The following is a 57,089-nucleotide window of genomic DNA, read 5'->3' as shown; positions in this document are numbered from 1 at the left end:
CGGATGTGGTCTCGCCGCCCTGTTTCGCGTCGTTCCGCGCCGTCGCCCTCGTCGCCCTCGTCGCCCTTGCGCGTCCCGCTCCGGCCGGGACGCGCCACACGCGGTGTGCCACCGCCCCGCGACCGCGCCCCGGTCCCGCATTCGCGCCCCGGGCCCGCGCTACTCGCCCTCCGGCGACCGCGGCGGGCTGACCGTCGTACGCGGCGGGCGCCGCTGCGACGACGTGCGCACGATCAGTTCGGTCGGTATCACCTGCTCGACCGGCTGGTCGGAGTGCAGCCCCTCGATCGCGTCGATGAGGACCTGGATCACGGCGGTGCCGATGCGGCGGGGTTTCAGCGACAGGGTGGTGATGGGCGGCTCGGTGCTGGCGTACACGGTGGACTCGCTGCAGCAGACCAGCAGCAGGTCCTCGGGGACGCGCAGTCCGTAGCGGCGGGCGGCGGCGAGCAGGTCGGTGCCGTTCGGGTCGAACAGGCCGTAGACGGCGTCGGGCCGGTCCGGGCGGGCGAGCAGCCGGTCGGCGGCGACCGCGCCGGCGCACGGGTCGTGGGCGGGGTAGGCCTCGTAGACCGGGTCCTGTCCGACGCGCTCGCACCAGCGAAGGTAGGCGGTGGTCGACAGGTGGGTGTACGTGTCGGTGGTGGTGCCGGTGAGCAGGCCGATCCTGCGCGCGCCCGCGTCGGCGAGGTGGTCGAGGATGCCGAGTACGGCCGCCTCGTGGTCGTTGTCGACCCAGGCGGTGACCGGCAGCGAGCCGGCCGGGCGGCCGTCGGAGACGACGGGCAGGCCCTGGCGGACCAGTTCGCTGACGACCGGGTCGTGGTCGGAGGGGTCGATGACGACCGTGCCGTCGAGCGCGACGTTGGACCACACGTCGTGCCGGGAGGTCGCCGGGAGGATGACGAGGGCGTAGCCGCGGGCGAGCGCGGCCGACGTGGCGGCGCGCGCCATCTCGGCGAAGTACGCGAACTCGGTGAAGGTGAAAGGTTCATCCCCGTACGTCGTCACGGTCAGGCCGATGAGTCCGGACTTGCCGGTGCGGAGCGTGCGGGCGGCGGCCGAGGGCCGGTAGCCCAGTCGGTCGGCGACCTCGCGCACATGGCGCCGGGTGGCATCCGGGAGTCGGCCCTTGCCGTTGAGGGCGTCGGAGACGGTAGTGATGGATACTCCGGCGGCGGCGGCCACGTCCCTGATGCCCGCCCGGCCCGGCCGGCTGCCTCGACGTGAGGTTTCCGCGCGGCTCACCTGGTGCTTCCCTGCTGCTGTCATGGCGAGCCGATAGTAGGGCTCATGGGGTGGGGTAGTGCGGACGCATATGCACGCGTTGACAGTCACGTTTCTGCATGATCATTAACGGTGAACGTCCTTGGAAAGCAAGCCAGTTGGGTCCACTCATCCCATTACCTGACGTGTTGACCAGTGAGGGCCTGCGGGGTGGTGGATGTTGCGAAGAGGTCTCAACTCACCTGCACGAGGGATGCGCGCCACGGCGCGAGCCACCGGCGCGTAGATATATGTGCGGCGCGCCCCCCGAATCGTGCGCCTTCGTGCCCTGATGCCCTTGATGCCAGTGTGACGGACGAGGTCTGCTCCCCCCTATACGCAGCGGCGGCGAATCCTCTTAAGGTGAGGAGTATTCGATGCCGGTGGTGGTCACGAGGAGGACTGCGGTGAGCGAGAAGAGCCCCAAGCTGCGCGCCGAGCTGGAGGGGATTCCGACCTACAAGCCGGGCAAGCCCGCCGCGGCCGACGGGCCGGTGGCCTACAAGCTGTCCTCCAACGAGAACCCCTATCCGCCCCTGCCGGGTGTGATGGAGACGGTGACGGCCGCGGCCGCCTCCTTCAACCGGTACCCGGACATGGCCTGCACCTCGCTGATGAGTGAGCTGTCGGACCGTTTCGGGGTGCCCCTGGCACACCTGGCCACCGGCACCGGGTCGGTCGGTGTGGCCCAGCAGCTGATCCAGGCGACCTCGGGCCCCGGCGACGAGGTGATCTACGCCTGGCGCTCCTTCGAGGCGTACCCGATCATCACCCAGATCAGCGGTGCGACGTCCGTGCAGGTGCCGCTGACGCCGGGCGAGGTGCACGACCTGGACGCGATGGCGGACGCGATCACCGACCGGACCAGGCTGATCTTCGTCTGCAACCCCAACAATCCCACGGGCACGGTGGTACGGCGGGCCGAGCTGGAGCGGTTCCTGGACCGGGTGCCGAGCGATGTCCTGGTGGTCCTCGACGAGGCCTACCGCGAGTTCATCCGTGACGCGGAGGTCCCGGACGGCGTCGAGTTCTACCGTGAGCGGCCCAACGTCTGCGTCCTGCGCACCTTCTCCAAGGCCTACGGCCTGGCAGGTCTGCGGGTCGGCTTCGCGATCGCCCACGAGCCGGTGGCGGCGGCGCTGCGCAAGACGGCGGTGCCCTTCGGGGTCAGCCAGATCGCGCAGGAGGCGGCGATCGCCTCGCTGCGCGCGGAGGACGAGCTGATCGGCCGGGTCGGCTCGCTGGTGTGCGAGCGCGCCCGCGTCGTCGACGCGCTGCGCGCGCAGGGCTGGACGGTGCCGGAGACCCAGGCCAACTTCGTCTGGCTGCGGCTGGGGGAGCGCACGCTCGCCTTCGCGGAGGCCTGCGAGCGGGCCGGCGTGGTCATCCGCCCCTTCGCGGGCGAGGGCGTGCGCGTGACGGTCGGGGAGAGCGAGGCGAACGACATCTTCGTGAGGGTGTCGGAGGAGTTCCGCAAGGAGCTGTAGCCCCTACCGGGCGGGACGACGCATCGCGGGACGGCCAGGCGCCGTCCCGCGATTTCGCATGCGGTGGACACGGCTCCCGCCCCTCGGATGCAACGGTCTGTCGAAGTTCCGGCGAAGGGGTTGACGTCACAGGGGACCCCCCTTCCGGTGTCGAAAAGCAGTAGGTCATAATTGCTTGTGAATGTGAACGCGTTCACAAGCGTGTCCCGATTGCGCCCGCCTTGGGTGTGACAAACACGCTCAAACCGCCGCTGACCACGGTGGTGTGGCGATGTGAGGAGAGTGACGACGTGGACTTGGCTCTGGCGCCGGAGACGCTGGCGCGATGGCAGTTCGGCATCACGACCGTCTACCACTTCCTGTTCGTCCCGCTGACGATCTCGCTGGCCGCTCTCACGGCCGGACTGCAGACCGCCTGGGTCCGCACGGAGAAGGAGAAGTACCTCAGGGCGACCAAGTTCTGGGGCAAGCTCTTCCTGATCAATATCGCGATGGGTGTCGTCACCGGCATCGTGCAGGAGTTCCAGTTCGGCATGAACTGGTCCGACTACTCCCGCTTCGTCGGTGATGTCTTCGGTGCTCCCCTCGCCTTCGAGGCGCTGATCGCCTTCTTCTTCGAGTCCACCTTCATCGGGCTGTGGATCTTCGGCTGGGACAAGCTGCCCAAGAAGATCCACCTGGCCTGCATCTGGATGGTCTCGATCGGCACCCTGCTGTCGGCGTACTTCATCCTCGCGGCCAACTCCTGGATGCAGCACCCCGTCGGCTACCGGATCAACGAGGAGAAGGGCCGCGCCGAGCTCACCGACTTCTGGCAGGTCCTCACCCAGAACACCACCCTCAACCAGGTCTTCCACAGCTTCTCGGCGGCCTTCCTCACGGGCGGCGCCTTCATGGTCGGCATCGCCGCCTTCCACCTGATGCGCAAGAAGCACATCCCGGTGATGCGGACCTCGCTCCGGCTCGGCCTGGTGACCCTGGCGGTCGGCGGCCTGCTCACCGCGGTCAGCGGCGACACCCTCGGCAAGGTCATGTACGAGCAGCAGCCGATGAAGATGGCCGCCGCCGAGGCCCTGTGGGACGGCGAGAAGCCGGCACCCTTCTCGGTCTTCGCCTACGGAGACGTCGACGAGGGGCACAACAAGGTCGCCCTGGAGATCCCCGGACTGCTGTCCTTCCTCGCACACAGCGACTTCGAGTCCTATGTGCCCGGCATCAACGACACCAACAAGGCCCTCCAGGAGCAGTTCGGCCCCGGCGACTACAAGCCCATCGTCCCCGTCGCCTACTGGGGCTTCCGCTGGATGATCGGCTTCGGCATGGCCTCCTTCTCCCTCGGCCTGCTGGGCCTGTGGCTGACGAGGAAGCGGTTCCTGCTGCCACCGGCCCTGCGCACCGGGGAGGACGAGGTCCCGCGACTGGTGCTGCTGAAGAAGCCGCTCGGGGCGAAGCTCTCCCGGATGTACTGGCTGCTGGCGCTGTGGACGATGGCGTTCCCGCTGATCGCCAACTCCTGGGGCTGGATCTTCACCGAGATGGGCCGGCAGCCCTGGGTCGTCTACGGCGTGATGCAGACCCGCGACGCGGTCTCCCCCGGTGTCTCCACCGCCGAGGTCATCATCTCGATGTCCGTCTTCACCCTGCTGTACGCCGTCCTGGCCGTCATCGAGGTCAAGCTCCTGGCGAAGTACGTGAAGGCGGGACCGCCCGAGCTGACCGAGGCCGACCTCAATCCGCCCACGAAGATCGGTGGCGATCTCCGTGACGCCGACAAGCCGATGGCCTTCTCGTACTAGGCCGAGGGAGCTGCACAGTCATGGAACTGCACGACGTCTGGTTCGTTCTGATCGCCGTCCTGTGGACCGGCTACTTCTTCCTGGAGGGCTTCGACTTCGGGGTGGGTGTGCTGACCAAGCTGCTCGCTCGGGACCGGGCCGAGAAGCGGGTGCTGATCAACACCATCGGCCCCGTGTGGGACGGCAACGAGGTGTGGCTGCTCACGGCCGGCGGTGCCACGTTCGCCGCCTTCCCCGAGTGGTACGCCACGCTCTTCTCCGGGTTCTACCTTCCCCTGCTCGCCATCCTGGTCTGCCTGATCGTCCGGGGCGTCGCCTTCGAGTACCGGGTGAAGCGGCCCGAGGAGAAGTGGCAGCGCAACTGGGAGACGGCGATCTTCTGGACCTCGCTGATCCCCGCGTTCCTGTGGGGCGTGGCCTTCGGCAACATCGTCCACGGCGTGAAGATCGACCGGGACCTGGAGTACGTCGGCTCGGTCTGGGACCTGCTCAACCCGTACGCCCTTCTCGGCGGCCTGGTGACGCTGACCCTGTTCACCTTCCACGGGACGGTGTTCACCGCCCTCAAGACCGTCGGTGAGATCCGTGAGCGGGCGCGGACCCTGGCGCTGCGGGTCGGCCTGGTCACTGCCGTGCTGGCCCTGGCCTTCCTGCTCTGGACGCAGGCCGACAGCGGGGACGCCAAGAGCCTGGTCGCCCTCGTGGTGGCCGTCGCCGCACTGATCGCCGCGCTGACGGCGAACCAGGCCGGGCGCGAGGGCTGGGCGTTCGCCCTGTCCGGCGTCACCATCGTGGCCGCCGTGGCGATGCTCTTCCTGACGCTCTTCCCGAACGTCATGCCGTCCACGCTGAACGCGGACTGGAGCCTCACCGTCACCAACGCCTCGTCCAGCGCCTACACGCTCAAGATCATGACCTGGCTGGCCGTGATCGCCACGCCCGTCGTCCTGCTCTACCAGGGCTGGACGTACTGGGTGTTCCGCAAGCGCATCGGCACCCAGCACCTCGCCGATGCCGCGCACTGAGTCCAACGGAGTCCGGTGTCACTGCGTTTCACGTGAAACGCAGTGAAACCGGGCCCCAGGGCAGGAAGGCCTGTTTCACGTGAAACCCATCGATCCACGTCTTCTGCGGTACGCCCGCGCCACCCGGATCTTCCTGGTGGCGGTCGTCGCCCTGGGAGCCGTCGGTGCCGGACTGCTCGTCGCGCAGGCGATGCTCATCGCCGAGGTGGTGGTCGGCGCCTTCCAGCACGGCACGTCAGCCGCCGGGCTCCGTACGCCGCTGCTGCTGTTGGTGGCCGTGGCCTGCGGCCGGGCGCTGGTCGGCTGGCTCACCGAACTGGCCGCGCACCGGGCGAGCGCGGCGGTGAAGTCGGAGCTGCGGGGCCGGCTGCTGGAGCGGGCCACCGCGCTCGGCCCCGGCTGGCTGAGCGGGCAGCGGACCGGCTCGCTGGTCGCCCTCGCCACCCGGGGCGTCGACGCCCTCGACGACTACTTCTCGCGCTATCTGCCGCAGCTGGGCCTCGCGGTGGTCGTGCCCGTGGCGGTGCTGGCCCGCATCGTCACCGAGGACTGGGTCTCGGCGGCCATCATCGTCGCCACTCTGCCCCTCATCCCGGTCTTCATGATGCTGATCGGCTGGGCCACCCAGTCCCGGATGGACCGCCAGTGGCGGCTGCTCTCCCGGCTGTCCGGACACTTCCTGGACGTGGTCGCGGGGCTGCCGACGCTGAAGGTCTTCGGCCGGGCCAAGGCACAGGCGGAGTCGATCAAGCGCATCACCGGCGAGTACCGCCAGGCGACCATGCGGACCTTGCGGATCGCCTTCCTGTCGTCCTTCGCGCTGGAACTGCTCGCCACACTCTCCGTCGCGCTCGTCGCCGTCACCATCGGCATGCGTCTGGTCCACGGTGACATGGCCCTGTACGACGGCCTGGTCGTGCTGGTCCTCGCACCCGAGGCCTATCTGCCGTTGCGGCAGGTGGGAGCGCAGTACCACGCGGCGGCCGAGGGCCTCGCCGCCGCCGAGGACATCTTCTCCGTGCTGGAGCGTCCCGTACCGGCGTCGGGGACCGGGCCGGTTCCGGCGGACGGGGCCCTGGTCTTCGAGGGCGTGACGGTCCGCTACCCCGGACGCGACACGGCGGCCGTCACGGACGTGAACCTCACCGTCGAACCCGGGGAGACGGTGGCGCTCGTCGGCCCCAGCGGGGCGGGCAAGTCGACGCTCCTGAACGCCCTGCTCGGCTTCGTCACCCCGACCGGAGGGCGGGTCCGGGTCGGGGGAACCGACCTCTCCTCCCTCGACCTGGCGCAGTGGCACGCCCGCGTCGCGTGGGTGCCGCAGCACCCGCACCTGTACGCCGGCACCATCGCGGAGAACGTACGGCTGGCCCGGCCCGACGCCGATGACACCGCCGTCCGCCGGGCCCTGCGGGACGCGGGCGCCCTGGAGTTCGTGGACGCGCTGCCCGAGGGCACGGCGACCGTCCTAGGGGAGGACGGAACCGGGCTGTCCGCCGGGCAGCGGCAGCGGCTGGCGCTGGCCCGGGCGTTTCTCGCGGACCGGCCGGTGCTGCTGCTCGACGAGCCGACGGCGGCTCTGGACGGGGCCACCGAGGCGGAGGTCGTGGACGCCGTGCGCAGGCTGGCGCAGGGGCGGACGGTCCTGCTGGTGGTGCACCGCCCGGCACTGCTGGAGGCGGCCGACCGGGTGGTGCGGCTGGACACGCCGGTCATGGTCGCCGCCTCCGCCGACGCCGACGGACTACCGGTCGCCGCGGCGGCGGGCCTCCGCACTGCCGCTCCGGGCTTCCTCGACGAACCGGCCGCCGAGTCCGCTCGGCCCGCCGAGCCCGTTGCGGAGGCGCGCGGGGGCGTACTGGCCCGGGTCCGTGCCATGTCCGGCGCCCGGCGCGGGCGGCTCGGTCTCGCGCTGCTGCTCAGCGGTCTGGCGCTGGGCAGTGCCGTGGGCCTGATGGCGACCTCCGGGTACCTCATCTCGCGGGCCTCCGAGCAGCCGCCGGTGCTGTACCTGATGGTGGCCGTGACGGCGACGCGGGCGTTCGGCATCGGGCGGGCCGTGTTCCGCTACGCGGAGCGGCTCGTGTCGCACGACGCCGTGCTGCGGATGCTGGCCGACACCCGGGTCGCCGTGTACCGGCGGCTGGAGCGGCTGGCCCCCGCGGGGCTCCGCCGCAGCCGCCGCGGCGACCTGCTGACCCGGCTCGTCGCCGACGTCGACGCCTTGCAGGACTACTGGCTGCGCTGGCTGCTGCCGGCCGGCAGCGCGCTGGTCGTCTCCGTCGCCTCGGTCGGTTTCACGGCCTGGCTGCTCCCCGAGGCGGGCGCCGTGCTCGCGGTCGGCCTGCTCGCGGCCGGAGCCGGTGTTCCGCTGGTCACCGCGGCCGTGGCACGGCGGGCCGAGCGCAGGCTCGCCCCCGCCAGGGGCGTGCTCGCCACCCGCGTGACCGACCTGCTCACCGGCACCGCCGAGCTGACCGTCGCCGGCGCCCTGCCCGGTCGTGCCGCCGAGGCGCGGCGGGCCGACGGCACCCTCACCCGGATCGCCTCGCGAGCCGCCACCGCCACCGCGCTGGGCGACGGGCTCACCGCGCTCGTCTCCGGCCTGACCGTCGCGGGCGCCGCCCTCGTCGGAGCCCAAGCCGTCGCCGACGGCCTACTCGCCGGGGTGGCCGTGGCCGTCGTCGTCCTCACCCCGCTGGCCGCCTTCGAGGCCGTACTCGGACTGCCGCTCGCCGTGCAGTACCGCCAGCGCGTGCGCAGGAGCGCCGAGCGCGTCCACGAGGTGCTCGACGATCCGGAGCCGGTGCGCGAACCGGAGGTGCCCAGGCAGGCGCCCGCCTCGCCGTTCCCGGTGGTCCTCAAGGGGCTGGCCGCGCGTCACGCCGGGCAGGACAGGGACGCGCTGGCGGGGCTGGACCTGACGCTGGCCGAGGGGCGCCGCGTCGCCGTGGTGGGACCGTCCGGGTCCGGCAAGACGACCCTGGCCCAGGTGCTGCTGCGCTTCCTCGACCCGGACGCGGGCTCCTACACGCTGGCCGGTGTCGACGCCTACGCCCTGGCCGGGGACGACGTACGGCGGCTGGTCGGGCTGTGCGCCCAGGACGCGCACCTCTTCGACAGCTCGGTCCGCGAGAACCTGCTCCTGGCCAGGAAGGACGCCACCGAGGGCGAGCTGCGCGACGCGCTGGCGCGGACCCGGCTGCTGGAGTGGGCCGACAGTCTGCCCGACGGTCTGGACACGCTGGTCGGTGAGCACGGGGCCCGGTTGTCCGGTGGCCAGCGCCAGCGGCTCGCCCTGGCCCGGGCGCTGCTCGCCGGCTTCCCCGTCCTCGTGCTCGACGAGCCCGCCGAGCACCTCGACCTGCCGACCGCCGACGCGCTCACCGCGGATCTGCTGGCCGCCACCGAGGGCCGTACGAGCCTGCTGATCACCCACCGGCTGGCGGGACTGCGGGCCGTGGACGAGGTGATCGTCCTGGACCGGGGCCGGGTCGTGCAGCGGGGTACGTACGCGGAGCTGGCGGCCGTGCCGGGGCCGCTGCGGGAGATGGCCGGACGGGAGGCGGCGGCGGACCTGCTGGTGGGAGCACGGTGACCGGTCGGCCCGGCCACGGATTCGCGAGAGACTCCGGTAATCCGACTTTCCTGAACAAAAAGGTCTCATTAGGCTCGGGTCATGTCCCCAGTCCCGCCTCCCGGCCCCCCGCCGCCCCATGAGGGGGCCTCGGCCGAGCTACTGGCACGGGTGCCGAAACTGCTGGAGGCGATGCGCTCCGTCGGCAGCGGACTGGGACTGCACTCCACGCTGAACCGGATCTGCGAGACGGCCGCCGACCTGGCGCACGCCCGGTACGCGGCCATCGGCGTCGTCGCCGAGGACGGCGAGGGCCTCGCCGACTTCGTGCACCACGGCGTCGACGAGGCGACCGTCCGCCGCGTCGGCCACCTCCCGGACGGCCACAAGGGCCTGCTCGGCGCGCTCATCCGCGAGCCCGAGCCGGTCCGGCTGACCGACCTGACCGAGGACCCGCGCTCATGCGGCTTTCCCGAGCACCACCCGCCGATGCGCAGCTTCCTGGGCGTTCCCGTCCGTGTGCGGGGCGAGATCTTCGGCAACCTCTACCTGACCGACAAGCACGCGGGTGAGCCCTTCAACGACTACGACCTCGCGATGGTCCGGGTCCTGGCCACGGAGGCCGGTATCGCCATCGGCAACGCGCGACTGTACGAGGCGGCCCAGCAGCGGGAGCGGTGGATCGACGGATCGGTCGCCGTCACCACCGCCCTGCTGGCCGGGGGCGACACCGACGACGCCCTGCAGATCGTCGCCGAGCAGGCCCGCCGCCTCTCCGGGGCGGCCGCCGGGATGGTGCTGCTGCCGGCCGACGGGGGCGGCCTGGAGATCGTGGCCGTCGACGCGCCGCGCCCCACGAACGCGCTCGGCGCGGTCATCCCGCCGGAGAACGGCATCGTGACGGAACTGCTCGCCGGACGCCCCGTGTTCGTGGACGACGCCACCACCGACCCCCGCCTGGACGACGGACCGGCGCGCTGCTACGGGCCGGTCATGCTGTTGCCGCTGCGCAGGGACGGGAAGATCCTCGGGTGCCTCGTCCTGCCCCGGGCCCGGGGGGACCGCCCGTTCACCCGGACGGAGCGTGCGCTCGGCGACCGGTTCGCCTCGCAGGCGGCGCTGGCGCTCACGATGGCCGAGGCACAGCGCGACCGGGAGCGGCTCGCCGTGTACGAGGACCGGGACCGGATCGCCCGGGACCTGCACGATCTCGTCATCCAGCGGCTCTTCGCGACGGGGATGATGCTGGAGAGCGCCCAGCGCAGGTCGGCCGTGCCGGAGGTGCGCGACGGGGTCGGCGGGGCCGTCGACGAACTCGACGTCACCATCCAGGAGCTCCGCTCGGCGATCTTCGCGCTCCAGCAGCCGGCCGAGGCGCCCACGGGACTGCGCACCCGCGTACTGCGCGAGATCACCATGGCCGCCGTCCCGCTGGGCTTCACGCCCTCGCACCGCTTCGTCGGCCCGGTCGACACCGCCGTCGGCGACCTGACCGGCAAGAACCTCATCGCCGCGCTGCGCGAGACCCTGTCCAACGCTTTCCGGCACGCCCGCGCCGGCCGGATCGAGGTGGTCGTGGACGCGGCGGTGACTCTGCCGGACGGCCGGCCGGGCGTGCGCCTGACCGTCGCGGACGACGGTGTCGGCGTTCCTGAGGGCGGCCGGCGCAGCGGCCTGCACAACCTGGAGCGCCGCGCCGAGTCCGTGGGCGGCACCAGTCGGCTCGGGCCGGGCATCGGGGCGGACGGTGCCGGCACGACGGTGCTGTGGGAAGCACCGTACTGAGCGCGGCCGGCGCCGTGCTGCCCCGTGTGCAGCAGTCGCGCTGGGCCGTGTGCAGCAACGGGTCCCCCACTCGTACGAGCTGAACGGGACCGCGGGGCCCGCGCTGGTCCACCATCGCTGACATGCGCTCATCCCGCCGGCACCCGTTGATCGTTCCGGTGTTGCTGTGCGCGCTCGCCGTGCCGGCGGCCCGCCCCACCGACGGCATGGACGGGGACGGCGGGCCCGGCACCGGTCTCGGGCCGCAGGTGGCGCGACTGTACGAGGACGCGGCGAAGGCGACCCGTCGGTACGAGGACGGGCGGCGAGAGGCCGAGACGCAGCGGTCGAAGGCCCTGGAGTACGAGCGGCGGCTCGACGGGCAACGGCGGAAGATCGACGCCATGCAGGAGGACCTGGGCCGCATCGCCCGGGCCCAGTACCGCGACGGCGGCGGTCTCCCGCTCACCGCGCGGATGCTCCTCGCCGACGACCCCGACGAGCTGATGCGCGGTCAGCGGGCGGTCTCCCGCGCGAATCTCGCCGTGGACAGGGCCATCGGCAGGCATCTGCGCGCGGAGGCCCGGCTCGCCGCCGAGGAAGCCAAGGCACAGGCGGCCTGGCAGGCGCTGGAGAAGCGCAACGTCGACCTGGGGAAGCTGAAGAAGAAGATCGAGAGCAAGCTGGAGGCGGCGCGGTCCCGGCTGGAGGGACAGGCGGACTCCTCCGTCGCGGCCGGGTCGTGCCCCGGCGCGGTCCGCCTCGACCAGCCGGACGTGCCCGTCGGCCCGTCCTGGATGGCTCCGGTCGAGACCTACGAACTGTCGGCGTCCTTCGGCAGCGGCGGATCGCGGTGGGCGCACCGGCACACCGGCCAGGACTTCGCGGTGCCGGTCGGGACACCGGTGCGCTCGGTCGGCGCGGGTCGGGTCCTGAAGGTGTCCTGCGGCGGGGCCTTCGGCATCCAGGTCGTCATCGAGCACGCGGGCGGCTACTACACGCAGTACGCCCACCTCGCCGCCGTCGCCGTCGACCAGGGCGACCGGGTCGAGCCCGGGCAGTGGATCGGCCAGTCCGGCAGCACGGGCAACTCCACCGGGCCCCATCTGCACTTCGAGGTACGGGTCACCCCGGAGATGGGCTCGGCGCTGGACCCGGTGCCGTGGCTGTCGCAGCACGGGGTGCCGCTGTGACGGCACCGGACGGGCCGCGAGGCCGGCGCCCGTGGAGGCGGACGTCAGGGCAGGGCCAGCATCCGCTCGATCACGACCGCCACTCCGTCGTCGTTGTTGGCGACCGTCCGCCCCGAGGCGGCGGCGATCACGTCCGGATGCGCGTTGCCCATCGCGTACGACTGCCCCGCCCAGGTGAGCATCTCGACGTCGTTCGGCATGTCGCCGAAGGCCACGACCTCCTCGTGCGAGATGCCGCGCTCGGCGCAGCACAGGGCGAGCGTGCTGGCCTTGGAGACGTCGGGGCCACTGATCTCCAGCAGGGCGCTGGGGCTGGACCGGGTGACGTTGGCGCGATCGCCGATGGCCAGGCGGGCCAGCGTGAGGAAGCCGTCGGGGTCCAGCTCCGGATGGAAGGCAAGGATCTTGAGGACGGGCTCGGCGGTGGCGCGGCCGCCCGGTGCCAGGATCTCCTCGGCGGGCAGGAGGTCGTCGGGGACCTCCAGGTGCAGTTTCGGGTACGCCGGTTCCTGGTGGAAGCCGTACGTCTGCTCGACCGCGTAGACCGTGCCGGGCGCCGCCTCCCGCAGCAGCCGTACGGCGTCCAGCGCGTTCTCCGTGGGCAGCGCGCGGACCTTCACGAACCTGTGCCCGCCGGGACCGCCGTGCAGGTCGACCACGGCGGCGCCGTTGCCGCAGATGGCGAGGCCGTGCCCGTGGACGTGGGCGCTGACGACGTCCATCCAGCGGGCGGGGCGGCCGGTGACGAAGAAGACCTCGATGCCCGCCTGCTCCGCGGCGGCCAGCGCGGCGACCGTGCGCGGGGAGACCGACTTGTCGTCGCGCAGCAGGGTGCCGTCGAGGTCGGTGGCGATGAGCCGCGGGCGGGTGGCGGCGGCCGGGGGCTCGGGCTGTCGGGTCGCTGAGGTCACCCGGTCATTGTCACGCATGTGCGTGCACGCCCGTGCGAGGGTCCGCACATCTGTGAGCTACGGCTCTCATGCGCGCCTCCCCGTGGCCGCTCGCTTCCACGCCCTCATTCCTTCAGCTGTGCCAGTGCCTCCATGGCGATCCGCTCGAAGACCTTCTCGTCCGCGGCGAAGTCCGAGTCGGGGATCGGCCAGTGGACGACGAGCTCGGTGAAGCCCAGGTCCCGGTGGCGTCCGGCGAAGTCCACGAACGCGTCCACGGACTCCAGCGGTCGACTGCGCTCCGGTGTGAAACCGGTGAGCAGGACCCGGTCCAGCTCTCCCGCATCGCGGCCGATCGCGGCACAGGCGTCGGCCAGCCGGTCGCCCTGCTGCCGCAGCGCCCGGTCCGACTGCTCGGGGGTGCCGTTCTCGAACAGCTTCGGGTCGCCGGTGGTGACCCACGCCTGACCGTGCCGGGCGGCGAGCGCCAGCCCCCGCGGGCCGGTCGCGGCCACCGCGAAGGGCAGCCGGGGCCGCTGTACACAACCCGGGATGTTGCGGGCCTCGTGCGCCGAGTAGAAGTCGCCCTCGTACGACACGGCGTCCTCGGTCAGCAGCCGGTCGAGCAACGGCAGGAACTCGCCGAACCGGTCCGCCCGCTCTCGCGGCGTCCACGGTTCCTGGCCCAGCGCCGTGGCGTCGAAGCCGGTGCCGCCCGCTCCTATGCCGAGCGTGGTCCGTCCGCCGGAGATGTCGTCGAGGGAGATCAGCTCCTTGGCGAGCGTCACCGGGTGCCGGAAGTTGGGCGAGGTGACCAGGGTGCCCAGTCGCAGCCGCTCGGTCACGGCCGCGGCGGCCGTGAGGGTCGGTACGGCACCGAACCACGGTCCGTCCCGGAAGCTGCGCCAGGAGAGGTGGTCGTAGGTGTACCCCGTGTGGAAGCCGAGCTGCTCGGCCCGCGTCCAGGTCGAACGGCCGCCTTCGTGCCAGCGGCGGTACGGAAGGATCACGGTGCTCAGGCGCAGACTCATGTCCCCGAGCCTATGCGGCTGTCGTCGGTTTCACGTGAAACAGCGTGCGGCGTCACCGTACGCGACTGCTCAGCCACGGCGTGAGGAGGAGCATCGACACGTGCTCCTTGTGTGCCCGGTCGCCCGGCAGCGGCACGATCAGACGGTATCCGGGCGGGAAACGGCGCCCATGGACGTAGGCGAGGCCGCCGAAGACGGAGCGCAGGAACGCGGGCACGTCGTCGCGTTCGACATCGGGAAACTCCACGTTTTCGACCGTGACCAGGGCATCGCCCTCGTGGAAGAGCCGGACGCTCACCCGGGGAACCCCGCCGAACTCGACGAACGCCTCGTGCGGGAGGGAGCCGTCGGCGTCGGTGGTCACCCCGACGCCCGCGGCCATGCCGCGGGAGGTCTGGTCGGCGCCGATGTCGTCGGTGACCTCGATCTCCAGCGCGTACTCCTCGGCGACGGCACGGAGGGCGGTGACGGCTGACTGGGCGCTCGGCAGGTGCTCCATGCCCTCGATCATGCGGGCTCAGTGCGGAGCGGGAAAGCGCAGGTAGCGGGACGGCACGTGCTGCGTCAGCCAGACCCCGTTCGCGCTGACGTGGAAGACGTGACCGGCGCGGTGCATGGCGGCGGCATCCACCGGGAGCACGACCGGCCGGCCACGGCGGGCTCCGACCCGGGTCGCGGTCTCGCGGTCCGGCGAGAGGTGCACGGCGTGCCGGTTCATCGGGCGCAGGCCCTCGGCGCGAATGGCCTCCAGATGCCGGGCCACGGTCCCGTGGTAGAGGTGCGGCGGCGGGGTCGCCGAGGGCAGTTGGAGATCCACGTCGATGCTGTGGCCCTGGCTGGCCCGGATGCGGGTGCCCTCGACCGCGAAGCGCCGCTTGTCGTTGGTGGCGACCACGTGGTCCAGCTCTTCGCGGGTGAAGCGGAAGCCGTGCGCGGCCGCCGCGGCGATCAGCGTGTCGATCTCGACCCAGCCGCCTTCGTCGAGCGTGAGCCCGATCCTCTCCGGCTGGTGGCGCAGGTGCTTCGACAGATACTTGGACACCTTCACCGAGCGTTCCTGTTGCATGGCACCAGCCTGCCTAGTGAGACACGCGTCACGCGAACCATTTAGCCACCGAGGTTTGATCCACAGTCAAGTGCGGTTATCCACAGGCTGGTTGGGGATGTCTGTGGAAACTACAGGGGCGGCTTCACCCGGGCGAGGCGCCGCAGCACCCGTGGCGCGAAGCGGGACATGAGATGAGCGCCGCGCGCCTCCGGCGTCACCGGCACCACCGCCCTGTTGTGCACGACCGCCTCCAGGACGGCGTCCGCCACCTTCTCCGGCGGGTAGTTGCGCGCCCCGTACAGCCGGGCGGTGCGCTGCTGCCGGCGCTTCTCCTCCGCGGCGTCCACGCCCGCGAAGCGCGCGGTGGCGGTGATGTTGGTGTTGACCAGGCCGGGGCAGATCGCCGTGACACCGATCCCCTGATCGGCCAGCTCGGCGCGCAGGCACTCGCTCAGCATCAGCACGGCCGCCTTGGAGGTGCCGTAGGCGGGCAGCGCCCTGGAGGGCTGGAAGGCCGCCGCCGACGCGGTGTTGACGATGTGACCGCCCTGCCCGCGCTCGGCCATCTGCCGGCCGAACAGACGGCAGCCGTGGATCACGCCCCAGAGGTTGACGTCGAGAACCTTTTTCCAGTCCTCCGGCGTGGTGTCGAAGAAGGAGCCCGACAGGCCGATCCCGGCGTTGTTCACGAGCACGTCCACCACCCCGTACTCGGCGGCGACCCTGGCCGCCAGCTTCTCCATGGCCTGCTCGTCGGAGACGTCGACGGTTTCCGCCCAGGCGGCCGGCGCACCGATCAGCCGGGACAGCTCCGCGGTCCGGGCGGCGGCCTCGGCGTCCCGGTCGACGGCCACCACGCGCGCGCCGGCCTCGGCGAAGGCGAACGCCGTCGCCCGCCCGATGCCGTTGCCCGCACCGGTGACCAGCACCAGCTGCCCGCCGAAGCGGTCGGCGTGCTTGCCGTTCGCCCCGGTCCCGGAACGGCCGTCCTCGGTGGCGGTGACGAACTCCGTGATCCAGTCCGCCAGCCGGTCCGGCCGGGTGCGCGGCACCCAGTGCTTCGCGGGGAGCGTGCGCCGGGTGAGCCGCGGCGCCCACAGCTCCAGGTCGTCGTAGAGCCGCTCCGACAGGAACGCGTCGCCCAGGGGCGTGATGAGCTGCACGGGCACGTGCGCGTAGGCGTCCTCGCGCGGCCTGCGCAGCCGGGGCCGCACGTTGTCCCGGTACAGCCACGCCCCGTGCGCCGCGTCCGACGGAAGGGAGGCGGTCGGGTAGCCACCGCCGGGCACCTTCTCGACGCGCTCCAGGATGCCCGGCCAGCGCTTGCCGAGGGGGCCGCGCCAGGCCAGCTCCGGGAGCACGGGGGTGTGCAGCAGATAGACGTACCAGGACTTGGCGCCCTGGCCGAGGAGCTGTCCGACCCGGCGCGGGGTGGGCCGCTTGAGGCGCTTGTCGATCCAGTGCCCGAAGTGATCCAGGGAAGGCCCGGACATCGAGGTGAAGGAGGCGATGCGGCCCTCGGTGCGCTTGACCGTGACGAACTCCCAGGACTGCACCGAGCCCCAGTCGTGGCCCACCAGGTGCACCGGGCGGTCCGGGCTGACCGCGTCGGCCACGGCCAGGAAGTCGTCCGTCAGCTTCTCCAGGGTGAACCCGCCCCGCAGTGGGCTCGGCGCGGTGGACCGGCCGTGGCCGCGGACGTCGTAGAGGACCACGTGGAAGGTGTCGGCCAGGCGGGCGGCGACCTCGGACCAGACCTCCTTGCTGTCCGGGTAGCCGTGCACCAGGACGACCGTGGGCTGGTGCGGATCGCCCAGCTCGGCCACGCACAGCTCGACCCCGCCCGTGCGCACCCGGCGCTCCCGCGCCCCGTCCAGCACCGTCATGTCTCCTCCGCCCAGCGCCGCACGTGCGGCAGATCGTCGTCCAGCCAGAAGGCGCTCTCCTCGGGATCCGCGGAGTCGGTCACGACCAGGATCTCCTCGAACTTCGCGCCCGTACCCCGGAAACCGAGGTGGGGTTCGACCGCCCACAGCCCCGCGTGGGGCGGGTGGTCGGAGAAGCGGTACGGCGACCACAGCGGCGACCAGCCCTCGCGGTGGCCGTGCAGCGCGTCGCCCGCCAAGCCCTTGAGCGACTGGGTGCCGAAGCCGAACAGGCGCGGGGACAGCCGCCGTTCCCGCACCCGGTCCACCTTGTGGGCGATGACGCCGAAGGGATAGGCGCGGTGCCGGTTGGCATAGCCCTGGCGGACCATGAGCCGGTCCACGTCCTCGTAGATCTCCCGCAGCGGCCTGCGTTCGCGCACCTCGCGCAGGATCAGCTCGCGGTGGGCGGCCAGGTCGGCCGCCAGCCGGTGCTGCACCGGATGGGGGCCGAGCGCTCCGGAGTAGCCGATGTCTGCGGTGAAACCGCGGTGCACCGGGGCCATGTCCAGGATGAACGGCATCCCGGGCTCCAGCCGGCGGCCCGTGGGGAAGAACTGCAGCGGGATGCGGAAGCCCGTGAACGCCGTGCGGTCGCCGAACCAGGCGAAGGGCAGGTGGAACCAGTCCCGCACGCCCCGCGCCCGCAGCCACTCGCGCTGCATGCGGGCGGCGTCCCGCTCGGTCACGCCCGGCTCCAGCCGGGCGGCCACGGCCTCGGCGCACGCGTAGGCGAGACGCTGCACCTCCCGGAATCCCCGCAGCTCCGTGCGGAGTCCGGCCGCCGTCGTCGTGCCACCCATGCCGTGCCACCCCCGTTCCGCCGTCCCGGCGCGGTCCGCGCCGACCGTGCTACTCGCCCGTAACGTGACGCCGCCGAATCTCCCAGTTGTTAGACCCATCGTCAATAGGGTGGCCGTCACGCGGCCCGTGCGGCCCCGAAGGGTCCGGCCGTGGCTCTCAGGTACGGCATCCCCTACGGGCCCGTACTACTCGAGTCTGACGCCAAGACGGCTCTGCGGTCTGACGACGGCAGTGGCGGGCGTCACTACTGTCATTGACGTGACTGTGATCGCGACCGAAAGCCTGAGCAAGCGGTTCCCCCGGGTGACCGCGCTCGACCGGCTCTCCGTGGACGTCGGACCCGGTGTGACCGGACTCGTCGGTGCCAACGGCGCCGGCAAATCCACCCTGATCAAGATCCTGCTGGGTCTGTCTCCCGCCACCGAGGGCCGGGCCGAAGTGCTCGGACTCGATGTCGCCACCAAGGGCGCCGACATCCGCGAGCGGGTCGGCTACATGCCGGAGCACGACTGCCTGCCACCCGACGTCTCGGCCACCGAGTTCGTCGTCCACATGGCACGCATGTCCGGCCTGCCGCCCACCGCCGCCCGCGAGCGCACGGCCGACACCCTGCGCCACGTCGGCCTGTACGAGGAGCGCTACCGCCCCATCGGCGGCTACTCGACGGGCATGAAGCAGCGCGTGAAGCTCGCGCAGGCCCTCGTCCACGACCCCCAGCTGGTCTTTCTCGACGAGCCGACCAACGGCCTGGACCCGGTCGGCCGCGACGAGATGCTCGGCCTCATCCGGCGCATCCACACCGACTTCGGCATCTCCGTCCTGGTCACCTCGCACCTGCTGGGCGAGCTGGAGCGCACCTGCGACCACGTCGTCGTCGTGGACGGCGGCAAGCTGCTGCGTTCCAGCTCCACCACGGACTTCACCCAGACCACCACGACCCTCGCGATCGAGGTCACCGACACCGACGAACACCCCGACGGCACCCGCGCGGTGCGCGACGCGCTCGACGCGCGCGGGGTCACCGTCCAGGACGGCAGCGGCCTGCCCGGCGCCGGCCACGTCCTGCTGCTCACCTCGGCGGGCGAGGAGACCTACGACCTGGTCCGCGACGTCATAGCCGACCTCGGCCTCGGCCTGGTCCGCATGGAGCAGCGCCGGCACCACATCTCGGAGGTCTTCACCGACAGCGACGCAGAACGGAAGGAGGCGGTCGGCCATGGCAGCTGAACAGCCCACAGCCACGGTCCCGGGTGATCAGACCCGCATCCACAACATCGGCTACCGCAGCTACGACGGCCCCCGCCTCGGCCGCGCCTACGCCCGCCGCTCGCTGTACTCGCAGTCCCTGCGCGGCGCCTACGGCCTCGGTCGCTCGGCCAAGTCCAAGGTGCTGCCGATGCTGCTGTTCGTGGTGATGTGCCTCCCGGCGGCCATCATGGTCGCGGTCGCCGTCGCCACCAAGGCCAACGACCTGCCCGTGGACTACACGCGCTACGCGATCGTCCTGCAAGCCGTCATCAGCCTCTACGTCGCGTCCCAGGCCCCCCAGTCCGTCTCGCGCGACCTGCGTTTCAAGACGGTGCCGCTGTACTTCTCCCGGCCGATCGAGACCGCCGACTACGTCCGCGCCAAGTACGCGTCGCTGGCCTCCGCCCTGTTCATCCTCACCGCCGCACCGCTGCTGGTGCTCTACGTGGGCGCACTGCTCGCCAAACTCGACTTCGCGGACCAGACCAAGGGGTTCGCCCAGGGACTGGTCTCCGTGGCCCTGCTCTCACTGCTCTTCGCCGGTCTCGGCCTGGTCGTGGCCTCGGTCACCCCGCGCCGCGGCTTCGGCATCGCCGCCGTCATCGCCGTCCTGACCATCACCTACGGCGCGGTCTCCACGCTCCAGGCCATCGCGGACGTCCAGAGCAGCTCCGGGGCCGTCGTATGGATCGGCCTGTTCTCGCCGATCACCTTGATCGACGGGGTGTCATCGGCCTTCCTGGGCGCCACCTCGGCCTTCCCGGGCGGGGTCGGCCCGGGCAACGGGGAGGGCGCCGTCTACCTCCTCGTCACCCTCGGCCTGATCGCCGGCGCCTACGGCCTGCTGATGCGCCGCTACAAGAAGGTGGGACTGTGACCACGCTGAACATCGACCACGTCTCCCGCTGGTTCGGCAACGTGGTCGCCGTCAACGACATCACCATGACGATCGGCCCCGGCGTCACCGGCCTGCTCGGCCCGAACGGCGCGGGAAAGTCCACCCTCATCAACATGATGGGCGGCTTTCTCGCCCCCTCCACCGGCAGCGTCACCCTCGACGGCCAGCCGGTCTGGCGCAACGAGGACATCTACCGGCACATCGGCATCGTCCCCGAGCGGGAGGCGATGTACGACTTCCTCACCGGCCGCGAGTTCGTCCTCGCCAACGCCGAACTGCACGGCCTGGGCGCCAAGGCGGCCGACGAGGCCCTCGCCACCGTGGAGATGGCCTACGCCCAGGACCGCAAGATCGCCACGTACTCCAAGGGTATGCGCCAGCGCGTGAAGATGGCTTCCGCCCTCGTCCACCAGCCGTCGCTGCTCCTGCTCGACGAGCCGTTCAACGGCATGGACCCCCGCCAGCGCATGCAGCTGATGGACCTGCTGCGGCGCATGGGCGACGAGGGCCGCACCGTGCTGTTCTCCTCGCACATCCTCGAAGAGGTCGAACAGCTCGCCTGGCACATCGAGGTGATCGTCGCCGGACGCCACGCGGCCAGCGGCGACTTCCGCAAGATCCGCCGCCTGATGACCGACCGGCCCCACCGCTACCTGGTGCGTTCCAGCGACGACCGGGCCCTCGCGGCGGCGCTGATCGCCGATCCGTCGACGTCCGGCATCGAGGTCGACCTCGCCGAGGGCGCCCTGCGCATCCAGGCCGTCGACTTCGGCCGGTTCACGGCCCTGCTGCCGAGGGTCGCCCGCGACCACGGCATCCGGCTGCTCACGGTCTCGCCGTCCGACGAGTCCCTCGAGTCCGTCTTCTCGTATCTCGTCGCGGCGTAGGAGGCCGAAGAATGTACGACCCCACAGTGGCCCGGCTCACCTACCGGGCCCTGCTCGGCCGCCGCCGGGCACTCATCCTGGGCGCGCTCCCCCTGCTGCTGCTCGTCATCGCCGTCGCGGTGCGCGCGCTCGCCGGAGCCGACGACCAGACCACCGCGGACGTGCTGGGCGGGTTCGCCCTCGCCACCATGGTGCCGATCATCGGCGTCATCGCCGGCACCGGTGCCATCGGCCCCGAGATCGACGACGGCTCGGTGGTGTACCTGCTGTCCAAGCCGATCAAGCGGCCGACGATCATCTTCACCAAGCTCATCGTCGCCATAGCCGTGACGATGGTCTTCTCCGCCGTGCCCACGCTGCTCGCCGGTCTGCTCCTCAACGGCAACGGCCAGCAGATCGCCGTCGCCTACACGATCGCCGCGCTGGTCGCCTCCATCGCCTACGCCGCGCTGTTCCTGCTGTTGGGCACGGTGTCCCGGCACGCGGTGGTCTTCGGGCTCGTCTACGCCCTGGTCTGGGAGGCGCTGTTCGGCTCCCTGGTGCCGGGCGCCCGCACGCTCAGCGTCCAGCAGTGGTCGCTGGCGGTGGCCCAGAAGGTCGCCGACGGGAACCTGGTGACCTCCGACGTCGGCCTGCCGACCGCGACGGTGCTGCTCGCCGCGGTGACCGTGCTCGCCACCTGGTACGCCGGCCAGAAGCTGCGGTCGCTGACGCTCGCCGGGGAGGAGTGACCGCGGCCCGTCGGTAACGCGACCTACGTCCCCTTTTAATCGGTGGCGTCCGGCTTCCCGTGACGGCACTGTGGGGGATGCACGAGGCCGGACGGCGACGGCGCAACGGAAGGCCGCTTCGAGCACGCGGGATGCCCCGCGTGGGCCGACCGACGGGGACGCCGACGCCGTCCGGACCGTGCGCCGCGGGAGCTACGCCGGATAGCTCCGGTCCGGCATCAGGCGGCCAGCCGCTCCAGTACCACCGCGATGCCGTCCTCGTCGTTGGAGGACGTCACCTCGTCGGCCACCGCCTTCAGCTCCTCGTGGGCGTTGGCCATCGCCACGCCCCGGGCGGCCCAGCCGAACATCGGGATGTCGTTGGGCATGTCGCCGAAGGCGATCGTGTCCGCCGCCTTCAGACCGAGCCGGCGGGCCGCCAGCGACAGACCCGTGGCCTTGGACAGCCCCAGCGGCAGCAGCTCGACGACGCCCGCGCCGGCCATGACGACCGTGACGAAGCCGCCCGCCGCACGTCGGGCGGCCTCGGCCAGCTCGTCGTCGGACAGGGTCGGATGCTGGATGTAGATCTTGTTCAGCGGCGCCGACCACAGATCCGAGGCGTCGGTGAACGGCACGGCCGGCAGGTCGCCCCCGACCGCGTAACCCGGGCCGACCAACACGTCGCCCTCCAGGCCGTCCCGGCTCGCCGCCAGATACAGCGGGCCGGTCTCCGCCTCGATCTTGGCCAGTGCCACCCCGGCCAGCTGCCGGTCCAGGGTGACGGAGGTCAGCAGCCGGTGCTCCCCGGCGTGGTAGACCTGCGCGCCCTGACCGCAGACGGCCAGCCCGTCGTAGCCGAGGTCGTCCAGGATGTGCCGGGTCCACGGCACCGCCCGCCCGGTGACCACGATGTGGGCGGCGCCCGCCGCGGTGGCCGCGGCGAGCGCGTCACGGGTGCGCTGCGAGATCGTGTCGTCGCCGCGCAGCAGCGTGCCGTCGAGGTCGGTCGCGACCAGCCGGTAGGGGAAGCCCCCGGCGGGTCCGGTGCCGGGGACCGTGGCGGTGCCGGTGTCAGTCACTTGGCCACCGGCTCCAGGACCTCCCGGCCGCCCAGGTACGGGCGCAGCACCTCGGGCACGCGGACCGAACCGTCGGCCTGCTGGTGGTTCTCCAGGATCGCCACGATCGTGCGCGGAACGGCGCACAGCGTGCCGTTGAGCGTGGCCAGCGGACGGACCTTCTTGCCCTCGCGGACGCGGATCGACAGCCGGCGGGACTGGAACTCGGTGCAGTCCGAGGTCGAGGTCAGCTCGCGGTACTTGCCCTGGGTCGGGATCCACGCCTCGCAGTCGTACTTGCGCGCGGCCGAGGCCCCCAGGTCGGCCGAGGCCACGTCGATCACCCGGAACGGCAGCTCCAGCGACGTCAGCCACTGCTTCTCCCACTCCAGCAGGCGCTGGTGCTCGGCCTGCGAGTCCTCGGGGAGGACGTAGGAGAACATCTCGACCTTGTCGAACTGGTGCACGCGGAAGATGCCCCGGGTGTCCTTGCCGTGCGAGCCCGCCTCGCGGCGGAAGCAGGGCGAGAAGCCCGCGTAGCGCAGCGGCAGGCGCTCGGCGTCCAGGATCTCGTCCATGTGGTACGCGGCGAGCGGCACCTCGGACGTGCCGACCAGGTACAGGTCGTCCTTGTCGAGGTGGTAGACGTCCTGGGCGGCCTGGCCGAGGAAGCCGGTGCCGGCCATCGACTGCGGGCGCACCAGCGCCGGGGTCAGCATCGGCGTGAAGCCGGCCGCCGTGGCCTGCGCGATCGCCGCGTTGACCAGCGCCAGCTCCAGGAGGGCGCCCACGCCGGTCAGGAAGTAGAAGCGCGAGCCGGAGACCTTGGCGCCGCGCTCCACGTCGATGGCGCCGAGCAGCTGGCCCAGCTCCAGGTGGTCCTTGGGCTCGAAGCCCTCGGCGGCGAAGTCGCGGTGCGTGCCGTGCGTCTCCAGCGTGACGAAGTCCTCCTCGCCGCCGACGGGCACGTCGGGGTGGACGAGGTTGCCGAGCCGCTGGAGCAGCTCCTGGGTCTCGGTGTCGGCCGCGTCGCGCTCGGTGTCGGCGGCCCTGACGTCGGTCTTCAGCTGCTCCGCCCGCTTGAGGAGCTGGGCCTTCTCGTCCCCGGTGGCCTTGCCGATCAGCTTGCCGAGGCCCTTCTGCTCGGCGCGCAGCTCGTCGAAACGGACGCCGGACGACCTGCGCCGTTCGTCGGCGGACAGGAGGGAGTCGACGAGCGCGACGTCCTCTCCACGGGCGCGCTGCGAGGCGCGCACACGGTCGGGGTCCTCACGGAGCAGGCGAAGGTCAATCACGCGGTCAAGGCTACCGGTGCGCGGTGTCGGCTCTCGACCCGCTCTAGCCGTACGCGGCCCGCACGTCCCGTCCGACGGGTCAATGACGCGTTGCGGCCTCCCCGGAACGAGGCGTCGCATGGGCGTCGGGTTGACCGGATCTCCTTGTGGAGAACGGGACTTGGGGCGTGGCTGTCCACAGGAATCCACAGTCCGGGAAAGTTATCCACAGGGTGTGCGAAAGATCTGTGGATGCACGGAAGTGATCGTTCCCAATTCGTGGAGCCGAGCTGTCCAAACCCTCCACGCCCCCACTTTCGAGTGGAAACGGGGCACCCGGTGTCACTCCGGAGAATGGGGTGCAAGAAACAGGTGGACGAAGGGTGACCTGGACCTCTGTGGGTGAAGTAGGGGCCCGTAGGGGGATTTGTCGACCAAATGCCACTTCGTTGTCGACTTGTCCCCAGGTCGAGAAGCGGACCTGTGGATAACTTCTGTGGACAACGAAAATCAGCAGATAGGCCCGGCGGTCAGAACCGGCCGTCCTGGCAGCGCGCCACCCAGTCCGCCGCCTGCACGAACGCCTCGTCCGAGGTGCCCGGCCGCAGCGCGTCCACATCCGCGGGCTCGACCTCCGCGCGCGGGTACGACCCGAGGTAGCGCACCTGGAGGCAGGTCCGCTTCAGGCCCATCAATGCGTCGGCCACCCGGCGGTCGGAGATGTGCCCCTCGGCGTCGATGCAGAAGCAGTAGTTGCCGATGCCGGCACCGGTGGGGCGGGACTGCAGCAGCATCAGGTTGATACCGCGGGTGGCGAACTCGCCCAGCAGATCACGCAGGCCGCCGGGGTGGTCGTCGCGCTGCCAGAGTACGACCGACGTCTTGTCCGCCCCGGTCGGTGCCGCGGGCCGGGCCGGGCGGCCCACCAGTACGAAGCGCGTCTGGGCGTTCTCCGCGTCGTGGATGTCGGCCTCCAGCACCTCGAGGCCGTAGCGCTCCGCGGCGAACTCACCGGCGAAGGCGGCGTCGTACCGCCCCTCCTGCACCAGGCGGGCGCCGTCCGCGTTGGAGGCGGCCGATTCCCAGGCGACGTCCGGGAGGTGCGCCTTGAGCCAGTTGCGGACCTGGGGCTGCGCGGCCGGGTGGGCGGTGACCGTCTTGATGTCCGACAGCTTGGTGCCGGGGCGGACCAGCAGCGCGAAGGTGATGGACAGCAGCACCTCGCGGTAGATCATCAGCGGCTGGCCGGCGACCAGCTCGTCGAGGGTGGTGGTGATGCCGCCCTCGACGGAGTTCTCGATCGGCACGAACGCGGCCTCGGCCTCGCCGGTGCGCACCGCGTCGAGTGCGGACTGCACGGAGACGTAGGGGACCAGTTCCCGGGTCGCCGTCTCCGGGAGGGTGCGCAGGGCGACTTCGGTGAAGGTGCCTTCAGGGCCGAGATACGCGTAACTGGCTGGCATGTACTCACCCTAATGGGCCCGGGGAGGCGCGGCCCACGCGTCCCGCCCGAGCCCCTCCCGGGGGTGACGCGTCGCGGTTTCACCCCTCCAGCAGCCGCTGCCCCACGTACTCTCCCTCCGACGCCCCGCCCGGGACCGCGAACAGGCCGCTCGCCTCGTGCCGGATGAACTGCGACAGCGCGTCGCCCCGGTCCAGCTTGCGCTGGACGGGCACGAAGCCGCGCAGTGGATCGGCCTGCCAGCAGATGAAGAGCAGTCCGGCGTCCGGGACGCCGTCGGCGTCGAAGCCGTCGTGGTACGAGAAGGGCCGGCGGACCATGGCCGCGCCGCCGTTCTGGTCGGGCCGGGTGATGCGGGCGTGGGCGTTGATCGGAACGACGAGCTTTGCGGAGCCGTCCGTCTTCTCCAGGTCCATCTCCGTCGTCTCGGTGGCGTCGCTCCCCGCGGACAGCGGTGCCCCGTCGGACTTGCGGCGCCCGATGACCTCCTCCTGGGCCTTGAGCGACAGCTTCTCCCAGTCGTCGAGGAGCATGCGGATGCGGCGTACGACGGCGTAGGAGCCGTTCGCCATCCAGGCCGGAGCGCCCCTGTCGGGCACGGGCTCCTCCGGCACGAAGATCCGCTGGTCGAAGTCGGCCTCGGCGGGCCTGGGGTTGCGGGTGCCGTCGACCTGGCCCATGAGGTTGCGGGCCGTCATGGGGTGGGCGGTGGCACCGGGCGAACGGTTGAAGCCGTTCATCTGCCAGCGGACACGGGCGGCCGTCCCGGCGTCCCGCTGGATCGCGCGCAGGGCGTGGAAGGCCACCAGGGCGTCGTCCGCGCCGATCTGCACCCACAGGTCGCCGTTGCTGCGGTTCTTGTCGAGGTGATCGGAGGAGAAGTCGGGGAGCGGATCGAGGGCGACCGGGCGCTGCTTGTCGAGGCCGGTCCGGGCGAAGAAGCTGTGCCCGAACCCGAAGGTGACGGTCAGCGAGGAGGGCCCGGCGTCCCGGGCCACGTCCGTGTCCCGGCCTCCGGCCGGCTCGCCCGCCATCAGCCGCCGGGCCGTGTCGGACCAGCGACGCAGCAGCGCGGCGGCCTCCCTGCGGCCGGCCCCGGCCGCGAGGTCGAAGGCGATGAGATGGCCGCGGGCCTGCAAGGGGGTGGTGATGCCGGGCTGATGTTTCCCGTGAAACATCGCCTGCTCGCTGCCGAGCGAGGTGAGGGGAGACGCGGCGGAGGACGGCGCGGCGGCATGGCCCGCGGCGGCGCCCGCCGCGCCGAGGACGAGCCCGGTGGCACCGGCGGTGCCGAGCAGTCGCCGGCGTGAGATGCCTCCGGCAGCGGTGGTGCTCCGGGCGTTCTTGGCGGTCCCGGTGCTCTCCGAGCCGAGTGGCCCGGTCGGTCCGGTGTCGCCGCCGGGCTTCGCACGGGTCGCCCCGTGGTTCCGGGCCTCCGGGATGGACTGGTCAGCCATGGTGCGTTCAGCCGATCTGCGCGTTCTTGGAGACGGTGACCTGGTCGATGGCGGAGGTGCGCACGGTGACGGCGACTTCCCAGTCGCCGGCCATCGGGATCTGCACTCCGCTCGCCGACCAGTGGCCGGTGGTGATGTGGTCGGGGACGACGGGCAGGGGCCCGATGTCCTTTGCCTTCTGGGTGAGGGCCACCTTCACCTCGGGGATGTCGAAGGCGGTCCCGTCCGGGCGCTCGACATAGAGGTGCATGGCGTTGGCGCCGACCCGGGCGGGGTCGAGCTCGACCCGTATGACGCCCTTGCCGTTCTGGCTGCCCGTGTCGAAGGACATGTCCAGCGTCACCGCGCCGGTGGAGGGCGCTGTGCTGGTGGCGGAGGAGGTGCCGGCGGCCTTGGCCTCCTCCTCGGTGCGGCCCGGCTCGGTCTGGGTCAGGACGGTGGTCACCACGAGCAGGACGACGGCGACGCCCGCCTCGGCGAGCACGGAGCGGCGCAGTCCGAAGCGGTTCGGGTCGGCGTCCCGCTGCCGCTTCTGCCGGGCGGCGTCCACGGCCGCGCGCTGCCGGGCGAGCTGGGCGGCGCGCCGGGAGCCGCCGGAGTCCTTTCCCGCGCCGGACGCCTTCTCGGCGACCTTCGCGTTCCCGGAGCCCGTCTCCTTCCCGGAGCCCGTCTCCTTCCCGGAGCTCTTCGCGGACGCCTTCCCGGCCGTCTTGGAGGCCGCCTTCACGGCGGCTTTCGCGGACGCCTTCGCCGCGCCCCGCGCGGCCCCGGCGACGGCCGGCGTCGCCTCCGCCAGCTGTGCCGTCCACCGGCGCGAGAAGTAGGCGACGCCGACGAGCACCGCCACGAGCCCGATCTTCACGAGGAGCAGCTGCCCGTACCGGGTGTCGGTGAAGGCCGTCCAGGAGCCGAGCTGGCGCCAGGACTGGTAGGTGCCGGTCACCACCAGCGCGATCACGCTGCCGAAGGCGACGCGCGAGAACCGGCGTACGGCGACGGTGGGGACCGGGGTGTCCGCCGGGCCGCGGTAGAGGGCGACGAGCAGCGCGGTGAGTCCGCCGAGCCAGGTGGCGACGGCGATCAGGTGGACGACGTCGACCGGCATGGCGAGGCCCGCCTGGAGACCGACGGAGGCGTGCTCGGACATCGCCCAGGTCGCCGCGAGACCCGCCGCCACGACGCTCCCGCCGACCGCGAGCCCGAAGGTGAGGTCCCGCTTCTCGTCGTCCTCCCGCTTGTCGTACGCGCCGAAGAGCACGGCGATGAACAGCGCGGCCGCCGCCAGCAGCAGCAGCCGGGAGACCAGCGCGGCACCGGCCTTGGTCTGCAGCACCTCGCCGAGCAGGCCCAGGTCGAAGACGTCGGCGACCTTCCCGGAACCGGTGTAGGAGCCGCGCAGCAGGAGGAGCAGGAGGGTGGCGGCGGTCAGCGCGAGCCAGCCGGAGACGACGAACCGCTGTACGACGCGCACCCCGGAGCCGCGTGGCCAGCACGCGAGCACGAAGGCGGCGCCGCCCACCAGGACGGCGAAGGCGGCGTACGACACGTACCGTCCGACGCCGTACAGAACGCCGACGAATCCGCCGCCCGCCTCCTGCCCGGAGACGGTGACCGAGGTCTCGGAAGGGGCGCCGACGGAGAAGGTGTAGGCGCCGGAGACGGGGTGGCTGTCCGCGGAGACCACCTGGTAGGCCACCGTGTAGGTGCCGTTGGGCAGCCCGGCGTGCAGTTTCACGGAGTACGTCGTGCCGCCCGTGCCGGACGGCTTGCCGTCGTCGACGCGTTTGCCCTTGGGGTCGAGGACGCGCAGCGAGTCGTCGTCCATGGAGACCGACTCGGAGAAGGTGAGCGACACCTGGGCCGGAGCCCTGTCGACCACCGCCCCCTCCCGGGGGTCGCTGCCGGTGAGCGCGGCGTGCGCGGAGGCCGGTCCGGCGCCGGCCAGCAGCGCGCAGGCCGCGGCCAGGAGCAGCAGCACCAGGGTCCGCAGGCGCGGGGCGATGGTCTGCGTCAAGGTGGTCCCTCCCTCAGTGTCCGGAGTCTTCGGAGTGCCCGGAGTGTCCGGTGGTGGGCTGATAGGTGGCCGCCTTCACGGGCAGCTTGACCGTGAGGGGGTCGGAGTGCGCGAAGTGCAGTTCGACGGCGACGGACTGTCCCTGCTTCGGCTGCTGCTTCAGCTTCTCGAACATCAGGTGGTTTCCGCCGCTCTTGAACACGAGCTGACCGTGGGCGGGGACCTCCAGGCGGTCGACCTCCTTCATGGTCCCGCCGACGGTCTCGTGCACGGTGACCTCCCCGGCCTCGCTGGTGACGGAGGTCAGTTCGTCCGCGGAGTCGCCCTCGTTGGTGATCGTGAGGAACCCGGCCGCCATCGAGGCGGAGACGGGCTGCGGCATGTAGGCGGTGCCGACGGAGAGTTCGGCGCCGGAGCCCGCGGAGTCCGAGCCGGAGTCCGAGCCGCCGCAGCCCGCGAGGGCCAGGGCGCCGATCACCGCGACGGCGGCGAGAGCGGGACGGCGCCGCACGGGCCTTCCCTCGGGCCGCCGCACAAGCCTTCCCGCGGGCCGCCGCACGGGCCCTCGCGCGGGCGGCCTCACGGGTTCTGCCCCTTGATGAGCTTGGGGAGGTCCTTGGTGTAGTCGTCGACCGTGGCGTCCTCGCCGTAGAGGACGTAGCCCGCGTCGGACTTCGGGGAGAAGGCGACGACCTGGGTGCCGTGGGTCGAGACGATCTTGCCGTCCTTGTCCTTGGTCGGCGGATCGATCGAGATGCCGAGGGTGCGGGCGCCCGCCTGGATGGTGTCGAAGTCGCCGGTGAGGCCGACGATCTGCGCGTCGATGCCCTTGAGCCACTTGCCGAGCGCGGCCGGGGTGTCGCGTTCCGGGTCGGTGCTGACGAACACGACGCGGAGCTTGTCCTGCTCCGCCTGGGGGAGCTGCTTCTTGGCCACGGCGATGTTGTTCATGGTCAGCGGGCAGACGTCGGGGCAGTGGGTGTAGCCGAAGTAGATCAGGGTGGGCTTGCCGGCGGTCTGCTCGCGGAGGTCGTACTTCTTGCCCCGGGTGTCGGTGAGGACCAGGTCGGGCTTCTCGAAGGGCTTGTCGAGGACGGTGGCGGCCTGCTGGCTGTTGTCCTCGGAGACCACGGTCACGGGCTTGTCGCTGTCGGAGCCGCTGCCGCAGGCGGACAGCGTCAGGCAGGCGGCGGCGAGCAGGGCGGCCGTGGCGAACGTCTTCTTGCGCATAGAAAAATGTCCCAGATGTGAGGTGCTCCGGTGCGCGCCGGGGGCCGTCGGAGGACCGACGGACGGTGTCCGGCGCGCACCGGACGTGAGGATGCGCCGGCGAGGTGGTGCCGACGCACCGGCGCGGCGTCGTTACGCCGCCGCGCCGGAGTCGCGCCGACGGCCGGCCAGCACGCCGTAGCCGACGCCCGCCGCACCGACGACGATGCCGACGATGCCGAGGACCCGGGCGGTGGTGTCACTGCCGTTGCCGGAGCCGGAGTCCGACGAGGCGTCGGCGGCGGTGTTCTGCGCGGCCGCCTCGGTGTCGTCGGCCTTCGCGTCCGAGGAGCCCGACGCGCCGTGGGCGTCGTCCTCGGCGGCCGACAGCTTGAGCACGGGCGCCGGGGTCTCGGGCTCCTCCTGGCCCTCCTGCGGCACCTCGATCCAGCGCACGACCTCCTTGTCGGAGTACGTCTGGATCGCCTTGAACACCAGCTGGTCGGCGTCCTCGGGCAGCGCGCCGACGGAGACCGGGAACTTCTGGAAGTAGCCGGGCTCGACGCCCTTGCCGTCGGCGGTCCAGGTCACCTTGGTGACCACCTCGGTGATCTGCTTGCCGTGCGACTCCAGCGGCTTGGCCGGCTTGCCCTTGGTGACCTCGGCCTTCCAGCCCGGCACCGGCTGCGGCATCACGGACGCCAGCGGGTGGTCGGTCGGGAAGTTGACCTCCAGCTTGGTGGTGGAGGCGTTGTCACGCTCGTTGGGGACCTTGAAGTCGACGACCGCGTAGCCGCCCTTGGCGGCCGGGCCCTCCGGCTGCACGCTGACGTGCGCGAAGGCGGGGGCGGACAGGGCGAGGACGGCGATGCCGGACACGGCGCCGGCGGCGGCGATACGGGAAGCCTTCATGGACGGAGTACTCCGCTTCGTGGGGACACCGGTGCCGAGCAGCCGGTGCCGAGTGACAGGAGGGGTGCGCGCACGCGCGCGTGCCGCACGACGGCGTCCCCTCCCGGAGCGGGATGACGGTCGCGTCGTGTCAGGCGGCGAGGGCGAACGCGTCACTCGGCGGGCCGCGCTTGATGACCGTGTGCTGGAGCGCGGTGGTACGGGGCCGCAGCGGCACCCACAGGGCGGTGTGCGGCCGACGCGGGCCCGTGCCGGGGGCGCCGGCCAGCCCGGCGTGCAGGGCGCGCACCAGGGAGAGCGCCGCGCGCAGGGCGCGGACGAACGCCGCCTCGGCCATGGACTGGGCCGAGTGCGCCGACAGTTCGACGAGCCGGGCCAGCGCCAGGTCCCCGCGCCGCAGCAGCCAGCCGGCGACCAGGGCCGCGAGGACGTGACCGAGCAGCATCGGCAGCGACGGCAGCAGCGAGGCGGAGGTACCGGCGCTGGACAGCGCGTCGGCCGGGTGGTGCGCCGCGCCGGCGGTGACGTCCGGGGCGACCCGTGCGTCGGTGAGGATCCGCTCGGCCTGGGTCGGGCTGATCGCCGCCGCGGTGGTCCCGCAGACCAGCCGTGCGGCCTGCTGGACCAGGGAGGCGTCGGACAGCGCGCCCGCGCCACCGCCGGACGCGGCGGCCGTACCGGACGCCATGGCCGCGGTGGTGCCGTGCTGGCCCAGCCCGAACAGGGCGTGCAGCGCGGTCTGTCCGACGGCGAGCAGCAGCGCGATGCCGGCCAGCGAGCGCAGGCGGCCGGCGAGCGGCACGGCGACCAGGACCGCCCCGAGGAATCCCGCGCCCAGCGACCACAGCGGAACGGTGGCGCAGGAGGCGAGGGTGTGCCCCGCCGCGGCCAGCACGACGCAGACCGCGGCGAACACCGCGGCCCGCAGGATCCGGAGGTCGTTCCCGGAGCGCGCCGTTGGCGGGTGGGGGGCAGTCATGGCGGCCTCATCATCGCACTCACGGCCCGCACGCCGTACGGCAGGTCCACAAGATGCCGTACGACCGGAAGACGAGGAACGGGACGGAAGGTCACCTTCTGGCACGAGTCGCTCCGCATACACCGGCCACCGAGGGCGACGCATCCGCCAGATGAGCGGTGTCACGGGCTCGGCGTGCTTACGCCGGGGTGTGAGGGGCAATACGTATCGGTATGTCGAGCCGCGGCCGGGAGGCTGGAGCATGAGCATCTGGTGGTCACTCCATTTGCGGCGCGAGGCTGCGAGCGTCCCCCTGGCCCGCCGTCTGCTGATCGGCACCATGGAGACCGCGGGCGTCGACCCGGACATCTCCTTCGACCTCTCCGTCGCGCTGAGCGAGGCCTGCGCCAACGCGGTCGAGCACGGCGGGGACGACGGGTGCGGCGGCCCCGGCGAGGCGTACCGCGTCACGGCCTACCTGGACGGTGAGCGCTGCCGTATCGAGGTCGCCGACACGGGCCCCGGTTTCCCCGTCGCCGCTCCGGGCGGGCCGCAGGGTGCCGCCCGTCCGGCGGCGGAGGCGGAGAGCGGCCGCGGCCTGTGTCTCATCCGGGAGCTCGCCGACCATGTCCACATCGGCAGTGCGCCGGGGCGGGCCGGTGCCGTGGTGAGCTTCGACAAGATCCTCAAGTGGCGTGAGAACGCCCCGCTGGCGGCGGTGTGACAGGGCCCGGGCACGCCGACGGCCGGGCACCCGCCCGGTGCCCGGCCGTCGGACGGCGGGTCAGCGCTTCAGCGCGGCCATCCACTCCTCGACCTCGTCCGACCGGCGCGGCAGCCCGGCGGACAGGTTCCGGTTGCCGTCGGCGGTGACGAGGATGTCGTCCTCGATGCGCACGCCGATGCCCCGGTACTCCTCGGGCACGGTCAGGTCGTCGGCCTGGAAGTACAGACCCGGCTCGACGGTGAGCACCATGCCGGGCTCCAGCGTGCCGTCGACGTAGGACTCCACGCGCGCGGCGGCGCAGTCGTGGACGTCCAGGCCGAGCATGTGACCGGTGCCGTGCAGCGTCCAGCGGCGCTGCAGGCCCAGCTCAAGGACCCGCTCGACGGGGCCCTCGACCAGGCCCCACTCGACCAGCCGCTCGGTCAGCACGCGCTGGGCGGCGTCGTGGAAGTCGCGGTACTTGGCGCCCGGCCTGACCGCCGCGATGCCGGCCTCCTGGGCGTCGTACACGGCGTCGTAGATCTTCTTCTGCAGCTCGCTGTACGTGCCGTTGACCGGCAGGGTGCGCGTCACGTCGGCGGTGTAGTACGTGTGCGTCTCCACGCCCGCGTCGAGCAGCAGCAGGTCGCCGGAGCGGACCGGGCCGTCGTTGCGGACCCAGTGCAGGGTGCAGGCGTGCGGTCCGGCGGCGCAGATGGAGCCGTAGCCGACGTCGTTGCCCTCGACGCGCGCGCGGAGGAAGAAGGTGCCCTCGATGTAGCGCTCGCTGGTCGCCTCGGCCTTGTCGAGGACCTTCACGACGTCCTCGAAGCCGCGCACGGTGGAGTCGACGGCCTTCTGCAGCTCGCCGATCTCGAACTCGTCCTTGACCAGGCGGGCCTCGGAGAGGAAGACGCGCAGTTCCTCGTCGCGCTCGGCGGTGACCTTGTCGGTCAGGGCCGCCTCGATGCCGGCGTCGTACCCGCGCACGACGCGCACCGGGCCGGTGGCCTCGCGCAGGCTGTCGGCCAGCTCGCGGACGTCGGAGGCGGGGATGCCGTAGAGCTTTCCGGCCTCGGTGAGGGAGTGGCGGCGGCCCACCCACAGCTCGCCCTGCCCGTTCAGCCAGAACTCGCCGTTCTCCCGGTCCGAGCGCGGCAGGAGGTAGATCGTCGCGGTGTGGCCGTCGCCCCTGGGCTCCAGGACCAGGACGCCGTCCTCGGTCTGGTTGCCGGTGAGGTACGTGTACTCGACCGAGGCGCGGAAGGAGTACTCCGTGTCGTTGGAGCGGGTCTTGAGGTTGCCCGCGGGGATCACCAGGCGCTCGCCGGGGAAGCGGGCGGACAGGGCGGCACGGCGGGCGGCGGTCTCGGCGGCCTGGGGGATCGGCTCCAGGTCGCGCAGCTCCGTGTCGGCCCAGCCGGACTTCATGTTCTCGGCCAGCTCGTCGGACACGCCCGGGTACAGGCCGTTCTTGCGCTGCTTGATCGGCTCCTCGGTCTCGTCCGGGTCCGCTGCGTCAGCAGCAGGATCAGGTACTGCCGGGTTGAGCTCCTCCGCCACGGTCATCCTCCTCGATACGGCACTGGACCACCCCCCATCGTACGGTCGTACGGAAGGGGGCCCAGGGGCGAAGGGCCTGTTACACCCGTGCACCACCGTCCGTTATGCGGGGTGTGCGGGGCGTCAGTGACCGTTATTCGAACCTGACCGCCAGCAGGACGACGTCCTCCTCGGAGTGCGCCTCCGCCTTCCCGTCGGGCAGCACGGTGCGCAGGACGTGCTCGACGACCGCGTCCGGGTCCTGCCGTGCGGCCCGGGGGACGCCGGCCGCCGCAGCGTGCAGCCGGGCGAAGGCACGGTCGGCCCGGTCGCCGGTGCGGTGCAGCAGCCCGTCGGTGTAGAGCAGAACCGTCTCTCCCGGCTCGGCCTGCAGCTCCACGCTGGGCGCCTCCCAGCAGGCGAGCATGCCGAGCGGCGCGGAGACGGAGGTCTCGACGAACTCCGTGCGCCGCTGACCGATCAGCAGCGGCGGGCTGTGCCCGGCGCCGGCCAGGGTGATCCGGCGCAGCGCGGGCTCGCAGTAGCCGAACAGCGCGGTGGCCGAGCGGGCCGGTTCGGTGAGCCGCAGCAGCAGTTCCAGGTCGGACAGGACGGCGACCGGGTCCTCGCCCTCCATCACGGCGTACGCCCGCAGCGAGGCGCGCAGCCGCCCCATCGCGGCGACCGCGCTGGGCCCCGACCCGGTGACGGAACCGACGGCGAGGCCGAGCGCGGCGTCCGGCAGCGGCAGGGCGTCGTACCAGTCGCCGCCGCCCGGCGGTCCGGTGCGGTGCCGGACGGCGAGCTGCACGCCGGGCACCCGGGGCAGGCGCGAGGGCAGCAGTTCCTCGGCCATCGTCGCCATGGACGCGCGGGTGCGCTCGACCTCCAGGAGGCGGGCCAGGTGCTGGGTGGCGTACCGGACGTACAGACCGGCGAGGTGGCGCTGCCGCTCACCCGGTTCGGCGGGTTCGTCGTAGAGCCAGACGGCGGCACCGAGGCGCCCGGTGCCCTCGGCGGACAGGGGGAGCGTGTAGCTGGCGGCGTAGCCGAGGCGGGCGGCGACCTCGCGGTGGCGGGGGTCGAGGGCCTTCTCGGCGAGCAGGTCGGGTTCCGCGATGCCGTCCTGGTCGACCGGCAGTCCGTCCAGGATCCGCCCGTAGGACAGGGAACTGCGGGGCACGGTCTCGATGTGGCCGAGGTCGGCGCGGGCCAGGCCGAGGCCGACGGTGGTGCCGGGGCCGAGTCCGTCGGCCGGTTCCAGCACAACGAGCCCGCGCCGGGCGCCGACGAGGGCGGCTCCGGCGCGCAGCACTTCCTGGAGGCCGTCGGCGAGGGTGCCCGTGCGGACCAGGCGTTCGGTCAGTTCGTGCAGGGTCGTGAGGTCCGAGACCCAGCCGGCGAGCCGGTCCTGGAGCAGGGCTCCGGGGGCACAAGGAGTGCCCGAGTCGTCCGTGACGGCCGCGGCGTCCGTGGTGGGGGGCTCGGCCGCCGGGGAGGTGCCCGTGGCGGCGGACGCGACAGTGTGTGCGGGGGACGGAACCGTTGAATCGATTCCAGCCACTTTCGCAGGGTGCGGGGCATTCATGGCGTCCGGCCTTCCGACCGGCGCTTACTGCTCAAAAGCATCGCAAACCCCCATGTCATTCTGCGCCGCTAGCAGTGTCTCCACATGTACACGCACTCGTAAGGGGATGTCCAGCATTGTCCTGCTGGGATTCCTGGTGTCCGTGGGGTCGGAGCGGCATCCTTCCCGGCCTCTTGCGGAAAAGCGAAATTGGCTTGAAACTGCCCCAGAGGACGCCTTGTTGCGGTCGACTGGGGGTGCTTCACGGAGCGTCACAGCGGTCGTGATGGGTACGTACTCGGAGAAGGCCGGGGGTGGTTGGGGACCACCTGGAACCCGGCGACGGACCCGGGCGTCCTATCCACCGACGACCGTGCCCCATCCTCCCGTGGCGGAGGCGGAGAGAAATACGCGCGACGGCAAAACGCCAGACTTCGCCACCCCCGCGCCACGCCATGCTCTTGCCAGACGCAGTGGCCGGAACCGTCACGGACGCAGTCAGTGCTCGACCCACAGGGGTTTCCCTTGCCCTTGGCGGAGACGTGCCCCCGCGGGGACGTCTCTCGGCAGGGGTGTGATGCGCCACCAGCAACGCACAGCGAAGTGATCGACACATGGTGTGAAGAGACCACGGTGTTGCCAGGCGTGCAACGGAAAGGAACGAGCGCTCATGCGCGAGATCCTCGGAAGGCGACGCAGGCTCCTGTCCCAGCACGACGACGGGCAGCCTGAGCTGATCGGCGCGGCCCTGACCTACGCGACACAATGGCAGTGGCCCGTACTCCCGGGCGCGGCGGCGGAACCGCGGGCGCGGTCACGCTGCGGCTGCCCCGACCCCGAGTGCACGGTGCCGGGCGCACATCCCTTCGACCCCGGTCTCCTCGCGGCGACCACCGACGCCCGCATGGTGCGCTGGTGGTGGACCAACCGGCCGACCGCGCCGATCGTCATGGCCACCGGAGGCAGCGCCCCGTGCGCCGTCTCCCTGCCCGCCCTGCCGGCCGCCCACGCCCTCGCCGCGCTCGACCGCGCCGGGCTGCGGCTCGGCCCGGTCGTCGCCTCGCCCACCCGCTGGGCGCTGCTGGTGAAGCCGTACTCCATGGAGCAGCTGGGCGAGCTGCTCTACGCCAAGGACTTCGTCCCCGGCTCCCTGCGCTTCCACGGCGAGGGCGGTTATCTCGCGCTGCCCCCGTCCGAGACCGGCGCCGGTGCCGTCCGCTGGGAGCGGGCGCCGCTGCCCGGCTCCGCCTCGCCCTGGGTGCCCGACGTGGAGGCCGTGGTGGACGCCGTGGTCGACGCCCTCACTCGTACGGGTGTGAGCGCGCCCGAGTTGTAGGGGTGTCGGCGCGCGCGGAAGTCCGCGCCCGCCCCCGGTCGTTATCGTCCGAGCATGCCGCTTCACGCAGGGGAGCACCGCGCCGTCGGTCCGCGCCGCAACGGGCCGGACCGCCGGCGGATCCGTCTGTACGGGCTCGCGGGTGTCGTGGTCTGCGCGGTCGTACTGCCGTTCGCGGTGGCGTCCGCGGGGCCTTCGGGCGACCCGGACGCCGAGGTCGCGGCGGCCGTGCCGCTCCTCGCGCGGGGCGGTGACGGCAAGGCGTCGGCCTCCGCCTCGGGGGCGGGGGACCGATCGGGGCTCGGGCTGGGGCCCGAATCCGGCTCTGGGGCGGGGGGAGTGCACCGCGCCACGGAAGGACCCGCGCCGGCCCGTTCGCCGCTGCCGCTCGGCCCCGCACTGGCCACGCGCTGCGGCCCCGAACTCACCTCGCCCGCGGGCATCGAGGCGCAGACCTGTGTCCTGGCCCGGGGGACGGAGACCTGGGCGCGGACCTACTACCGCAACGCCACCGGCGCCCCGCTCGAGTCCGTACTGAGCCTCATGGGACCTGACGGACGCAGCGTGCGGACCAGCTGTGCGGTGGGCGTCGAGGACGCGCCGGGCACCTGCGAGACGCCGCCGGAGGGCACCGAGGGCGCGAGCGGGGGCGGCTTGGCGGGGTACGCGGCCGTCGCGGAGTTCGCGCGCCGGGCCGGGTACGGGCCGCTGCTGCTGCGGGCCGGGAGCGGCGGGAGTGGCGGGAGCGGCGGCGACGGGGACGACGGGGACGAGGGGAGTGACGTCGGCAAACTGCCTGCGGGGACGGGGAGTTGACCGGCGACTGCGGTGAGTGCGCGACCGGGCGCATGGAAAGACCCGGTTGCTGGCGACGGGGGATGCACCAGCAACCGGGCTACTGGAACGGTAACAAGAGATCGGCGGTTAGCAAATTCGATCTCTTGTTTTCCGGTCACCGACTGGCTTGTACGCAACGGGAGTTGTGACCGGAGTCACCCGTCCGCGAGCCACCGCTCCGGCTGACCGGTCGGTCAGCCGGGCGCGGCCCGCATGGCTGCGCGTCAGCTGAGGGTCACCTGCCGGTTGGTCAGACCGCCGCGCGCCCGGCGCTCGTCGTGCGTGAGCGGAGTGTCCGTGGCCAGGGCCTCGGCGAGCCGCTCGGCGAACTCCGCGGCCGGCTTCTCGATGTCCTGCGCGGTGACCTCGCTCGGCAGGTCCCACACCGGCACGGTGAGGCCGTGGGCGCGGAAGGAACCGACGAGGCGGGTGCCCTCGCCGAGGGACGACCGGCCCGCGGCGTGCAGCCGGGCAAGAGCGTCCAGAAGCCGCTCCTCCTCGTGCGGCATGACCCAGCGCAGGTGGTTCTTGTCCGGCGTCTCGCACCAGTAGGCGGCGTCCACGCCCTGCAGCCGGACGGTCGGGATGGCCGCGGCGTTGGCCCGCTCCAGGGAGGCGGTGACGTCCGGCGTGGCGTTGGCCGGGTCCGGCACCCAGAACTCGAAGCCCGAGTGCACCTCCGGCTCGAACGCGCCCTCGGGCGCGAGCAGGTCCTGCAGCCGCGGACCGTCGGCCGGCGCGCGGCGCCCCTGCACCGGGGTGCCCGGCTCGGCGGTCAGCGCCCGCGCGAGGGTGTCGGCGAGGTCGCGGCTGATGTCGCCCGACGCCGTGTCGTTCTGCAGGCCGAGCAGGACCGAGCCGTCGTCGCGGCGCAGGGCCGGCCAGGCCATCGGCAGCACCGTGGCCAGCGTGACGGACGGGACGCCCTCGGGCAGGCCGTCCCGCAGGGTCAGCTCGACCGTGGCCGCCGGCACCAGCTCCCGCAGCGCCACCCAGTCGCACTCGCCGGCCAGCCCTTCGAACGGGCGCTGCACCAGCGCGGTCGTGGCCTGCGCGGCGGTCCGGCCGTGGCAGGCCTTGTACCGGCGGCCGCTGCCGCAGGGGCAGGGCTCGCGGGCCCCGACGACCGGGATCTCGGCATCGTCGAGCTGGGGCCGCTTGGCCTTCGTCTGGGGTCGCTTCTTGGCCATCGTGGGTGTCTCCCGGTTACGGCTCTACTCGTACGGGCGCGAGCCTAGCCGTTCCCACTCCGGCCGTCGGGACCCTGTGGACGACGGGCCGCCTGTGGACAACTCGCCGCCAAGCCCGGCCCCGTACACCGCCACCGGACCGGCGCGAGTCGTCGTACGGGTCGGGCCAGGTCCTAGTACGGGTCGGGCCAGGCCGTCGTACGGGTCAGGCCAGGCCGTCGTAAGGGTCAGGACAGGTCCTCGAAGGCGTCCGCGAAGTCCAGGCCGGGGATCTCCGACACCGCCGGTGCCGAGATACGGGCGGCGAAGTCGTCGCGCCGGTGCCCGGCGTCCGGGTCGTGCACGTCGTCGTGGACGACGACCCAGACCGTGACCTCTCCGCGGGCGTCGTCCCGTACACCCCAGTCGTCGGCGAGTGCGGTGATGATGTTCAGCCCGCGGCCGCCGTGCGCGGTGACCGAGGGCGTCGCCGGAGCCGGGCGGGTCGGGCCGCCACCGTCCGTGACCTCCACCAGGAGCCGGCCGCCCGCGTCCACCTGCCACGCGGCCCGGACGTCGCCGTCCCCGGCCAGGGCGTCGCCCAGGGGACGGCCGTGCTTGCACGCATTGCTCAACAGCTCGGAAAGGACCAGTACAGCGTCGTCGATGACCGATTCCGCCACCCCGCCCCTGCGCAACTGATCGCGCATGCGGTGTCTCGCTTCCCCCACGCCCGCAGGGCCATGGGGCACGGCCATGCTCGACGACGTGGGCACTTCCTGTGCCACCACCAACGCCACCCCCGAGACCTCCTTCGCCCCACGCCACGGTGTGGATGCCCCATCGCCCTGAGCCGGAAACCGGCCGATCCCCGCACGGTGACGCATTCGACACGGTCGAACACGTACCGAACGCGCCGGAGCACTCCCCGTAATCACCTGGCTGGAATTGGTCGGTGTGGCCGAGACCGGAGAATGGAGCAGTCGGGTCGCCGGGTCAAGAGCCGCGGACGAATCAGCGGCCCAGGTGGTCCAGGACCGCGCGCGGCCGGTTGGTGATGATGGCGTCCACGCCCAGGTCGGAGCAGAGATCCACGTCGGCGGTCTCGTTCACCGTCCACACGTGCACCTGATGACCGGCCCGCTTCAGGCGCTCGATGTACGCGGGGTGGTTGCGCACGATCCGCATCGAGGGGCCTGCGATCCGGACACCCGCGGGCAGCCGTCCGTCGCGCAGCCGGGGCGAGACGAACTGCATCAGATAGACCGTCGGCAGCGTCGGCGAGGCGGTCCGCACCCGGTGCAGCGACCGGGCCGAGAAGCTCATCACCCGCACCGGGGACTCCTCGGCCGAGTCCGGGGCGTCGAGTCCGAACCGCTTCAGGAGCAGCAGCAGCCGCTCCTCCACCTGCCCCGCCCAGCGCGTGGGGTGCTTGGTCTCGATCGCCAGCTCCACGCGCCGCCCCGCGTCGGCGACCAGTTGCAGCAGCCGTTCCAGGGTCAGGACGGAGGTCTCCTCCCGGTCCTCGGGGCGGTGCTCCCAGTCGGGCTGCTCGTCGCGCGTGCGCCAGAACTCCCGGGTGCGGCGGGCGCCGAAGTCGAGGGCGGCGAGGTCGGCCAGCTCCAGCGCGGACACCGCACCGCGGCCGTTCGACGTACGGTTGACGCGCCAGTCGTGGACGCAGACGAGGTGGCCGTCGGCGGTCAGGCGCACATCGCACTCCAGGGCGTCCGCCCCGTCCTCGATCGCCTTGCGGTACGCGGCGAGGGTGTGCTCGGGTGCCTCCTCGGAGGCGCCACGGTGGGCGACGACCTGAATCCGGTGCTGTCGTGCGTGAGTCACCGCGTCATGGTGCCACCGCGGGCGGGTAGACGTGCCATCGGCTGAAACGGCAACGCGTCCGTTTAGTCTTGGATGACCTATATAAAGGACGGTCGGGGACCCACAGCTACCGCTTATGGTGCTCTGACGGCCCGTGGGAAAAGCTGATGGCATACAAAAGCACCAGCACATCCGCATCGCGCCGGACCGTGGAGCAGCGCGTGAGCGTGGCTGAGCGCGACCAGGGTGAGCGACAACCAGCCGTGGAACGAGGAGAGAAGCTGTGAGCACCGAGAACGAGGGCACCGCGGTACCCCCGGCCCCGTCCGCACCTCCCGTGCCGGTGGATGCTCCCGCTGCCTCCGCCCAGCCTCCCGCACCGCCCGCCCCGCACCAGGCGCCCGCCACCGCCCCCGACGCCCCGGCGGCTCCCCCCGCCGAGGCCCCGACCGCGGCGCAGGGTCACCCGGTGCCTCAGGGCGCGTCGCCGCAGGACCACCAGGCGCCCCAGGGGCACCAGGCTCCCCAGCCTCAGGGGCATCAGGCACCCCAGGGCGGCGAGGTCCCGCAGGGATCCACCGCTCCCGACGCTTCGTGGCCCCCGCCCCCGCCGCCGGGCACTCCGGGCCCCCCGGGCGCCCAGACTCCGACGTACGGCGGAGGCGGCCACAACGGCTACGGCAGCGGTTTCGGCGAGGGCCCCGGTGACGGGTCGGGCGGCGGAGCGGGCGGCTGGGGCGCCTCGTACCAGCAGCCCGCGCCGAAGCCGGGCCGCGGACGTGGCGGTGTGCTCGCCGGTGTGCTGATCGCCGCGCTGGTCGCGGGCGGTCTGGGCGGCGGTCTCGGCTACACCCTGGCCAGGAACAACGACGACGGCGGTTCCACCACGGTCTCCGCCTCCGACACCGGCGGCTCCGTCAAGCGCGAAGCGGGCACCGTCGCCGGCGTGGCCGCCAAGGCGCTGCCGAGCACGGTCACCATCCAGGCCGAGGGAAGCAACGGCGAGGGCGGCACCGGCACCGGGTTCGTCTTCGACAAGGAAGGCCACATCGTCACCAACAACCACGTGGTGGCGGAGGCGGTCGACGGCGGCAAGCTCAGCGCGACCTTCCCCAACGGCAAGAAGTACGACGCCGAGGTGGTCGGCCACGCCCAGGGCTACGACGTCGCGGTCATCAAGCTCGAGAACGCCCCCTCGGACCTGAAGCCGCTCTCCCTCGGCGACTCCGACAAGGTCGCCGTCGGCGACTCGACGATCGCCATCGGCGCCCCCTTCGGTCTGTCCAACACGGTGACCACGGGCATCATCAGCGCCAAGAACCGCCCCGTGGCCTCCAGCGACGGCAGCGCCGACAGCAAGGCGTCCTACATGAGCGCCCTGCAGACCGACGCGTCGATCAACCCGGGCAACTCCGGCGGCCCGCTGCTCGACGCGCAGGGCAACGTCATCGGCATCAACTCCGCGATCCAGTCGACCGGCAACGGCGGCTTCGGCACCGGCCAGGCCGGCTCCATCGGCCTGGGCTTCGCGATCCCGGTCAACCAGGCGAAGTTCGTCGCCCAGCAGCTGATCAAGACCGGCAAGCCGGTGTACGCGAAGATCGGTGCCTCCGTCTCCCTGGAGGAGACGACGAACGGCGCCAAGCTCACCGAGCAGGGCGTGGGCGGCTCCGACCCGGTCGAGAAGGGCGGCCCCGCCGACGACGCGGGCCTCAAGCCCGGTGACGTCATCACCAAGCTCGACGACCGGGTGATCGACAGCGGTCCGACCCTGATCGGCGAGATCTGGACCCACAAGCCCGGCGACGGGGTCACCGTCACCTACGAGCGCGGCGGCAAGCAGCACACGACCGAGGTCACCCTGGGCTCGAAGCTCGGCGACGACTGACCGGCGTTCTCCACCCCTCACGTTCAACCCACTTCGCCACCGGGGCCGGCCCCGGTGGCGAAGTGCGTCAGGAGGTGGGGACCCGGTTCAGACGACGATGACCCGGCGCCCGCGTGTGTGACCGGCTTGACTGTCGCGGTGCGCGGCCGCGGCCTCGGCGAGCGAGTACGACTTCTCGACCGGGATGTGGAGCTTCCCCCGCGAGATCAGGTCGACGGCCTCGGCGAGCGCCGCCGGCACGCTCCCGGCCACGCCGGAGAACCGGACACCGAACTCGGGCGCCCCGAGATCGGCGATGGTGACGACCCTCTCCGGACTCCCGGTCAGCTCGACCAACTCGGGGATCACACCCGAACCGGCCAGATCGAGAGCCGCGTCGACGTCGCCGAGCCCCCGCACCCGCTCGACCCAGCCCTCGCCGTACGTCGTGGCGACGGCACCGAGGCCGCGCAGGTACTCCTGGTTGGCGGCACCGGCCGTACCGATCACCCTGATGCCGCGCTCGCGGGCGATCTGCAGCACCGCCGACCCGACTCCCCCCGACGCGCCGCTGACCAGCAGCGTCTGCCCGGGCCGTACGCCGACCTCGCGGATGACGCGCAACGCGGTCTCCACCACGGAGGGATACCCGGCCGCCTCTTCGAAGGTCAGCCCCTCCGGCATCCGCGCCCAGGCCCCGAGCACGGCGAACTCGGCGTAGGTGTCGGCGCCCTCGCCGAATACCCGGTCCCCGACCTCGACCCCGGTGACCCCCTCGCCGACCTCGTCCACCACCCCGGCGGCGTCCAGCCCGACCCCGGCGGGCAGTTCGACCGGATGCGCCCCCAGCACCTGCCCCTCCCTGACCCGCCAGTCGACGGGATTCACTCCCGCCGCCCGCACGGCGACGCGTATGCGACCGGGCCCCGCGTGGGGCTCCTCGGCGTCGACCAGGCGCAGAACGTCCGGACCGCCGAATTCCTCGAAGCTCACTTTCTTCATGCGGCCGACCGTAGCACTAACGGATAGCGTTTCATAACAGTTATTGTTTCGTACCTGCTAGCCTGCCGGGCATGACCGTGCAACAGTCGGGCCGCCGCGAGCGCAAGAAGGCCGCGACCCGTCAGAAGATCGCCGACACCGCGCTGCGGCTCTTCCTGGAACGCGGGTACGACGCGGTGGGCATCCGTGACGTGGCCGCCGAGGCCGACGTGGCCGTCACCACGCTCTTCTCCCACTTCGCCTCGAAGGAGGCCCTGGTCTTCGAGCAGGACGAGGACTTCGAGCACCGCCTCACGCGCGCGGTCACCGACCGGGCACCGGACGAGCCACTGATCCCCGCGCTGCGCCGCGAGGTCCTGGCCCTGGTCCGGCACTGCACCGCGGACAGCGCCGCCCCGATCTGGCGCATGATCGACGCGTCCCCCGCCCTGCGGAAGTACGACGAGTCGGTACGCCTGCGCCACGCGGAAGCACTGGCCAGGGTCATCGCCGCCGACCCCACCCTGACCCGGAGCGAAACCGCCGCCCGCACCCTCGCGCGGTTCGTGATCGACGCCTACTCACTGTCCCGCGAGGCCCCCGACCCCGAGGCCGCCCTCGACGAGATCTTCCCGATGATCGAGGCGGCCTGGCAGGCGGCCCGCCCCCCACACCACACGTGAGCCCGCACGGCGGACGCTGCCGGTAGGCTGTACCCGCTCCGCCCCAGGCGGGACGGTGCGGAGGTGGGTTGCCCGAGCGGCCTAAGGGAACGGTCTTGAAAACCGTCGTGGCGCAAGCCACCGTGGGTTCAAATCCCACACCCACCGCAGGCAGGTCAGAGACCTAGCAGGTCAGAAGGGGTGCAGCTCTCCGGGGCGGCACCCCTTCCGCATGACCTTGTCTCACCCTGGCTCGCCCATATCCCAGGGTTGACCAGTACGTATGGGCCATCTGTGGGCCAGGATCAGGGCCGCTCCTCGCCGTCGAGAGCGCGGGCGATGAGGCTGTTGGAATGCTGCTGCCCGCCCTTGAGGATCTTCGCGTAGAAGCGGTACAGCACGGCGATGCTGTGGCCGGCGCGTGCGGCGACCTCTGCGGGGTCCACTCCTGATTTGATCCACAGTGAGACGCCTGCATGCCGCAGGGAGTACGGCACTGCCGCAAGCTCGGACTTCACCTCTTTGGGGCTGAGCACCGCTTTCCGCGCCTTCTCCCACATGGCGCAGTACTCGGTAGGGTCCACTCGTCCTCCCCGCGCTGCTCTGAACAACCGGCCATCATCGGCCGTGCCGTACCGGGCGATGTGCTCCCGAAGTAGATGCACGAGAACGGGCGGGATCGGAACCGTGCGTGTTGCCCCGCTCCTACGTCGCTTCAGGCCGCGCTTCTCGTATGACGTGCCGTCATCGGTCCAGCCACCGCCTACCTCCGGGCGGCTCTCCCCAAGCAGCAGCTCGCCCCATTCCTTGACCGAGTCGGGAGTGTTCGGCGGCAACGTGCAGTCCGACTCCTTAAGCGCAACGATCTCCCCGGGGCGCATGGCTGCGTAGTAGAGGCACCCGCAGAACGCATGAAGGTGGGCACCGCGCGGTTCCAAGTCCCGAACGGCCTCAAGCAGGGCTCGCGCGACATCCGGGCCAGGGACGTACCGGAAACCGATCTCGTCGTCACTATCAGGCGGCGTCCAGTCCACTCGGGGCAGCGGATTAGCGCTGAGCAGACCCTCTTCTTCGACCGTGTAACGCAAGACGTTGCTTACCACCCTGCGGGCGAACCGGCGCAGGCGGCACCACTCGAGAGCCATCCGGCATGAGAGAAGAGGTTTGTCGTAGCTAGTGCAGTTAGGTCCACTTTGGCGCGAGCCTCGAAGATCACGGCTCTGGCGCTGTGATCTAGCGAGCGGTCCCATGATCACTCACTCTCAAGGAGCCCCCGCTCAACCGATGCGTCGACGCGCACGCGAAACGCCACGACCCAACTTTCGACAGTGAGTAGACCAGTAGCCGTTAGCGTTAGATACTGTCCCTCCTGTCGCCACGCGAAAGAATCAGCACAACCGTTTCAGTGGCCCTCTGACGGATAAGGCTTCAAGTGACTTACATCAAGTCCTTCTCAGTAAATGGTTTGGCCGGCAGGAAAGGGACTGTTAGGCGATCAATCAATCGAGACACCAACATCTTCTGGGGATTCAACGGTTCCGGCAAGACGTCACTTCTCAAAATTCTACACAGCGCCCTCGAGAATAACGCTAGCACCCTTACTCGGGTGCCGTTTAGGTCGGCCACGGTCACATTTTACAGCGATACCTTCAAGACTGATTTTACAAGGAAGATCACCAAAAAATCCGTCCATGAGGCTGCCGCAGGAATCCACAGAAAATATGAAGTGGCGCAGAATGTGCTAGTGGAGTCTCGGGTATTCAATTGGGAAACGACCACAAAAAAAGAAAGTCTGCCCGAAGATGCGCTGGAATCGAGATTCCAGCATACGTATCTATCAATCAACCGGATCAATGAGTCGAGGAGACGGAACGTGTACTCGCAGAGGTCGGATTTTGGCCACTCCGCCCTCGATGAGGAAACCCTGGATGAATTGTTTGCGCAAGAGATCAAGAATATCTGGCAGAATTACAATACCAAGTCCCTGACCGAGATTAGGGATGTGCAAGAAAAAGGGCTTGCGCTGACATTGTCGTCTGTCCTCGGCGGAAGCGAAAAACTCCTAAAGGAAGGAGTGCCGAGTATGGACAGTAAACAGGCATACGAAGTTGTACGTGATTTCTTCGCGGACCAACGATTGCGCAGGCATCTAAAACTTGGAACTTACGGGTCCTTCGCAAAGAACTATGAGCGCGATCCACTGCTGCGTACGGTAGTGTCTGAAATTAGTGAAGTTCAACAAGAGATCGAAGCGGCACTTGAACCACAGCTCAAGATTCAGCGGCTAGTCAACGAAATGTATGGGGGTGATAAGGAGTTGACTTTCAATCGAGGACAGTTGGAGATTACGTCAAACGGCGAGGAAATTTCAATCGAGTCCCTTTCCGGCGGCGAAAAACAGCTCCTTCGGTTGCTTCTTGAATGTTTGGCCGCTGAGGAATCAACATTGTTGGTTGATGAGCCTGAGTTGTCGCTGCATGTTGATTGGCAGCACAGGCTGATTGAAGCTATGCAGGTCGTGAACCCGAAGGCACAACTAGTCATGGCTACGCACTCGCCAGACGTTATGGCGGATCTCTCTGAGGACAGGATTTTTCCGCTGTGACAGGAACAAAAAAGATCACTCGTCCTCGGTCCTCTTTCCTGCGCAGAGCGGCTATGTCGAGAGATAAGGTCTTCCTGATCGTCGAAGGTCGAGACTACGATAGGGCTCACTATTCGAGAATATGCGAATCCAGCAAGAAGATCAAAGACGCTGGATATCAAGTGTGGCTAGTTGAGCAAATTCGCGATGAGGTGACTGGGAAATCTGCTGGTGGCAAACCGGCGGTGTTGTCATTCTTCGATCATTGCAAGAGGGGGAGATCGCTGCAGCTGAGCTCACCGTTGGGGGATCGACTTCTATTCTTCTGCCTAGATAGAGATAATGAGCAAATCTCCGGAGGGGGGCGACGCAACCCTCACATTCTTTACACCCAGAATAGTGATGTGGAAGCCGATATATTCGCTCATGGGATCTCGGAAGAAGTGATGATGAGTTCCCTCTCTTTGGACAGATGGACTGCAAGAAAAGCTCTAGGCTACTTGGGTGACTGGAGACTGGAGCTCGCTGTCCTATGGAGGGAGTGGGTTGAACTGTGCTGCCTTGCAAAGGCGCTCGACGCCCGATGTGACGTAGGTTTCGGAAGAGAGTCGAGTATTAACCCGGACAAATATGGAATCGTTGACCCTGCCCTCGCTGCTGCTGCGCGGGCTAGAGTGAGGCGTAGGAGCAAGCTCCCACCCTCTGAGACGTCCAAAGTTGAAGCGAAGGTTGCCGTTAAAATATCCTCCGCATATGCGACGGGAGACGCGAGGCGCACACTTAAGGGGAAGTGGATACCTAATTTTCTGGCATGGAAGCTAAAATGCCATTTTGGTGAAAACCCTGTAGCGATGCAAGGGTTTGAAGTTTCTATCGGTCGACTAGTGATGCACTCCATTGACTATTCGGGTAAATGGGTGGCATTTTATCACAAGCGCATAGAAGCGATGCTGTAAATTCACCTCCCTGAAGGGTCTGTGGGAGTGTCATTAAACGAGCGGGCCCGGGAGCTACGTGGCGCTCGCTCCTGTAGCAAATGTCGACCCTGTGTTGAACTGGTTTTGGCTACTGCCACCCGGCGATCACTGTTCATTGGCGTACGCGCATCCCTGCGACCGGTTCAGTGGCCCCAATGAACGCTCCTGGACGGCCGTGGGAACCGTACGAAAGCGTGCGCTCTGTTGGCGCGCTTGAGGGAGACGGCAGCTGGCTCCTCCTGCGCCCATGGGCCATGTGTGGGCCAGTTGCACCCTCGCGAGAGTCGAAACCGTCCCTGACCAGGACGCACACACTGCATGCTTGACGCTCTTGAAAACCGTCGTGGCGCAAGTCACCGTGGGTTCAAATCCCACACCCACCGCGGTGTTTGACGGCCCCTGACCAGGCGTTACGGTCGGGGGCCGGCGCCGTACGCGCTGCCCGCCCGGCGGCTGTCGCGCTTCTGTTGCCGCCCGGTCACCACGATCCAACCGGCGGCCATCACGGTTCCCGCAACGCCGGCCAAGGCCAGCAGCCCCTTTGCTGGAATCACGTCGTCGCCGCTCGGATACTTCTGGCCACACAGCCGTACGGTCTTCGGGGCCGCGGCGGCGGCTTCGACGCACACTGTGGTGCCAAGCGTGGGTTCCGTGGGGGCAGTTCCCTGGCCTACGGGCAGGTCTTCTGTGGCAAAGCGTTGACCGTCAATTCGGTAGGACACTCGGAAATTGGTCCCGCCTTTGACGTGTACGACCCTGTCGATGACTCCGTTGGCTTGCACCGGGGAGGCATCAATCCGCCGGGCATCGGTGACCTCGGCGACCAGCGAACCGCCGCCCACGAACGCCACTCCGAGGCACCCCGCCGCAATGACAAGCGGCACTCCCCTCCCGCGTCCCCAAGCCCCCCACCGCATCGGGCCAGTCTCACACGGCGGGCCAGACGCTGACAGAGTTACTACCTCCGATACATGCTCTGCCATCGCTCCGGAAGGTGACGTACGAAACCGGCTGCGTCTCCGTTCGTGTGGCGGCGAACGGCCGGGGTTCAAGGCCCGTACGGCGGGTCCTCCAGTTCGTAGCCCCGGGCCAGGGACGGCCAGTCGATGTCCCGCAGGGTGGGGTCCGGGTCGTTCGGGGCCGGGATTCGGGGCGTCGGCTGGAACCAGATGACGGTGAGGCCGGAGCGGTAGGCGACCGGGTCGGCGGCCGGGGTCAGGGGGGTCGAGGAGAAGCGGCCGACGCAGGCGACGCGTGGGAGTGTCTCGACGGGGCCGAAGGCGCCCGCGTACTGGTCCGGGTACGCGCGCGGCGGCGGGATCAGGTGGACCGGCACGGTGGGGGACATCTGGGCGGCGGTGTGCAGGAGGGCCCGGATGCGCAGGTCGTTGGCGGGGCGGCACGGGTAGCCGTGCGGCATGTCGCCGTAGGTCGGGCTGAGGCGCAGGTCGGTCAGGTCGACGCTGCGGCCGCAGGACAGGGCGATCCGGGTCAGCGACAGGTTCGGCACTCTGGGGCGGTCGTGCATCGGCGTCTTTCGGTTGCGTGCCGGGTGGGACGGGCGCCCAGGTGGCCGGGGGAGGCGGAGGCAGGGGCGGCTCGGCGTTCGTCAGGGGCGGTGGCCCGTCATGCGGGCCGCCGAGGCGAGGGTCGCGCGGGCCTCGCGTTCGGTCAGGCCGGTGGTGCGGGCGGCTTCCAGCAGCGGGGCCAGCAGGGCCGCGCCGATGCCGTTCTCGTAGGCGCGGCAGGCCGCCCAGAAGAGGCGGGTGTTGCGCTGGCCCCGGTGCGCGGCGAGGACGAACTGGACCAGGCCCCGGCCGTCGCCGCCCGTCGTCCCGCCCCCGGTATGCCGCACCGGGGGCGGGAGCAGCAGGCGCAGGAGGGAGGGCGGGCAGGGCGCGGGGGCCAGGTGGGCTGTGCCGGGCGCGGTCGTGTAGGCGCCGTGGCGGGTGCGGGAGCCGGGGCCGACCAGGTAGCCGCCGGCGCCGCGGATGTCGATGCCGGGGGCGAGGCGGCCGGCCGAGTTGGGGACGACGTGGTCGGGCGGGCCGGTCAGCCAGAGGTGGCGGCCGCCGCTGGGGGTCAGGACGACGACCGTGGGCGGGATCGTGAAGAGGTGGCGCAGGGCCAGTTCGCGCAGGGCGGTCGAGGAGTCCGTCTCCGAGTTGTCCGATTTCGTGTCCAGGTCGACGCCGATCAGGTGGTGCGGCGGCAGGCCGCAGGCGATGCCGTAGCCCGTGGCCCAGGGCGCGGCGGCGAACAGCGCGCGGACGCGGGCCGGGTCGGTGGAGGCGTCGTGGACGCCGTGGCCGAAGCGTCCGCACTCGCCGCGGCAGGTGAGCGGCTCCGGCGCCGGGGCGTCGCGGTGGGGGGAGCGCAGCGCCGGGAGCTTCGTCCGGGACAGCGGGATGACGGCCAGCCCGCGTTCCGCGGCTGACAGGGCGTGTGCGAGGGCCAGCGTCGTGGCCTGCCGGTCGGTGGTGGCCATGGGTCTATGTTCGTACGTATGTTCGACAAAGGGAAGAGGAGAGGGTGCGACACGCCGGGGAGGTGAGGGCGGGGAGAGGAAGTGGCGGAACGCTTCACCTCTTGTGGGGCTTGAGGCGGAGTCGTCCGTGCTGTCCCGTCGTGAGACGGAAGGGAAGCAAAGGGGTTTATCGACTTGTCCTCACGCTTGAGGGCGAATCAGGGCTTCCGGGGTGGTTCGCCGGGGATTCGATGGGCAACTCTGATCACGCGACGTCGTGCACAGCGTCGAGGCGGTCGGCCAACTGCCTTGGCACAAGCCCTAGTTCTCGTACTTCTCGCGTTGTCGGCTGGAAGCCGGTGCGCACTTGTTCTGGAGGAACAACATGGCAAGCATCCGTACCGCCCGTGTCGTCGCCGCCGTCGCCGCCCTTCCGCTCGCCGCCGCTCTCTTCGGCGGGATCGCGACGGCGGACAACGGGGCCTTCGCGGACGACGGATCGAACGCGACCGCCGCCAGTGCCAACGCCGGCATCCTCGGCAGCGGTGTCGGCGGGAACAACAACGGCAACTCGTCCACCACGCAGCAGCAGGCGGTCGGCTCCGGGGCCTCGAACCAGAGCAACACCGCGCAGGTCGACGGCTCCGCCTTCACCGCGATCAACCAGGGCAACGAGAACGTGGCCGTCAGCTTCTCCCCGCTGTGGTGGTGAGCTGAGGGGCCGGCGCGGGTGCGCTGACGCGCCGGCCCCGGTTTCTTGTGCGGGTGTGCTTCATGGGGTCGCAGTGCGTCCGGGCGGCGGTGCTTCGGCACCGTCGCCCGGGCGTTTTCGCGCCCCCCGATCGACCGGAGCCGTCCGCGCGGGTGCTCCTTCCGCGCCGGACCCCCAGGGGTCAACCCGCAGTACCCCTCCTCCCCCACTCCACCTACAGGAGGTGGGGCCAACACCACCCCTACAACCTGAGGCGGACTCTGCTTCGGGACCTGCGGCCGATCCGCCGGGCATCCCCTCGCTCATAGCGTTGAGCCATGACCACACCCGTCTGCACCAGCGCTTCGAACGCCGCCACCGCCCTGGCGCCGGCCACGGCACCGGCCGCGGCCACGGCCAGGGCGCAGACCTTCCCCTACCCGTCGTTCTCCTCGTACGTGAAGGCCCGCCAGCCGGTGCTGCTGCGTACCGCCCGGTCGCTCACCGCCAACCCGAGCGACGCGGAGGACCTGCTGCAGACCGCGCTCGCCAAGACGTACGTGGCCTGGGAGCGCATCGAGGACCACCGCGCCCTGGACGGCTATGTGCGCCGGGCGCTGCTGAACACCCGGACCTCGCAGTGGCGCAAGCGCAAGGTCGACGAGTTCGCCTGCGACGAGCTGCCCGAGCCGGAGCCCGTGCCCGGCGGCGACGACCCGGCGGAGCGGCAGGCCCTGCACGACGCGATGTGGCGGGCGATCATGAAGCTGCCCGCACGGCAGCGCGCGATGGTCGTCCTCAGGTACTACGAGGACCTCAGCGAGGCCCGGACGGCGGAAGTGCTGGGCGTCTCCGTGGGCACCGTGAAGTCGGCGGTCTCCCGGGCCCTCGGCAAGCTCCGGGAGGACCCTGAGCTGGGGTTTGTGCGGTCCTGAACCGGTCTGTGCACCCCCGGTGGGATCGTGCACGCGGACCCGCCCACTGATCGATCACCCGGGACTAGTGACATACCGCGCGGTATGTGCGCAGAATCAGCGCAACCCTTGCCGCCGCGTAGGCAATGTCGCCCCGGGAGGACACCGTGCTGAGCACGATGCAGGACGTACCGCTGCTGATTTCGAGGATCCTGGCCCACGGGTCGGCCATCCACGGCAGCTCGCAGGTGACCACCTGGACTGGTGAGGACGAGCCGCACCGCCGCTCCTTCGCCGAGATCGGCGCCCGCGCCGCCCAGCTGGCGCACGCCCTGCGCGAGGACCTCGCCGTCGGCGACGACGAACGCGTGGCGACCCTCATGTGGAACAACGCCGAGCACGTCGAGGCGTACTTCGCGATCCCCTCCATGGGCGCGATCCTCCACACCCTCAATCTCCGCCTCCCGCCCAAGCAGCTGGCCTGGATCGTGAACCACGCCGCCGACCGGGTCGTGATCGCCAACGGATCGCTGCTGCCGCTGCTCGCCCCGCTGCTGCCGCACCTCAAGCCGGTCGAGCACGTCGTCGTCAGCGGGCCGGGCGACCGCTCCCTGCTGGACGGGGCCGCGGTCCAGGTGCACGAGTACGAGGACCTGATCGCCGGCAAGCCCACCACGTACGACTGGCCCGAGCTGGACGAGCGCGCCGCGGCGGCCATGTGCTACACCTCCGGCACCACCGGCGACCCCAAGGGCGTGGTCTACAGCCACCGCTCCATCTACCTGCACTCCATGCAGGTCAACATGGCGCAGTCGATGGGCCTGACCGACCAGGACACCTCGCTGGTGGTGGTCCCGCAGTTCCACGTCAACGCCTGGGGACTGCCGCACGCCACCTTCATGACCGGCGTGAACATGCTGATGCCGGACCGCTTCCTGCAGCCCGCGCCCCTCGCCGCGATGATCGAGGGCGAGCGGCCCACGCACGCCGCCGCCGTCCCCACCATCTGGCAGGGCCTGCTCGCCGAGCTGACGGCCAAGCCCCGCGACGTCTCCTCCCTCACCCAGGTCACCATCGGCGGCTCGGCCTGTCCCCCGTCGCTGATGGAGGCGTTCGACGCGCTCGGCATGCGGGTCTGCCACGCCTGGGGCATGACGGAGACCTCGCCGCTCGGCACGGTCGCCCGGCCGCCGGCCCACGTGGTGGGGACGCCGGAGGAGTTCGCGTACCGCCTCACCCAGGGCCGTTTCCCGGCCGGCGTCGAGGCCCGCCTCACCGGTCCCGGCGGCGAGCGCCTGCCCTGGGACGGCGAGTCCGCCGGTGAGCTGGAGGTGCGCGGCAACTGGATCGCCGGCGCCTACTACAACGGCCCCGGCGCGGACCCGCTGCGTCCCGACGACAAGTTCAGCGAGGACGGCTGGCTGAAGACGGGCGACGTCGGCACCATCTCCCCGGACGGGTTCCTCACCCTCACCGACCGGGCCAAGGACGTCATCAAGTCCGGCGGCGAGTGGATCTCCTCCGTGGAGCTGGAGAACGCGCTGATGGCCCACCCGGACGTCACCGAGGCCGCCGTGGTCGCCGTACCGGACGACAAGTGGGGCGAGCGGCCGCTGGCCACCGTCGTCCTCAAAGAGGGGGCCGACGTCGACTTCACCGCCCTGCGCACCTTCCTCGCCGAGGACGGCAAGATCGCCAAGTGGCAGCTCCCGGAACGCTGGACGGTCATCGAGACGGTGCCGAAGACCAGCGTCGGCAAGTTCGACAAGAAGGTGCTGCGCCGGCAGTACGCCGACGGCGGTCTCGACGTCACCCGCCTCTGACCGACGCGTGCACGATGACGCCGGGCGGTAGGCCCCACGGCCTCCCGCCCGGCGCCCCTTCCGTCCTCACCGCGCGAGGCGTGCGGCCCTGGCCGTGCTCATCGCGCGGGGGCGTGCGGCCCGGGCCGTCCTCACCGCGCCGGGCGCACGGCCGTGGCCGTCCACCCCAGCACCAGCCAGGCCCCCGCCACCGCGCACACGCCGCCCCAGCCCCAGTGGGCGAACGCGGGTCCCGCGAGGGCGGAGGCCAGCGCGCCGCCCGCGAAGCCGGCGACGACGTACGCCGTGTTGGCGGTGGCCGGGGCCGAGGTGGTGGTCAGGGCGAGGGTCTGGTTGGCGACGTGCGAGGCGACCAGGGCGGCGTGCACCAGGACGGCGGCCGCGCACAGGGCCGCCATCGCCTGTCCGCCCAGCCAGAACAGCGGCACCGACAGGGCGGCCAGCGCGTACGCGGACCGTACGACCTTGGCGGCGCCGAACCGGTCGACCAGGCCCCCGGCGAGCGGCGCGACCACGCTCGCCGCCAGCCCGAACAGGCCGAACAGCCCGGCCGCGGCGGTGGTCAGGCCGTACCCCTCGTCCCCCGCGAGCAGCAGCGCGAGCGAGGTCCACAGGGCGCTCCAGGCGCCGTACATCCCCGCCTGCCGCACGCACGCCCGCCACAGGTCGGGTGAGCGGCGCACCACGCCGGGTATCGCGACGAGCCCCGCGAACAGCGGACCCCGGCGCGGCCGGCGCTCCACGGGCAGGATGTACGCGGTCGCCAGCCCCAGTACGGCGGTCAGGACGGCGGCGCCCACGAACACCGCGCGCCAGCCGAAGGCCTGCCCGGCGAGACCGCCGGCCACCCGGGCCGCCACGACGCCGGTGAACAGGCCCGCGATGACGGCGGCGACGTGCCGGGCCCGGCGGTCGGCGGGGGCGCGCTCGGCGACCAGTGGGACGAGCAGCTGCGGTACGACGGTCGCGGCCGAGGCGACCAGGACGGCGCCCGCGAGCGCGCCGGTCCCGGCGGACACGGCGGCGGCGAGCAGGGCCGCCGTGGCGACCAGCGAGAGGACGGCGACCAGTCGGCGCCGGTTCACGCTGTCCCCGAGCGGGGCGAAGAAGAGCAGGCCGGCCGCGTACCCCAGCTGCGCGACCGAGGCGAGCCAGGCGACCCCCGACGGCGTGGAGCCCATGTCGTGGGCGATGAGGGGGAGCAGCGGCGCCGCGAGGTAGATGTTGGCGGCCGTGACGGCGGTGCACAGGGCGATCAGGGGGAGGAAGAGGCGGGCGGCGGCGCCGGACGGACCGGCCCCGGAGGTCACCTCCCTGGGCCGACGCACGGGACCGGTTTCGAGCCCGGCCCGCTGGATCGCGGAAGCGGGCGGTGATGACGGCGATGACAGCGGTGACGGTGATGACAGCGGTGACGGCATGAGCGGAGCGAGTCCTTCGAGTGCGCGCTAAGTAGCAACTAACTGGTTGGTTGGAACTAACTCCGGGATTTTGGCCCGCATTCCCGAAGCCTGTCAACCAAATAGTTGGTTACCGCGGCCGGCCCGCTACCCTGGCCCCATGGCAGCAAGGGACCCCGAGGCCACCAAGGCCCGGATCTTCGAGGCGGCGGTGGCGGAGTTCGCCCGCCACGGCATCGCCGGCGCCCGCATCGACCGCATCGCGGCCGAGGCCAAGGCCAACAAGCAGCTGATCTACGCCTACTACGGCAACAAGGGCGAGCTGTTCGCGTCCGTCCTCGAGAAGAAGATGCTCGACCTCGCGATCTCCGTCCCCGTCGACCCGGACGACGTCGAGGGCTGGATCGACCGCCTGCTGGACTACCACGCCGCCCACCCCGAGCTGCTGCGCCTGCTCTTCTGGGAGGGCATGGAGTACGGCACCGCCGAGCTGCCCCACGAGGCGGAACGCCAGGCGCACTACGCCCGCAAGGTCGCCACCCTGCGGGACGGCCAGGAGCGCGGTGTGGTCACCGACGCCATCCCGGCGCCCGACCTCCTGTTCCTGCTGGTGGCGATGGCGAACTGGGCGGTCGTCGTGCCGCAGATGAAACGCATCCTGATCGGCGGCGGTGACGACGACGCCGACCGCCTGCGCGACTCGATCAAGCAGGCGGCCCGGCGGATCGTCGACCGCTGACCCGCAGGGGCGCCCTCGGAGGGGCGCCCTCAGCCGGTCCCGATCCCCTGAGTCAGGTCAGTTGGTCCCGATCCGCGAGAGCAGCTCGACGATCCGGGACTGCACCTCACCGCTGGTGGAACGCTCCGCCAGGAACAGCACCGTCTCGCCCGAGGCCAGCCGGGGCAGGTCGTCCTGGTCGACGGCGGCGGTGTAGACGACCAGCGGGGTGCGGTTGAGCTGCCCGTTGGCGCGCAGCCAGTCGACGATCCCGGCGGCCCCCTCCTGGCGCCGCTGCACCCGCATCAGGTCCATCACGACCAGGTTCGGCCGGAACTGCCCGGCCAGCGTCACCGCGTCGGCGTCGCTCGCCGCCCGCGCCACCTGCATCCCTCGCCGCTCCAGCGTCGAGGTCAGCGCCAGCGCGATCTCCGCGTGCTCCTCGATCAGCAGTACGCGCGGCGGGTGCTGCTCGCTGTCCCGGGGCGCGAGCGCCTTCAGCAGGACGGCGGGATCGGCGCCGTACGCGGCATCCCGCGAGGCCTGTCCGAGTCCGGCCGTGACCAGCACCGGTACCTCGGCCGCCACCGCCGCCTGCCGCAGCGACTGGAGCGCCGTGCGCGTGATCGGCCCGGTCAGCGGGTCCACGAACAGCGCGGCCGGGAACGCCGCGATCTGCGCGTCGACCTCCTCGCGCGAGTGCACGATCACCGGCCGGTAGCCGCGGTCGCTGAGCGCCTGCTGTGTGGAGACGTCCGGCGCGGGCCACACCAGCAGCCGGCGCGGGTTGTCCAGCGGCTCCGGCGGCAGCTCGTCGTCCATCGGCTGCGGACGCGGCGGATCGGCCACCTCGACGGCCCCGCCGGGACCGTCCAGCGGCTCGGGTCCCTCGGCGGCGTTCCGGTCCGGTGCCCCTATGGCGTACGACCGTCCGGCGCCCTCGGTGACCGGCGCGAGCCGTCCCTGACCGCCGGCCAGGGACGCCTGGTCCTGCTGGGGCGGGGTCTGCGGCTGGGACTGCTGCGTCGGCCGGCCGGTGGGCGGCTGTTCGGCGGGCGGGTGCGGGCGGGCCGGCTGTTCCGCGCGGGTGGTGGCCGGGTCGGGCGGCGTGCCCAGCTTGCGGCGCCGTCC

Annotated in this window: 49 protein-coding genes and 1 tRNA gene; 22 read left to right on the top strand and 28 right to left on the bottom strand. The window is 71.1% G+C overall.

Going from position 1 to position 57,089, the window contains the following annotated elements; genetic code table 11:
* Positions 1 to 159: 159 nt before the first annotated feature.
* Positions 160 to 1,272 carry a LacI family DNA-binding transcriptional regulator gene (locus BZZ08_RS22970; protein ID WP_003975000.1) on the bottom strand — a complete coding sequence of 371 codons (1,113 nt, stop codon included), beginning with the start codon at positions 1,270 to 1,272 and terminating at the stop codon, positions 160 to 162.
* Positions 1,273 to 1,673: 401 nt separating this feature from the next.
* Here BZZ08_RS22970 and hisC point away from each other — a divergent pair, with 401 nt between their 5' ends.
* The 6 genes from hisC to BZZ08_RS22940 all read left to right on the top strand — a co-directional run bounded on the left by hisC (position 1,674) and on the right by BZZ08_RS22940 (position 12,108).
* Positions 1,674 to 2,753, top strand: coding sequence for a histidinol-phosphate transaminase (gene hisC, locus BZZ08_RS22965; RefSeq protein ID WP_104634141.1), 1,080 nt, complete (start codon positions 1,674 to 1,676; stop codon positions 2,751 to 2,753).
* Positions 2,754 to 3,043: 290 nt separating this feature from the next.
* The gene (locus BZZ08_RS22960) at positions 3,044 to 4,549 is read left to right on the top strand and encodes a cytochrome ubiquinol oxidase subunit I (protein WP_104634140.1); all 1,506 of its coding nucleotides are present in this window, start codon (positions 3,044 to 3,046) and stop codon (positions 4,547 to 4,549) included.
* A gap of 20 nt (positions 4,550 to 4,569) precedes the next feature.
* On the top strand, positions 4,570 to 5,574 hold the full coding sequence (cydB, locus tag BZZ08_RS22955; protein WP_104634139.1) for a cytochrome d ubiquinol oxidase subunit II: 1,005 nt from the start codon (positions 4,570 to 4,572) through the stop codon (positions 5,572 to 5,574).
* A 79-nt stretch (positions 5,575 to 5,653) separates the two neighbouring features.
* Positions 5,654 to 9,172, top strand: a complete 3,519-nt coding sequence (cydD, locus tag BZZ08_RS22950) for a thiol reductant ABC exporter subunit CydD (protein WP_104634138.1) — start codon at positions 5,654 to 5,656, stop codon at positions 9,170 to 9,172.
* A gap of 81 nt (positions 9,173 to 9,253) precedes the next feature.
* On the top strand, positions 9,254 to 10,936 hold the full coding sequence (locus tag BZZ08_RS22945) for a sensor histidine kinase (protein ID WP_104634137.1): 1,683 nt from the start codon (positions 9,254 to 9,256) through the stop codon (positions 10,934 to 10,936).
* Between the two features lie 122 nt (positions 10,937 to 11,058).
* Entirely contained in the window at positions 11,059 to 12,108 is a 1,050-nt protein-coding gene (locus tag BZZ08_RS22940) for a M23 family metallopeptidase (RefSeq protein ID WP_104634136.1), read from the top strand.
* Positions 12,109 to 12,152: 44 nt separating this feature from the next.
* Here BZZ08_RS22940 and BZZ08_RS22935 read toward each other — a convergent pair whose 3' ends face one another.
* The 6 genes from BZZ08_RS22935 to BZZ08_RS22910 form a co-directional block, all read right to left on the bottom strand.
* Positions 12,153 to 13,037, bottom strand: a complete 885-nt coding sequence (locus tag BZZ08_RS22935) for an HAD family hydrolase (protein WP_198601639.1) — start codon at positions 13,035 to 13,037, stop codon at positions 12,153 to 12,155.
* A gap of 86 nt (positions 13,038 to 13,123) precedes the next feature.
* Positions 13,124 to 14,029 carry an LLM class flavin-dependent oxidoreductase gene (locus tag BZZ08_RS22930; RefSeq protein ID WP_104634134.1) on the bottom strand — a complete coding sequence of 302 codons (906 nt, stop codon included), beginning with the start codon at positions 14,027 to 14,029 and terminating at the stop codon, positions 13,124 to 13,126.
* A 52-nt stretch (positions 14,030 to 14,081) separates the two neighbouring features.
* Positions 14,082 to 14,540, bottom strand: coding sequence for a hypothetical protein (locus BZZ08_RS22925; protein ID WP_104634133.1), 459 nt, complete (start codon positions 14,538 to 14,540; stop codon positions 14,082 to 14,084).
* Between the two features lie 6 nt (positions 14,541 to 14,546).
* Positions 14,547 to 15,095: an RNA 2'-phosphotransferase gene (locus BZZ08_RS22920; protein ID WP_104634132.1), complete on the bottom strand. Its 549-nt coding sequence runs from the start codon at positions 15,093 to 15,095 to the stop codon at positions 14,547 to 14,549.
* A gap of 110 nt (positions 15,096 to 15,205) precedes the next feature.
* Complete coding sequence (locus BZZ08_RS22915; RefSeq protein WP_104634131.1) at positions 15,206 to 16,963, bottom strand: SDR family oxidoreductase; 1,758 nt, start codon at positions 16,961 to 16,963, stop codon at positions 15,206 to 15,208.
* On the bottom strand, positions 16,960 to 17,805 hold the full coding sequence (locus BZZ08_RS22910) for a M24 family metallopeptidase (protein WP_104634130.1): 846 nt from the start codon (positions 17,803 to 17,805) through the stop codon (positions 16,960 to 16,962). The genes BZZ08_RS22915 and BZZ08_RS22910 overlap by 4 nt, the downstream gene beginning before the upstream one ends.
* 265 nt (positions 17,806 to 18,070) lie before the next feature.
* Here BZZ08_RS22910 and BZZ08_RS22905 point away from each other — a divergent pair, with 265 nt between their 5' ends.
* The 4 genes from BZZ08_RS22905 to BZZ08_RS22890 are packed head-to-tail and all read left to right on the top strand — an operon-like array spanning position 18,071 to position 21,570.
* Entirely contained in the window at positions 18,071 to 19,033 is a 963-nt protein-coding gene (locus BZZ08_RS22905) for an ABC transporter ATP-binding protein (RefSeq protein ID WP_087808431.1), read from the top strand.
* Positions 19,023 to 19,931: a hypothetical protein gene (locus BZZ08_RS22900; protein WP_104634129.1), complete on the top strand. Its 909-nt coding sequence runs from the start codon at positions 19,023 to 19,025 to the stop codon at positions 19,929 to 19,931. The genes BZZ08_RS22905 and BZZ08_RS22900 overlap by 11 nt, the downstream gene beginning before the upstream one ends.
* Complete coding sequence (locus BZZ08_RS22895) at positions 19,928 to 20,839, top strand: ABC transporter ATP-binding protein (protein ID WP_104634128.1); 912 nt, start codon at positions 19,928 to 19,930, stop codon at positions 20,837 to 20,839. Before BZZ08_RS22900 ends, BZZ08_RS22895 begins: the two co-directional genes overlap by 4 nt.
* Before the next feature lie 11 nt (positions 20,840 to 20,850).
* Positions 20,851 to 21,570 carry an ABC transporter permease subunit gene (locus BZZ08_RS22890; protein ID WP_076975264.1) on the top strand — a complete coding sequence of 240 codons (720 nt, stop codon included), beginning with the start codon at positions 20,851 to 20,853 and terminating at the stop codon, positions 21,568 to 21,570.
* Between the two features lie 218 nt (positions 21,571 to 21,788).
* Here the strand turns inward: BZZ08_RS22890 and BZZ08_RS22885 are convergent, their stop codons facing one another.
* The 9 genes from BZZ08_RS22885 to BZZ08_RS22845 all read right to left on the bottom strand — a co-directional run bounded on the left by BZZ08_RS22885 (position 21,789) and on the right by BZZ08_RS22845 (position 31,917).
* Positions 21,789 to 22,631 carry an HAD family hydrolase gene (locus BZZ08_RS22885; RefSeq protein WP_104634127.1) on the bottom strand — a complete coding sequence of 281 codons (843 nt, stop codon included), beginning with the start codon at positions 22,629 to 22,631 and terminating at the stop codon, positions 21,789 to 21,791.
* Positions 22,628 to 23,905 (bottom strand): serine--tRNA ligase, encoded by a 1,278-nt coding sequence (gene serS / locus BZZ08_RS22880; RefSeq protein ID WP_104634126.1) that lies wholly within the window; start codon positions 23,903 to 23,905, stop codon positions 22,628 to 22,630. The genes BZZ08_RS22885 and serS overlap by 4 nt, the downstream gene beginning before the upstream one ends.
* Positions 23,906 to 24,414: 509 nt before the next feature.
* The gene (gene pheA / locus BZZ08_RS22875; protein ID WP_104634125.1) at positions 24,415 to 25,347 is read right to left on the bottom strand and encodes a prephenate dehydratase; all 933 of its coding nucleotides are present in this window, start codon (positions 25,345 to 25,347) and stop codon (positions 24,415 to 24,417) included.
* Between the two features lie 79 nt (positions 25,348 to 25,426).
* Complete coding sequence (gene efeB / locus BZZ08_RS22870; protein WP_104634124.1) at positions 25,427 to 26,803, bottom strand: iron uptake transporter deferrochelatase/peroxidase subunit; 1,377 nt, start codon at positions 26,801 to 26,803, stop codon at positions 25,427 to 25,429.
* A gap of 7 nt (positions 26,804 to 26,810) precedes the next feature.
* Positions 26,811 to 28,817 carry a copper resistance CopC/CopD family protein gene (locus BZZ08_RS22865; protein WP_104634123.1) on the bottom strand — a complete coding sequence of 669 codons (2,007 nt, stop codon included), beginning with the start codon at positions 28,815 to 28,817 and terminating at the stop codon, positions 26,811 to 26,813.
* A 13-nt stretch (positions 28,818 to 28,830) separates the two neighbouring features.
* On the bottom strand, positions 28,831 to 29,328 hold the full coding sequence (locus BZZ08_RS22860; protein WP_198601638.1) for a copper chaperone PCu(A)C: 498 nt from the start codon (positions 29,326 to 29,328) through the stop codon (positions 28,831 to 28,833).
* A 68-nt stretch (positions 29,329 to 29,396) separates the two neighbouring features.
* Positions 29,397 to 30,047, bottom strand: a complete 651-nt coding sequence (locus BZZ08_RS22855) for an SCO family protein (protein WP_104634121.1) — start codon at positions 30,045 to 30,047, stop codon at positions 29,397 to 29,399.
* A 132-nt stretch (positions 30,048 to 30,179) separates the two neighbouring features.
* Complete coding sequence (locus BZZ08_RS22850) at positions 30,180 to 30,938, bottom strand: YcnI family copper-binding membrane protein (protein WP_104634120.1); 759 nt, start codon at positions 30,936 to 30,938, stop codon at positions 30,180 to 30,182.
* Positions 30,939 to 31,068: 130 nt separating this feature from the next.
* A complete protein-coding gene (locus tag BZZ08_RS22845) occupies positions 31,069 to 31,917 on the bottom strand; it encodes a hypothetical protein (protein WP_104634119.1) in 849 nt (282 codons plus the stop codon).
* A gap of 241 nt (positions 31,918 to 32,158) precedes the next feature.
* Between BZZ08_RS22845 and BZZ08_RS22840 the strand changes: the two genes are divergently transcribed.
* Positions 32,159 to 32,620: an ATP-binding protein gene (locus tag BZZ08_RS22840; RefSeq protein WP_104634118.1), complete on the top strand. Its 462-nt coding sequence runs from the start codon at positions 32,159 to 32,161 to the stop codon at positions 32,618 to 32,620.
* A gap of 60 nt (positions 32,621 to 32,680) precedes the next feature.
* On the opposite strand, the gene BZZ08_RS22835 is transcribed toward BZZ08_RS22840, so the two are convergent.
* Entirely contained in the window at positions 32,681 to 34,165 is a 1,485-nt protein-coding gene (locus tag BZZ08_RS22835) for an aminopeptidase P family protein (protein WP_104634148.1), read from the bottom strand.
* 133 nt (positions 34,166 to 34,298) lie between these two features.
* Entirely contained in the window at positions 34,299 to 35,732 is a 1,434-nt protein-coding gene (locus tag BZZ08_RS22830; RefSeq protein ID WP_104634117.1) for a PP2C family protein-serine/threonine phosphatase, read from the bottom strand.
* Between the two features lie 649 nt (positions 35,733 to 36,381).
* Here BZZ08_RS22830 and BZZ08_RS22825 point away from each other — a divergent pair.
* Positions 36,382 to 37,047 (top strand): bifunctional DNA primase/polymerase, encoded by a 666-nt coding sequence (locus BZZ08_RS22825; protein WP_104634116.1) that lies wholly within the window; start codon positions 36,382 to 36,384, stop codon positions 37,045 to 37,047.
* 54 nt (positions 37,048 to 37,101) lie between these two features.
* Complete coding sequence (locus BZZ08_RS22820; protein WP_241965542.1) at positions 37,102 to 37,863, top strand: hypothetical protein; 762 nt, start codon at positions 37,102 to 37,104, stop codon at positions 37,861 to 37,863.
* A gap of 245 nt (positions 37,864 to 38,108) precedes the next feature.
* Here BZZ08_RS22820 and BZZ08_RS22815 read toward each other — a convergent pair whose 3' ends face one another.
* From BZZ08_RS22815 to BZZ08_RS22805, 3 genes are all read right to left on the bottom strand, one after another.
* The gene (locus BZZ08_RS22815; protein WP_104634115.1) at positions 38,109 to 39,074 is read right to left on the bottom strand and encodes a DUF5926 family protein; all 966 of its coding nucleotides are present in this window, start codon (positions 39,072 to 39,074) and stop codon (positions 38,109 to 38,111) included.
* Between the two features lie 227 nt (positions 39,075 to 39,301).
* The gene (locus tag BZZ08_RS22810) at positions 39,302 to 39,940 is read right to left on the bottom strand and encodes an ATP-binding protein (RefSeq protein WP_104634114.1); all 639 of its coding nucleotides are present in this window, start codon (positions 39,938 to 39,940) and stop codon (positions 39,302 to 39,304) included.
* 127 nt (positions 39,941 to 40,067) lie between these two features.
* Positions 40,068 to 40,895 carry a glycerophosphodiester phosphodiesterase gene (locus BZZ08_RS22805; protein ID WP_104634113.1) on the bottom strand — a complete coding sequence of 276 codons (828 nt, stop codon included), beginning with the start codon at positions 40,893 to 40,895 and terminating at the stop codon, positions 40,068 to 40,070.
* Between the two features lie 262 nt (positions 40,896 to 41,157).
* On the opposite strand from BZZ08_RS22805, the gene BZZ08_RS22800 reads away from it, so the two are divergent.
* Entirely contained in the window at positions 41,158 to 42,762 is a 1,605-nt protein-coding gene (locus BZZ08_RS22800; RefSeq protein WP_104634112.1) for a S1C family serine protease, read from the top strand.
* Positions 42,763 to 42,849: 87 nt separating this feature from the next.
* Here BZZ08_RS22800 and BZZ08_RS22795 read toward each other — a convergent pair whose 3' ends face one another.
* Positions 42,850 to 43,743, bottom strand: a complete 894-nt coding sequence (locus tag BZZ08_RS22795) for an NADP-dependent oxidoreductase (protein WP_198601637.1) — start codon at positions 43,741 to 43,743, stop codon at positions 42,850 to 42,852.
* A 71-nt stretch (positions 43,744 to 43,814) separates the two neighbouring features.
* Between BZZ08_RS22795 and BZZ08_RS22790 the strand changes: the two genes are divergently transcribed.
* Positions 43,815 to 44,405: a TetR/AcrR family transcriptional regulator gene (locus BZZ08_RS22790; RefSeq protein ID WP_104634110.1), complete on the top strand. Its 591-nt coding sequence runs from the start codon at positions 43,815 to 43,817 to the stop codon at positions 44,403 to 44,405.
* A gap of 62 nt (positions 44,406 to 44,467) precedes the next feature.
* Positions 44,468 to 44,552: transfer RNA gene (locus tag BZZ08_RS22785), tRNA-Ser, on the top strand.
* Between the two features lie 137 nt (positions 44,553 to 44,689).
* On the opposite strand, the gene BZZ08_RS22780 is transcribed toward BZZ08_RS22785, so the two are convergent.
* Positions 44,690 to 45,529 carry a tyrosine-type recombinase/integrase gene (locus tag BZZ08_RS22780; RefSeq protein WP_274543292.1) on the bottom strand — a complete coding sequence of 280 codons (840 nt, stop codon included), beginning with the start codon at positions 45,527 to 45,529 and terminating at the stop codon, positions 44,690 to 44,692.
* Positions 45,530 to 45,816: 287 nt separating this feature from the next.
* Here BZZ08_RS22780 and BZZ08_RS22775 point away from each other — a divergent pair, with 287 nt between their 5' ends.
* Both BZZ08_RS22775 and BZZ08_RS38610 read left to right on the top strand, forming a co-directional pair.
* Entirely contained in the window at positions 45,817 to 46,989 is a 1,173-nt protein-coding gene (locus BZZ08_RS22775) for an AAA family ATPase (protein ID WP_157953354.1), read from the top strand.
* A gap of 53 nt (positions 46,990 to 47,042) precedes the next feature.
* Positions 47,043 to 47,924, top strand: coding sequence for a hypothetical protein (locus BZZ08_RS38610; protein WP_133169219.1), 882 nt, complete (start codon positions 47,043 to 47,045; stop codon positions 47,922 to 47,924).
* 431 nt (positions 47,925 to 48,355) lie between these two features.
* Here BZZ08_RS38610 and BZZ08_RS22770 read toward each other — a convergent pair whose 3' ends face one another.
* The 3 genes from BZZ08_RS22770 to BZZ08_RS22760 form a co-directional block, all read right to left on the bottom strand.
* Positions 48,356 to 48,796, bottom strand: a complete 441-nt coding sequence (locus tag BZZ08_RS22770; protein WP_133169218.1) for a hypothetical protein — start codon at positions 48,794 to 48,796, stop codon at positions 48,356 to 48,358.
* A 197-nt stretch (positions 48,797 to 48,993) separates the two neighbouring features.
* Positions 48,994 to 49,473, bottom strand: a complete 480-nt coding sequence (locus BZZ08_RS22765) for a hypothetical protein (RefSeq protein WP_104634107.1) — start codon at positions 49,471 to 49,473, stop codon at positions 48,994 to 48,996.
* 81 nt (positions 49,474 to 49,554) lie between these two features.
* Positions 49,555 to 50,433 (bottom strand): bifunctional DNA primase/polymerase, encoded by an 879-nt coding sequence (locus BZZ08_RS22760; RefSeq protein ID WP_104634106.1) that lies wholly within the window; start codon positions 50,431 to 50,433, stop codon positions 49,555 to 49,557.
* Between the two features lie 364 nt (positions 50,434 to 50,797).
* Here BZZ08_RS22760 and BZZ08_RS22755 point away from each other — a divergent pair, with 364 nt between their 5' ends.
* The 3 genes from BZZ08_RS22755 to BZZ08_RS22740 all read left to right on the top strand — a co-directional run bounded on the left by BZZ08_RS22755 (position 50,798) and on the right by BZZ08_RS22740 (position 53,840).
* Positions 50,798 to 51,124 (top strand): hypothetical protein, encoded by a 327-nt coding sequence (locus BZZ08_RS22755; protein WP_104634105.1) that lies wholly within the window; start codon positions 50,798 to 50,800, stop codon positions 51,122 to 51,124.
* A gap of 317 nt (positions 51,125 to 51,441) precedes the next feature.
* Positions 51,442 to 52,038: a SigE family RNA polymerase sigma factor gene (locus BZZ08_RS22745; protein WP_198601635.1), complete on the top strand. Its 597-nt coding sequence runs from the start codon at positions 51,442 to 51,444 to the stop codon at positions 52,036 to 52,038.
* Between the two features lie 125 nt (positions 52,039 to 52,163).
* Positions 52,164 to 53,840 carry a long-chain fatty acid--CoA ligase gene (locus tag BZZ08_RS22740; protein ID WP_104634102.1) on the top strand — a complete coding sequence of 559 codons (1,677 nt, stop codon included), beginning with the start codon at positions 52,164 to 52,166 and terminating at the stop codon, positions 53,838 to 53,840.
* 131 nt (positions 53,841 to 53,971) lie between these two features.
* Here the strand turns inward: BZZ08_RS22740 and BZZ08_RS22735 are convergent, their stop codons facing one another.
* Entirely contained in the window at positions 53,972 to 55,261 is a 1,290-nt protein-coding gene (locus BZZ08_RS22735) for an MFS transporter (protein WP_104634101.1), read from the bottom strand.
* Between the two features lie 139 nt (positions 55,262 to 55,400).
* Here BZZ08_RS22735 and BZZ08_RS22730 point away from each other — a divergent pair, with 139 nt between their 5' ends.
* Complete coding sequence (locus tag BZZ08_RS22730) at positions 55,401 to 55,979, top strand: TetR family transcriptional regulator (RefSeq protein WP_104634100.1); 579 nt, start codon at positions 55,401 to 55,403, stop codon at positions 55,977 to 55,979.
* A gap of 57 nt (positions 55,980 to 56,036) precedes the next feature.
* On the opposite strand, the gene BZZ08_RS22725 is transcribed toward BZZ08_RS22730, so the two are convergent.
* Positions 56,037 to 57,089: response regulator (locus BZZ08_RS22725; protein ID WP_133169217.1), on the bottom strand; the 1,053-nt coding region annotated here is incomplete at its 5' end.

Source organism: Streptomyces sp. MH60 (assembly GCF_002939385.1).
Lineage (GTDB): Bacteria > Actinomycetota > Actinomycetes > Streptomycetales > Streptomycetaceae > Streptomyces.
The sequence above is the reverse complement of the archived record's forward strand: the minus strand, read 5'-3'. Positions and strand labels throughout refer to the sequence as shown.

Coding starts and splice junctions, on each gene's coding strand:
- BZZ08_RS22970 (WP_003975000.1), bottom strand. CDS start 1,272: ATGACAGCAGCAGGGAAGCACCAGGTGAGCCGCGCGGAAACCTCACGT.
- cydB (WP_104634139.1), top strand. CDS start 4,570: ATGGAACTGCACGACGTCTGGTTCGTTCTGATCGCCGTCCTGTGGACC.
- BZZ08_RS22945 (WP_104634137.1), top strand. CDS start 9,254: ATGTCCCCAGTCCCGCCTCCCGGCCCCCCGCCGCCCCATGAGGGGGCC.
- BZZ08_RS22940 (WP_104634136.1), top strand. CDS start 11,059: ATGCGCTCATCCCGCCGGCACCCGTTGATCGTTCCGGTGTTGCTGTGC.
- BZZ08_RS22935 (WP_198601639.1), bottom strand. CDS start 13,037: ATGCGTGACAATGACCGGGTGACCTCAGCGACCCGACAGCCCGAGCCC.
- BZZ08_RS22930 (WP_104634134.1), bottom strand. CDS start 14,029: ATGAGTCTGCGCCTGAGCACCGTGATCCTTCCGTACCGCCGCTGGCAC.
- BZZ08_RS22925 (WP_104634133.1), bottom strand. CDS start 14,540: ATGATCGAGGGCATGGAGCACCTGCCGAGCGCCCAGTCAGCCGTCACC.
- BZZ08_RS22920 (WP_104634132.1), bottom strand. CDS start 15,095: ATGCAACAGGAACGCTCGGTGAAGGTGTCCAAGTATCTGTCGAAGCAC.
- BZZ08_RS22915 (WP_104634131.1), bottom strand. CDS start 16,963: ATGACGGTGCTGGACGGGGCGCGGGAGCGCCGGGTGCGCACGGGCGGG.
- BZZ08_RS22910 (WP_104634130.1), bottom strand. CDS start 17,805: ATGGGTGGCACGACGACGGCGGCCGGACTCCGCACGGAGCTGCGGGGA.
- BZZ08_RS22900 (WP_104634129.1), top strand. CDS start 19,023: ATGGCAGCTGAACAGCCCACAGCCACGGTCCCGGGTGATCAGACCCGC.
- BZZ08_RS22890 (WP_076975264.1), top strand. CDS start 20,851: ATGTACGACCCCACAGTGGCCCGGCTCACCTACCGGGCCCTGCTCGGC.
- pheA (WP_104634125.1), bottom strand. CDS start 25,347: ATGCCAGCCAGTTACGCGTATCTCGGCCCTGAAGGCACCTTCACCGAA.
- efeB (WP_104634124.1), bottom strand. CDS start 26,803: ATGGCTGACCAGTCCATCCCGGAGGCCCGGAACCACGGGGCGACCCGT.
- BZZ08_RS22855 (WP_104634121.1), bottom strand. CDS start 30,047: ATGCGCAAGAAGACGTTCGCCACGGCCGCCCTGCTCGCCGCCGCCTGC.
- BZZ08_RS22850 (WP_104634120.1), bottom strand. CDS start 30,938: ATGAAGGCTTCCCGTATCGCCGCCGCCGGCGCCGTGTCCGGCATCGCC.
- BZZ08_RS22845 (WP_104634119.1), bottom strand. CDS start 31,917: ATGACTGCCCCCCACCCGCCAACGGCGCGCTCCGGGAACGACCTCCGG.
- BZZ08_RS22840 (WP_104634118.1), top strand. CDS start 32,159: ATGAGCATCTGGTGGTCACTCCATTTGCGGCGCGAGGCTGCGAGCGTC.
- BZZ08_RS22830 (WP_104634117.1), bottom strand. CDS start 35,732: ATGAATGCCCCGCACCCTGCGAAAGTGGCTGGAATCGATTCAACGGTT.
- BZZ08_RS22825 (WP_104634116.1), top strand. CDS start 36,382: ATGCGCGAGATCCTCGGAAGGCGACGCAGGCTCCTGTCCCAGCACGAC.
- BZZ08_RS22820 (WP_241965542.1), top strand. CDS start 37,102: ATGCCGCTTCACGCAGGGGAGCACCGCGCCGTCGGTCCGCGCCGCAAC.
- BZZ08_RS22815 (WP_104634115.1), bottom strand. CDS start 39,074: ATGGCCAAGAAGCGACCCCAGACGAAGGCCAAGCGGCCCCAGCTCGAC.
- BZZ08_RS22810 (WP_104634114.1), bottom strand. CDS start 39,940: ATGCGTCACCGTGCGGGGATCGGCCGGTTTCCGGCTCAGGGCGATGGG.
- BZZ08_RS22795 (WP_198601637.1), bottom strand. CDS start 43,743: ATGAAGAAAGTGAGCTTCGAGGAATTCGGCGGTCCGGACGTTCTGCGC.
- BZZ08_RS22790 (WP_104634110.1), top strand. CDS start 43,815: ATGACCGTGCAACAGTCGGGCCGCCGCGAGCGCAAGAAGGCCGCGACC.
- BZZ08_RS22780 (WP_274543292.1), bottom strand. CDS start 45,529: ATGGCTCTCGAGTGGTGCCGCCTGCGCCGGTTCGCCCGCAGGGTGGTA.
- BZZ08_RS38610 (WP_133169219.1), top strand. CDS start 47,043: ATGTCGAGAGATAAGGTCTTCCTGATCGTCGAAGGTCGAGACTACGAT.
- BZZ08_RS22765 (WP_104634107.1), bottom strand. CDS start 49,473: ATGCACGACCGCCCCAGAGTGCCGAACCTGTCGCTGACCCGGATCGCC.
- BZZ08_RS22760 (WP_104634106.1), bottom strand. CDS start 50,433: ATGGCCACCACCGACCGGCAGGCCACGACGCTGGCCCTCGCACACGCC.
- BZZ08_RS22755 (WP_104634105.1), top strand. CDS start 50,798: ATGGCAAGCATCCGTACCGCCCGTGTCGTCGCCGCCGTCGCCGCCCTT.
- BZZ08_RS22745 (WP_198601635.1), top strand. CDS start 51,442: ATGACCACACCCGTCTGCACCAGCGCTTCGAACGCCGCCACCGCCCTG.
- BZZ08_RS22740 (WP_104634102.1), top strand. CDS start 52,164: ATGTCGCCCCGGGAGGACACCGTGCTGAGCACGATGCAGGACGTACCG.
- BZZ08_RS22735 (WP_104634101.1), bottom strand. CDS start 55,261: ATGCCGTCACCGCTGTCATCACCGTCACCGCTGTCATCGCCGTCATCA.
- BZZ08_RS22730 (WP_104634100.1), top strand. CDS start 55,401: ATGGCAGCAAGGGACCCCGAGGCCACCAAGGCCCGGATCTTCGAGGCG.